This is a genomic window from Falsiroseomonas selenitidurans, from assembly GCF_012103215.1.
GTDB lineage: Bacteria > Pseudomonadota > Alphaproteobacteria > Acetobacterales > Acetobacteraceae > Falsiroseomonas > Falsiroseomonas selenitidurans.
The window spans coordinates 1-47,115 of sequence record NZ_JAAVNE010000043.1; the positions used below are offsets into that span (position 1 = coordinate 1).

Sequence of the window (47,115 nt, forward strand, 5' to 3'; positions counted from 1 at the left end):
CCTGGGACGGCGCGGGCCAGGGCTGCGCCGCGGGCGCGTCCGGCCAGCTCGGGCGGGCAGGCTCGGCCCAGCTCGGCGGCGGCGCCTGCCAGGCCGGCGGCTGACTCGGCTGGGGGGCCGGCTCGGGCCAGGCGGAAGGCTGCGCCGACGGCTCCGCCCACGCCTGGGCCGGGGTGGGCGGCTGGGTTGCGGCGTGGCCCTGCTGGTGGGCCTGCTCCTGCGGGGCGGGCCAGTGCTGGGTGGGCGGCTCGGGTGGCTGCCACGGCTCGGCAGGGGGCATCCCCTGCTGCTGGCCAACCTCGGCCGCGGCGTTCATCGCAGCACCCAGCAGCGCGTACGGATCCGCTTCCGGCGCCGCCAAGGGCGTGCGGACCGGCTCATTTCCGAAACTGCGGTAACGGATGGCCGGGGCCCGCAATGCGGCAGCAACCCGAGCCACATCCGTATCTTGGCGCATACGAGCTTAACCCCCAATCGCGGTGCAACATGCCGTGGCCGCGACGGTTAGGGAATACCCAATCTCTGTCGTCGGAGCACTTCTATATAGAAGCCGTCAGCGAGTCTCTCCAAGCGAGACGCACGAGTAGCGTCAGGACGGAAGAATAATAGTCACCCGTCTCATCCAATGACGGCCACTCGGGCATTGGCGCCGCCTCCCCATGCCGCGATCTCGCCAATTGGGCGATAGCGCGGATGCCGGGGGAGGCCTCATAGGGCGAGATCGCGTCCGAACCAAGATCCGTCCAGGCCGGCAGGCGACCATGCCGTGGGTCGGACCAGAATCGCACCGCGCTGGCCGCCGCCGGCTCCCGTCCCATCCCGGCCCAGGCCAGGTAGAGCGGCACCCGGACCGCATCGTAGGAGAAGCGGGCCGGCCAGCCTGGCGCCGGCACCGGGCGCCCGCCGGTGCGTGGCAGCGCGACCCAGTCCGCCGGCAAGGCCCAGCGGCCGAAGCGGGCGCGACGCAGCAGGTTCAGCCCATCCGCCGCCAGCCGCAGCCACAGCGGGTCCGGCACCGCCTGGGCCAGGGCACGGAAGGCGGGAAAGGCATAGTAGGAGGGGTTCACCACCACATGCTCGCGCTGCTCGAAGCCGGTCGCGCCGGGCAGCAGCACCGTCTCCTCCGCCACCTGGCGGACCAGCAGGCGCAGCACGTCGCGGGCGATCGCCACCCCCTGCTCCACATACGCGGCCGAGCGCCAGCGATGGCCTGCCCGCAGCAGCGCCCAGGCCACCATCAGGTCGCCATCGGTGGCATTGTTCGGATCGTCCACCGCACCACCGCCCATCCCGTCCGGGCGGTAGCGCCAGGACAGCAGCGCATCCCCGGGCCGCCCCAGCACGCGCCGGGTCCAGCCGAGGACCTGGTCGAAGGTCTCCCGGTCCAGCGCCTGCTCGGCGCAGAGCAGCGCCCAGCCCTGGCCCTCGCTGTGCGAGATGCTGCCATTGGCCGGATCGACCACCCGCCCTTCCGGCAGGAGATAGCGGGCACAGAAGCTGCGCCATTGCTGTGTGTCCAGCGGTGCGTCCTGCGGCAGGCGGCCCGCACGCAGCGGGACCGCGGGACCCGCGACCAGGGCCGGGGCGGACAGGACGAGGAGGGAGCGGCGACGGAGGTGTGGGGGCATGCCGGCCTAGGGTCGCAGCAGCAGGTGAAGCGGAGGTTGACCGCCGCATTCAACAACCATCTGGTGCACAGGTAAACCAAATACTCGCATAAGTTGCGTAACGATTGGCGCGGATGTAGGCAGGACACACCAGATCGCCCTGCCAACAACCCGGCTTGGCACCGACGGATCAGGCCCGTCGCGACCACCGGCTGCCCGCGATCCCTCAGCCCAGGGGGGCGCAGGCTTCCGCCAGCCAGTCGCGCTCGGCCTGCGGCAGCAGCGGGCCCACCATGGCCAGCACCCGCGCGTGATAGGCGTCCACCTGCACGCGTTCCGCCGGCGCCAGCAGGCCGGGCACCACCAGCCGCCGGTCGTAGGGGGCCAGCGTCAGCGTCTCGAAATCCAGGAAGGGCTTCACCTGGTCCTGCAGGCCGGCCGCCGGGCGCACCAGCAGCAGGTTCTCGATGCGGATGCCATAGGCGCCGGGCAGGTAGTAGCCGGGCTCGTTGGACAGGATCATCCCCGGCTGCAGCGGCACCGGCCGGGCCGTGCGGCTGATGCCGGCCGGCCCCTCATGCACCGAGAGGAAGCTGCCGATGCCGTGGCCGGTGCCGTGGTCGTAATCCAGCCCCTCCGCCCACAGCGCCTGCCGGGCCAGGGAATCGAGGTGCGGCCCGGCGATGCCGGCCGGAAAGCGCAGCGCGGACAAGGCCAGATGGCCCTGCAGCACGCGGGTGTAGCGCCGCGCCAGCGCCGCCGGCGGCGAACCGGGGCCGGTCCATAGCGTGCGCGTCACATCCGTGGTGCCGTCCCGGTACTGCGCGCCGCTGTCGATCAGATAGGCCTCGTCCGGCCCGATCGCCCGGTCCGTCGCCTCGGTCGCGCGGTAGTGGATGATGGCGCCATGCGGGCCGGCGCCGCTGATGGCGGGGAAGCTCTCGCCGACGAAATGCGGGCCTTCCGCCCGCAGGGCCAGCAGCCGGGCGGCGGCGGAGATCTCCGTCTCACCGCCACCGGGCGCCACCTTGGCCAGCCAGGCCAGGAAGCGGCACAGCGCCACCGCGTCGCGCCCATGCGCCGCGCGCGCGCCGGCCTGTTCCACCACATTCTTGCAGGCGCGCGGCATCCGGCAGGGGTCCTCCCCGGCCACCGGTTCCGCCCCGGCGTCGCGCAGCGCCTGGCCGAACCAGGCCGGCGTCACCTCCGGGTCCAGCCGCACGCGCGAACCCGCCAGGCCGCGCAGCACGGGCGACAGTTCCGCCGGCGGCAGCAGCGACACGGCATTGCCCAGATGCGCCCGCAGCGCCGTATCGGCGCGGGCGGGGTCCAGGAACAGGTCCACCCGCGCATCCGCATGCAGCACCGCCACCGCCAGCGCCAGCGGGGTGAAGCCCAGGTCGCGGCCGCGGATGTTCAGCAGCCAGGCGACGGAATGCGCATCCGCCAGCACCACCGCGGATTGCTCCGCCTGGCGCAGCGCCGCCGCCGCCGCCTCCCGCTTCGCCGCGGCCTCCTGTCCGGCGAAAGCCATCGGATGCGGCTCGGCCGGGGCGGTGGGCGGCGCCGGGCGGTCCAGCCAGACGGCATCCACCGGGTTGGTGGCCAGCGGCACCAGCGCCACGCCCGATTCCGCCAGCCGCTCCAGCGCCGCCTGGGGGTGCAGCCAGGGGTCGTAGCCGATGCGCTGGCCGCGCGCTTCCGCCCGCAGCACGCTGGCCGGCGGCTGCTCGATCAGGTGGCGGTGCTGCCACAGCGCGCCATCGGTCTCCGCCGCCGCCTGGGTGGTGTAGCGGCCATCGATGAACAGGAAGGCGCGGTCGCGCAGCACCAGGGCCAGGCCGGCGCTGCCGGTGAAGCCGGTGAGCCAGGCCAGGCGCTCCGCCGAGGGCGGCACGTATTCGCCGAGGAAGGCATCGGCGCGCGGCACCAGCACGCCATCGACACCGAGGCGCGCCAATTCGACCCGCAGGGCCGCCAGGCGCGCCCCGGCCGTGGCGGGAGTTTGAGGCGAAAGGGTGCGGTCGATCACGGCGGTTATTGCCCGAGACCTAATGATGAAACATATGTCCACAGTGTTTCATGCGACCAGCGCATGGCTTCGCTGTTGCCTTGGCGCATCACCTGTGACCCCCGGACCCCTATGTTGCATCTGCGAAGCGCGGTGGCCCAGGCCGGATCCTGAAACGCAGGACGGCCAGGCGACCCGCAGCAGACAGAGGTCATCATGAACGCCCGCCACAGCCTGGAACAGGCCGCCATCTTCCACCCCGCCGCCCCCGACCGCACCGCCCGCGAGATCGAGGTCCTGCGCCACGCCGCCATCCGGGCGCGCGACCAGGCGATCGCCGACGGGGTGGTCCGGGCCTTCACCAGCCTCGGCCGCGGCCTCGCCTTCCTCGGCCGCACCCTGGTGATCTGGTCCGAGCGCAGCCGCACCTACGACAACCTGCGCAACCTGACCGACCGCGAACTGGCCGATATCGGCCTGACCCGCGGCGAAATCAGCCGCGTCTTCGAGCCGGACTTCCGCCTGCCGGTCGCCACCGCCACCAAGGCAACCGTGACGATGCCCGCCAAGGCCCCGGTCCAGACGCTGGCCCCGGCCAACGCCAACCGGCCGCGTCCCTCGGCCGCCGCCGCCTGAGTTACCCGCCCGCGCCGCTCCGGCGGCACGGACGCGGAAGCGCGAGGCCGGCCCCGCAAGGGCCGGCCTCGTTGCATGTCCCTCAACCCCAGCCAGCGACCCCGCCCGGCTCAGCGTCGGCGACGCAGCACCAGCGTGGCCCAGGCCCCCTGCGGCAACCGACGCTCCAGCACCATGCCGCGCCGGCGATGCGCCGCCAGCACCATGCGCACCTGCGTCCCCAGCAGCCCGGCCAGGATCGCCACGCCGCCCGGCGCCAGGCCCACCGACAGATCCTTCGCCATGGAACACAAGGGCCGCGCCAGGATGTTGGCGAACACCAGGTCATAGGGCCGCCCGGCCCGCACATGCCGATCGCGCCAGCCATCCGCCAGCCGCGCCCGCACCAGCCGCCCCACCCCGTTCATCCGCGCATTGTCCTGCGCCACGCGGACGCTCCAGGGCTCGATATCCGTCGCCAGCACCGGCCGCCGCAACCGCTTCGCCGCCGCCATCGCCAGGATGCCCGAGCCCGTGCCCAGGTCCAGCAGCCGCCGCAACCGCCGCCCGCGCCGCGCCACATCGTCGAAGGCCACCAGGCACCCCCGGGTCGAGCCATGCTCGCCCGAGCCAAAGGCAATCCCCGCATCCAGCTTCAACACGGTGCGCCCGTAGATCCGCGCCTCCGGCAAATGCGTCGGCCGCACCAGGAAGCCGGCGCCGATCGCCTGCTCCCCGAAACTCGCCACCGTCCGCGCCAGCCACCCCTCGGCCTCCACCGGCGCGGACTGCACCACCGGCTCGAACCCGCCCGACACCAGGCTGGCCAGGGCCAGGGCCCCCGCCAACTCCTCCGCCCCCTGCCCCTGCGGCCGAACCCCCTCCACCCGCCAGGTATCCGTCACCTCGTCCCGGAAAATCGCGACGGAGGGGCAAACCCGCAGCAAGGCCGCCTCGAAGGCCGGCACCACCTCCTCCGGCAGGCCGTCCATCCACACCGTCTCCAACGGATCCGCCCGCCGCGCCTGACGCTGGGCATAGACATCACGCGACATGCAGGCGGGACCTTCTCATCCGGGAGGGTTGGCTGGGTTTGAGGGTGGGCGAAGTCGCACAGGGGGGCGGGAGGGGCGCTGCCCCTCCCGCACCCTCCCCGCCAAAGGGCGGCGGCCCTTTGGAAACCCCTTAATCATGGGCAGGTGCAGGGGGGAGTCCCCCCTGCACGCACCCGCGCGACCCTTCGCCGCCTCACACCTCGCTCGCCTTCCGGACGAAGCGGTCCAGCACGCGTTTCGCGCCGGTGTGGTCGAAGGTGATGTCCAGGCGGTCTTCGTCGATGTCGTTGATGGTGCCGTAGCCGAATTTCTCGTGGAACACCCGTTCGCCCTTGGCCAGGCTGGTGGCGCGGGGCGGGCGTTCGCGCTGGTCCCAGGGGTTCACCTCGGTCAGGCGGGGGCGGCGGGCGAGCAGGCCCTGGGCGCCGGTAAAGACGCTCGGCGTCTCGGCCAGGCGGTTGCTGCGCTGGGTGGACTGGCCTTCGCGGCTGATCGCCTCCTCCGGCAGTTCGTCCAGGAAGCGGGACGGGATGGCGGAGGTCCAGTTGCCGTAGATCCGGCGGTTGGCGGCGTGGCTGATGATGGCGGTGCGGCGCGCCCGCGTGATGCCGACATAGGCCAGGCGCCGTTCCTCCTCGAGCGCCTTGTCGCCGCCCTCGTCGAGCGAGCGCTGGGAGGGGAACAGCCCTTCCTCCCAGCCCGGCAGGAAGACCGTGTCGAATTCCAGGCCCTTGGCGGCGTGCAGCGTCATCAGCTGGACGCGCTCCGCCTCCGCGTTCTCGTCGGTTTCCATCACCAGGGCGACGTGGTCGAGGAAGCCGGCGAGGCTGGCGTAGTCGCCCATCGCGCGCAGCAATTCCTTGAGGTTGTCCAGCCGCCCCGGGGCTTCGGGGCTGCGATCCGCCTTCCACATGTCGGTGTAGCCGGATTCGTCCAGCAGCGTGGCCGCGGCGACGACATGGCCTTCCGTCTCGTTCACCTGGCGCCAGCGGGCGAAGCCCTGCATCAACTCGCGCAGCGCGGTGCGGGGCTTGGGCTTGAGGGCGTCGGCCTCGGTGATGCGTTCGGCGGCGCGGGCAAGCGGAATCTGCTCGGCGCGGGCCAGCGTGGCCAGGGCGCGCAGGCCGCTGTCACCCAGGCCACGCTTGGGCGTGTTGACGATGCGTTCGAAGGCCAGGTCGTCCGCCGGCTGGTGCAGCACGCGCAGATAGGCCATGGCGTCGCGGATTTCCGCGCGTTCGTAGAATTTCAGCCCGCCGACGACGCGATAAGGCAGGCCGAGGGTGATGAGGCGTTCCTCGAAGCTGCGGGTCTGGAAGCCGGCGCGGACCAGGATGGCGCATTGCGACAGCGGATGGCCGCGTCGCTGCGCCTGTTCGATCCGCTCGCCCACCATGCGGGCTTCCTCCTCGCTGTCCCACAGCGAGACGACGCGCACCTTCTCCCCTTCCGCGTCCTTGCGGCCGGGGCGCAGCGTCTTGCCCAGGCGCCCGGCATTCTTCGCGATCAGCCCCGCGGCGGCGGCCAGGATGGGCTTGGTGGAGCGGTAGTTGGATTCCAGACGGACGATGCGGGCGCCCGGGAAATCCTTCTCGAAGCGAAGGATGTTCTCGATCTCGGCGCCGCGCCAGGAATAGATCGACTGGTCATCGTCGCCGACGCAGCAGATGTTTCTCCGGGCCGGGTCCTCGTGCTGGGCCAGCAGCCGCAGCCACAGGTACTGCACCAAATTGGTGTCCTGGTACTCGTCCACCAGGATGTAGCGGAAGCTGCGGTGGTAATCGGCCAGCACATCCGGGTGGCTGCGCAGGATTTCCGCCATGTGCAGCAGCAGGTCGCCGAAATCCGTGGCGTTCAGTTCCACCAGCCGGCGCTGATAGGCCTCGTAGAGGCTGCGGGCGCGGTTGTTGGCGTAGTCCGAATCCTCGGCCGGGGTGATGCGGGCCGGCGTCAGGCCGCGATCCTTCCAGCGCTGGATCACCGCCATCAGCCCGGCCGCCGGCCAGCGCTTGGTGTCGATGCCGCCGGCGGCTTCCATGATCTGCTTCAGCAGCCGCATCTGGTCGTCGGTGTCGAGGATGGTGAAGTTGGATTTCAGCCCGACCAGCTCCGCATGGCGGCGCAGCATCCGGGCACACAGCGCGTGAAAGGTGCCGAGCCACAGCCCTTCCGCCGTCTGGCCGAGGATGGCCGCGACGCGTTCGCGCATCTCCCGCGCCGCCTTGTTGGTGAAGGTGACGGCCAGCACCTGCCAGGGGCGGGCGCGGCCGGTCATCAGCAGGTGGGCGAAGCGGGTGGTCAGTACGCTGGTCTTGCCGGTGCCGGCGCCGGCCAGCACCAACAGCGGTCCGTCCAGGGTTTCCACCGCCTGGCGCTGTTCCGGGTTCAGCCGGGCCAGGTAGTCCGGCGGTGCCGCGGAGAGGCTCATTGGCAGGCGCCGACGGACCCGGCGGCGCAGACCCGGCGCCCATCGGTCCAGGTGGCGCCGTCCAGGATCACGCCGGTGAAGTCGGCGCCGACAAGCTGCGCGCCGGTCAGGTCGGCTTCCGTCAGGTCGGCGCGGTACAGCCGGGCGCGGCGCAGATCGGTGCGCACCAGCTTGGCGCCGCGCAGCACGGCGCGGGTGAAGTCGGCTTCCCGCAGCGTGGCGCCGGTGAAGTCCGCGCCGCGCAGATCGGCGGAGACGAAGCGGGCATAGGGCGCTTCGGCCCGGGTCAGGTTCGCCCCGGCCATGCGGCTGCGCTGCAGGGCGGTGTCGCGCAGCTGCGCGCCGGTCAGGTTGGCCCTTTCCAGGTCGCCCCCGTCCAGGCTGCAGCGCCGCCAATCCACGCCGGGGCCGGGCGGGTCGGTGCAGGCGGCCAGCGCGGGGGCGGCGCCAAGCAGGCCCAGCAGGGCGAGGATCAGGGTGTGATGACGTCCGGGCACCCAGCAGATATAGAACACAGGTCGAACAACTCCAACCTCGCACCCGTTGGCGCCCCCGCACTTGCTCCGCTTCCTCGAATGGTCGGCGCGCCACGGCGCCGCGCTGCTGGGCTTCGGCGTGTTCATCGGCGTGCTGGTGCCGCCGCTGGCCGCCGCGACGCGGGACGTGGTGACGCCGGTGGTCGCCTGCCTGATGACGCTGGTGCTGCTGCGCGTCGATTTCGGCCAGGTGCTGGGTTATCTGCGCCGGCCGATTCTGGTGGCGGCGCTGCTGGCCTGGGTGCTGCTGGCCTGCCCCGTGATCGTCTTCCTCGTGGTGCGGGTGCTGGGAATGGAGGGGCCGCTGGCGGCCGCCCTGGTCATCATGGCCACCGGCTGCGCCGCCACCTCCTCCCCGGCCTTCGCCCGCATGGTGGGGCTGGACGGGGAGATTTCCCTGGTGGTGGCAGTGCTGTCGACGCTGCTGGTGCCCTTCACCGCGCCGCCCCTGGCGCTGGGGTTGATGGGGATCGACCTGGCGATTTCGCTCGGCGGGCTGATGGCGCGGCTGGCGCTGGTGGTGGGGCTGCCGCTGGCGGTGTCGCTCGTGATCCGCCGCCTGGCCGGGCCGGCGCGGCTGCAGCGCTATGGCCGTGGCGTGGATGGCGCGGTGGTGCTGCTGGTGGTGCTCTACGGCTTCGGCGTGATGGACGGGCTGCAGGCGACGATCCTGGCGGAGCCGCTCTGGGTGCTGGGCGGGGTCGCGCTGGCCTTTGCCGGCAATTTCGGCCTGAACATCCTGACGGCGCTCGCCTTCCTGCGGGTGGCCGGGGCGCGCGTGGCGCTTTCGGGCGGGCTGCTCTCCGGCAACCGCAACATGGCGCTCTATCTGGCGGTGCTGCCGGCGGCGACCGATCCGCGCATCCTGATGTTCTTCGCCCTGTGCCAGTTCCCGCTATTCCTGTCGCCGATGCTGCTGCGCCCCGTGTATGAGCGCCTGCGGTCCTGAACCCCCCTTGCGGGATGCCGCGCTTGCCCCTTGTGATGCGGCAGTAACGGCAGGAGGAACGCCGAGATGGCATGGCCAGACCCGCAGCGCCCGGGTGAGCCCGCGGATGCCTCGCGCCCCTGGCATTGGGTGGCGCGGGTGGAGGATGCGGGCGGCGCGCCGCTGCCGATCGGCTGGAACGGCGCGCTGCGGCAATGGATGGTCTGGGATGGCAGCGCGCTGACGGCGGTGGAGGCGGCGCGCCGATTCCGCTACCTCGGCCCCTGCCTGACGCCGGAGGAGGTGGCGGCAGCCCGCACCGCCCGGGCGGCAGCAGAGGAGCCGCGCGGCCTGGCGGCGCTGGCCGCTTCCGCCACCCCGCCGCCGCCGCCCGCCATGGTGTTCCGCCGCGACGCGGTGCGGAACCACCTGCTGATCTTCGCCGGCACGCTGGCGGGCACGCTGTTCCTGGCGGAGTGGATCATCGGCGCGCGCTGACCCCTCCCCCGGTTCCGCCGGCTACGCCTTCCGGGGCCGCGCGCCCAGCAGATGGGCAATGGCGTAGCTGAGATCGGCGCGGTTCAGGGTATAGAAGTGGAACTCGTCCACCCCGTTCGCCTGCAGCAGGCGGACCTGCTCGGCCGCGACCACGGCGGCGACCATCCGCCGGGTTTCCGCATCCTCCTCCAGCCCGTCGAACAGTCGTTCCATCCAGCCGGGAACCGATGCCCCGCACATGGCGCTGAATTTCTTCACCTGCGTGAAATTCGAAACCGGCAGGATGCCGGGGACGATCGGCACCGTGATTCCGGCGGCGGCGCAGCGATCGATGAAGCGGAGGTAGACATCGGTGTCGAAGAAGTACTGCGTGATGGCCCTGGTCGCCCCGGCGTCGATCTTGCGCTTGAGGAAATCCAGGTCCGCATCGGCGGAGGAAGCGGCCGGATGCGTTTCCGGATAGGCCCCGACCGAGATGTCGAAATCGCCGATCCGACGCAGCCCGCGCACCAGGTCCTCCGCCTGGGCATAGCCGCCCGGATGCGGGGTGTAGGTGGCGGCGCCGGCGGGCGGGTCGCCGCGCAGGGCCACGATATGGCGCACCCCGGCCTCCAGGTAGCCGAGGGCAACCTCGTCGACCTCCGCCTGGGTGGCGCCCACGCAGGTCAGGTGCGCCGCCGGGGTGAGGGAGGTCTCCCGCGCCAGCCGGGCCACCGTCTCATGCGTCCGGGTCCGGGTGGTGCCGCCGGCGCCATAGGTGACGGAGACGAAGCGCGGTCCCAGCGGCTCCAGCCGCCGGATCGCCGCCCACAGGGATTGTTCCAGCGCCTCGTTCTTCGGCGGGAAGAACTCGAAGGAGAGCTTCGGCGGCGGCATTTCGGTCGGCACCGGCAGGCCGGCGACGCGGGGTCCGGTCAGCCAGCGCTGCAGCGTGCCGGGAAGGGCCATGTCCATCGGGCGGTCTCTCTTGCAGGCCAGGGCGGGAATGCCGAAGTCAAGGAGTGGACGTCGCGGCATCGCCAGCCGCGAAACTTCACGGTACGTAACTTCACCGGCACCACCGTTCCGCTGGCGCCGGTGCCCGCATATAAGGGGCGATGCGCGTCCCAGGAAGGCCCGGGCCGCGACGGCCTTTGCATGTCCGGCCGCCCGCTCCCGGAGGTCACACGTTGATCCGCTTTCGTCGCACCTTGCCTGGCCAGTCCCGGCGCCCCTTGCTGCGGCCCGTCCTGGCGCTTGCCATCGCGCTGGGCCTCGGCGCCTGCGCCACCCGGCCGGACCCCTCGGATGCGGAAGCCGTGGCCGAGTTCCGGCTGAACAACGACCCGCTGGAGCCGCTGAACCGCGGCGCCTACTTCGTCCATCAGGGGCTGGACACGCTGCTGCTGCGCCCGGCGGCGGAGATGTACCAGATCTTCCTGCCGCCGGAGGTGCGGGTCGCGATCCGCAACGTCCTGGCCAATCTGCGCACCCCGGTGATCCTGGTCAACGACCTGCTGCAGGGCGAAACCCAGCGCGCCGCCACCACCACGGGCCGCTTCCTGGTCAACACCACGGTGGGCATCGGCGGCATCTTCGACCGCGCGACCGATTTCGGCCTGCTCGGCCACACCGAGGATTTCGGCCAGACCCTCGCGGTCTGGGGGGCGCCGGAAGGCCCCTACCTGTTCATCCCGGTGCTCGGCCCCTCCAACCCGCGCGACGTGGTGGGCTTCGGCGGCGACCTGGCGATGAACCCGATGACCTATGCCGGCAGCGGGCAGACCATGGAGGCCATTACCATCACCCGCACCGGCCTCACCGCGCTCGACACCCGCGAAGGGCTGATCGCCCCGCTCGACCAGGTCAACGCGACATCGCTCGACCCCTACGCCACGCTGCGTAGTGCCTACCGGCAACGCCGGGTGACCGAGATCCGCAACCAGGCGGGGGGCGGCCAGGCCACCTCCGACCTCGGCATCGGGTCCGGCATCCAGGGTCTGCGGCGCTGAGCCGCACCCGCTGCGAGAAGGATGATCCCATGACCGCCCCACATCGACGCACCCTGCTGCTTGGCCTGGCCGGGCTGGGCCTGGCCGGGCTCGGCCAGGGCACCCCGGCCCGCGCCCAGCAGATGGACATCACCCGCGCCTCCGGCTTCATCCAGTCCACCGGCCAGGAACTGGTGGCCGCCATCAACGCCGCCGGCCCGGTGGCGGAGCGCCGGGACCGCGTCGGCGCCATCCTGCGCCGCGCCGTGGATGTGGACGGCGTGGGCCGCTTCATTCTGGGGCGCTGGTGGCGCACCGCAAGCCCGGCGCAGCATCAGGAATACCTGCAGCTGTTCCAGGAAGTGCTGATCCGCAACCTCTCCTCCCGCTTCGGCGAATACCAGGGCCTGACCTTCACCATGGGCCGCAGCCAGGCGCGAACCGAGGAGGACGTGCTGGTGAACACGGTCATCGAGCGCAGCGGCAGCCCCGCCTTCGGGCTGGACTGGCGGGTGGCGGAAGTGGACGGGCAGCCCAAGGTCGTCGACGTGATCGCGGAAGGCACCAGCCTGCGGCTGACCACGCGCAGCGAATACAGCAGCGTGATCTCCCGCAACGGCGGCAATGTGCAGGCCCTGCTGAACGCCATGCGGCAGCAGATCACCCAACTCGCCGCCCGCGAAGGCGGCTGATCGCGGATGACCGAGGCGAGCGAGCCCACCATTCTTCTGCGGCAGGAGGGGGCCGCCGGCACCCTGGTGCTGAACCGGCCGCGGGCGCTGAACGCGCTCGACCTCGGCATGATCGCCTCGCTGGACCAGGCCTGCGGCCGGCTGGCGGCGGATGCTGCGGTGCGGCTGGTGGTGCTGGAAGGCGCCGGCGGCCGCGCCTTCTGCGCCGGCGGCGATGTGCGGCGCATCCGCGAACTGGCGCTGGCCGGGGATGCCGCCGGGGTCCACGCCTTCTTTGCCGGCGAATACGCGGTGAACGCCGCCATCGCCGGCTTCCCGAAGCCCTGGATCAGCCTGATCGACGGCGTCTGCATGGGCGGCGGCATCGGGGTCTCGGTCCATGGCAGCCACCGCGTGGTGACGGAGCACGCCTTGCTGGCCATGCCGGAAACCGCGATTGCCCTGTTCCCGGATGTCGGCACCTCCTTCGTCCTGCCGCGCCTGCGCGCCGGCAGCCCGGGTGCGATGGGGCGCTGGCTGGCGCTGACCGGCGCGCGGCTGCGCGGGGCGGAGGCGGTGGAGGCCGGGCTGGCCACCCATTTCGTGCCGCGCGAACGCCTGGCCGGGTTGCGCGCGGCGCTGCTGGAAGGCGATGCCGCGGCGGTGGATCGCTTCGCCGAGCCGGTGCCGCCGGGCGCCATCGCCGCCCAGCGCCCGGCCATCGACCGCTGCTTCGGCGCCGAAAGCCTGCCCGCCATCCAGGCCGCGCTGGCCGCCGAGGACAGCGACTGGGCGCGGGAACAGGCCGCCATCCTCGCCCGGATGTCGCCCACCAGCCTGGCGGTGACGCTGGAATTGCTGCGCCGGGGCGCCGGGTTGGACCTGGCGGGCTGCCTGGCGCTGGAGTTGGCCCTGACCGGCCCCGTCACCCGCCACCCGGATTTCGCAGAGGGCGTGCGCGCGGTGCTGGTGGACAAGGACAACGCGCCGCGCTGGGCGCCGGTGCCGGCGGACCTCTCCGGCTTCTTCCCGGCCACGGCTCAGGCGGCCTGACCGCAGGTCGCCGGGCCGGTGGCCCCGGTCAGCGCAGCTTGACGTCGATGCGGACCATGTCGCCGCGATAGATCCCGTTCGCGGCCATCAGCAGCACGCCCTGGGCGTCGATCGCCGCGCGGTGGACATGCGCCACCGGGGCGTTCAGCGGCAGGTGCAGGCCGGCGGCGGTTTCCACATCGGCCGCGCCGATGGTCAGGGTCTGGTGCGCCTCCGCGATCTTCACGCCGGGGATGCTGGCCACCAGGCGCAGCGCCGTCTTGGTGACCAGGTCCTCCTGGGTCACCAGGGGCGAAAGCCGCTCATCCAGCCAGACATCCGCAAGCAGGAAGGGCGCCCCGTCGCGCCAATGGCGCCGGCGCAGGTGGCGGTACAGCGGCGCCGGGCTGCCCTGGCGGGCCGGCACCCCGGCGCCGTCCTGGCCCGGCATGTCCGCCAGGATCTCGATCCGCGCGCCCTCGCGGGACCGCAGCAGGCCGTTCCAGTCGGTCTCGACGTCGCACCACAGGCGCGGCGGCGGCGCGGCGCGGACGAAGGTGCCCTTGGCGCGGAAACGCTCGATCAGCCCCTCATCGGCCAGCTGGTCCAGCGCCTGGCGGATGGTGGCGCGGGCCACGCCGCATTCGGCGGCCAGTTCGTCCACCGTCGGAATCTGGCGGCCGGCCTGCCAGATTCCCTGCTCCACCCGATGGCGGAACAGCGTGGCAAGCTGGAGGTAGCGGGCGACCGCACTGCGGTTGAGGTCTGGGGTGGGGCCCGCGGGCCTCCGGCTCAGGGTCATGCGGCGATCCGTTCGGCGCGGCCGGGCGCCGCGCCGGCGCAGAATAGCGCAGGCGGTGGGCGGGCGGCACCTGTCGCCGCGTGGCCGCCCCGGCCCGGGACCTGTGGCCGCCCCGGCCCGGGACTTGTGACCGCCCCGGCCCGGGAAGCGCGGCCGGCTGGCCGCGCCGTCGGGTTCAGGCGCCGGCGCGCATGATCTTGGGGATTTCCTCGCGGAAGCGGAAGCGGAGCGCGGACCAGGTGTCGTCCAGCGCTACCTGCGTCACCGGCAGCAGCCCCTCGGAGGTCAGCGGGTCCCAGCCATGGTCGCGGTCCAGGTCAGAGCGCACCGGCCCGGTCTTCTTCGGGTAGGCGAACCAGAGCCGGGCACCGATCCCGTAGAGGTTCAGGGCTCGCGGCGCGACCGCGCGCAGCGCGACCTTGTCCGCCGCGAAGGCCAGGATCAGGTCGGCCGCGGCCGTGGCCCCATTGGGCAGGCCGAAGGTCATCCCCGGGGGATTGCCGAGTACCGCACACGCCATGCCAGGGCGGTAGCCCAGCTTGCGTGCCACCTCCCCGATTACGACACCCATTCGAATAGTTTCCGTCACGGAGTTGCCACCATCCAGGGGGCATAGCGCATCTGCTGACGCAGCGCAGCCATGCAATCGGCAGGGCCGCCCTGCGTTTTTGGTCGGCCGGGTTACACTTCACGCATACTAAGTTTCGAGAATCCAGGGCAAAGCGTTATGGTTTGCCTCCCGCACCCTCGCCGCCGCCCCGGCGCGCATGCCAAGCCGACCCGCATGGACCCGCTTCCGCGCGTGACCGCTGTGACCGTTACCTGGCGCAGCGCGGCCCAGATCCGCGGTTTCCTGGCAGCCTGCCCGCCTGGCATGCCCGTCATCGTCGTCGACAATGCCAGCCCGGACGACACCGCCGCCGTGGCCCGCGCCGCGCGCCCGGAGGCGCTGGTGCTGGAGAATCCGGCCAATCTGGGCTTCGGCGCCGGCTGCAACCGCGGGTTGGACCACGTGGCCACCGAATTCGCCCTGCTGGTCAACCCGGATTGCCGGCTGGGTGCCACCGCCATCGCCGCCCTGGTCGCGGCGGCGGAGGCGCATCCCGAATGCCGGCTGGTGGCGCCGCGAATCGAGGACGGCGCCGGCCAGCCGGTGCGGTCCTGGGACGTGGCGCAGCCGCGCCGCCCCAGGCTGCGCCGCGACCGCCGGGCCGAGCCCTGGCCGGAGGGCCGGTTCTGCGCCGACTTCGCCTCCGGCGCCTGCCTGCTGCTGCGCCCGGCCCAGGGGCTGCGCTTCGACGAGGGCTATTTCCTGTTCTACGAGGATGACGACCTCTGCGCCCAGGCCGGCCATGTGCTGGTGGAGCCGCTGGCCCGGGTGCGCCATGCCGGCGGCGCGTCATCCCCGCCGGATGCGGCGACGCGCTGGCGCAAGGCGCGGCACATGGCCTGGTCGCGGCTGCGCTATGCCAGCCGGCATGGCGGCGGGCCGGCGGCGGCGCGCCGCCAGGGGCTGCTCCGCCTGCTGCACCATGCCGGCCGCGCGCTGGGCCATGCGATGACGCTCAGCCGCGGCAAGCTGTGGACCGATCTGGCGGGGCTGGCCGGCACGCTCGCCTGGCTTGCGGGGCGGCGATAGGGAATCGGCCCCGACCGGCCCGGTCAGCGGGGCCGCAGCACGGCGATCGCGGCGACGCTGGCGGCCACCACCGCTTCCTCGGCCACCGCCACCGGCGGGGCGGCGGCGCTGGCGGAGCGCGCCATCATGGCCATTGGCCGCGGGCCACGGTCCGGCGCCTCGATCCGCACCTCCTGCAGCCCGGCCACCTGCAGGCCAAGCTGGGCGGCGACGGCAGCGGCGCGGCGGCCGAGCGCCTCCAGCGCCAGGCGGGAGGCTTCCTCCCGCGCCAGGCGGGTCGTCTCTCGCGTCAGGGTCCAGTCCAGCGACTGCATCGCCAGGCCCTGGCCCTGCAGCGCCCCGGCCAACTCCAGCAGCGCCGGGGCGGCGGCGCCGCGCAGCGTCAGGGTCTGGCTGGCCTGCCAGGCCCGCGCCTCCTCCACCCGCCCGGTCCAGTAGCCGCCGGTCGAGACCTGCACCCCCGGCACCGCCTGGGCACGGGACAGGGCGGCGGTGATGGCGCGGTTCACCGAATCCTGCGCCGCGGCGGCGGTGCCGGCGCGGGATTCGGCGCGCAGCACCGCCACCACCTGGTCCGGGGCGCGCGTCACCTCCGCCGTCTCGGCGATGTGCAGCAGGGTCTCCGCCAGACCGGGGGCTTGGGGGGCCGGCTGGGCCTGCGCGGCGGGCGCCAGCAGCAGGATGGGGGCCAGCAGCAGGGCGCGGATCGGATGCAGCATGCGGATTCCTCCGGGGTGTTGGCGCAGCCTCGGTCGATCCTGCGTCAGGAACACGGCAGCCGCGTGGAAGACGATTGACGGTTGCGCGATGCGGCTCGACCCTCGCCCGGGCATCGTGCGGCGCCGGCCGCCTGCCGGGCCAGGCAAGGAACCGACATGACCGATCTTCTCCTCCGCGGCGGCGTCGTCATCACCATGGACCCGGCACGCCGCGTGCTGCCGGATGGCGCGGTGGCCATCAAGGATGGCCGCATCCAGGCCGTCGGCCCAAGGGCGGAGGTGGAGGCGGCGCATCCGGACGCCGCGCAGGTGATCGAGGCGCGCGGCCGCGCCATCCTGCCCGGGCTGATCGACGGCCACGCCCATGCCGGGCACGGCCTGGTCAAGACGCTCGGCAACAACGACAGCGCCGCCTGGACCGAGGCCTGCCGGGTGATCTACACGCTCGCCTCCCCGCCCAGCTTCTGGCGGGCGGAGGCGAAGCTCGCGGCCTTTGAACGCCTGCGCTTCGGGGTCACCACCGGCGTCTCGCTGCTCGGCGGCGGCGACAGCATCGGCCGGGTGGACGACATTGCCTTCACCGATGCGCATGCGCAGGCGACGGAGGCGGTGGGCATCCGGTCCATCCTCGTGCTCGGCCCGACGCGCCCGCCCTTCCCGCGCCCCTATGTCGGACCGGATGGCGTTGAGCGCCCCGTCTCCTTCGAACAGCAGCTCGATGTCATCACCGCCGGCGTCGAGACCTGGCACGACAAGGGCCGGGTGAAGGTGGCCACCCTGATGCCGGTGTACCGGGAGGCGAAGCACGACCCGGCGAAGGTGAAGGAGATCGAGCGCCAGGGGCATCTGGTGCGGGAGGCCGGGCGGTCCCGCGGCGCCGCCTTCCACCAGGATGGCCACCGCCAGGGCAGCATCGAGATGGCGGACCGGATGTTCGGCCTGCTCGGCCCCGATGCCTGGCTCAGCCACTGCACCGAGCTGACGGAGGCGGATATCGAGACGCTGGTCCGCACCGGGGCCAGCGTGGTGCACAACCCCTCCGCCATCGCCGCCGTGCGCGGCTACTGCCCGGCGCCGCGGATGATGGAGGCGGGGATCACGGTGATGATCGGCTCCGACGCCACGGCGCCGGACCGCTCCGGCGACATGTTCCGCCACATGTTCCAGTGCATCCGCCTGCACCAGCGGCATTACCGCGACGAGACGGTGCTGCCGCCGGGCAAGGCGCTGGAGATGGTGACGATCGACGCCGCGCGCGGGCTCGGCCTGGGCCACGAGATCGGCAGCCTGGAGCCGGGCAAGCTGGCGGATGTCATCACCGTCGATCTCTCCGCGCCGCACATGGTGCCGGCGAACATGCCGGTGGCGCGCGTGGTCTATTTCGCCAATGGGCATGACGTGGTGGATGTGGTGGTGGGCGGCGACGTGCTGATGCGCAACCGCACCTGCCCGCAGCTTGACGCGACGGAGATCGCCACCGCCGCGTGGCGGGAGACGGATGCGATGCTGGACCGCGCGAAGCTGCGCCACCTGGCGGTGGAGGATCCGGGCTGGGGGCTGGTGCGGCGCTGAAGGGGGCGCGCGCCAGGCCCCCCGCCCCAAAGGCTGGCACCGGCCGCCGCCTCGCGCCATGATGCCGCCGGGAAACGTCCGGAACGGAGAACGGCACATGCCGCAACGTCGCACCCTGCTGGCCTCGGCCCTGGCGGGCCTAGTCGCGCCTCGCCTGGCCCTCGCCCAATCCTGGCCCACGCGGCCGGTCCGCATCGTCGAGCCGGGCGCGCCCGGCGGCGGCAACGACACCACCATCCGGCTTTTCGCCCCGCATCTGGACCGTGCCTTCGGCCAGTCCTTCGTCATCGACAACCGCCCCGGCGCGGGCGGCCGCGTCGGCGTGGAGAACGCCTTCCGCGCGGCACCGGACGGCAGCACGCTGCTGCTGGGCAATGCCGGCTCCAACGGCATCAACGCCGCGATCTACCCCGACCTGCCCTATGACCTGGCGAACGACTTCACGCCGGTCTCGCTGCTGGTCACCGGCCCCAACGCGCTGGTGGTGAACCCGCGCATCTTCCCGGTGGAGGACGTCGCCGGGCTGATCGCCGCCATCAAGCAGAAGCCGGCCAACCACTACAATTACGGCAGCGGCGGCGTCGGCTCCTCCGCCCATCTCTCGGCCGAGCTGTTCTGCATGATGGCCGGCGTGCGGATGGAACACATCCCCTATCGCGGCGCCTCGCAGATGGGCCAGGCGGTGATCACCGGGGACGCACCCTTCCTCATCGCCAACATGGTCAACATCATGCCCTTCGTCACCCGCGGCGAGGTGAAGCTGCTGGCGGTGACCAGCATGGAACGCTGGGCCGACACGCCGAATGTGCCGACGCTGCATGAATCCGGCCTCGCGGGATTCGAGACCATCGCCTGGAACGCGCTGTTCGGCCCGCCCGGCCTGCCGCGGATGGTGGTGGACCGGCTGGTGCCGGAACTGCAGCGCATCGGCCAGTTGCCGGAGGTGAAGGACCGCGTGAAGCTGATCGGCGGCCAGGTGGTGACCAGCACGCCGGAAGTGCTGCAGGCACGCGTGCGCAGCGACATCGCCAAGTGGAAGGATTTGGCGACACGCGCGAATATCCGCATCACATGAAGATCGAGCAGATCGCCTTCCGCGGCTTCAACGTCACGCCGAAGACCAACTGGTGCTTCCTGGAGGTGCGGACGGCGGATGGCCGCACGGGCCTCGGCGAATGCACCCTGTCGAACCAGGAACCGCTGGTGCAGGCGGAGGTGGCGCGGCTGGAGGCGATGCTGCGCGGCGCCGATGCGCGGGACCGCAACCGCATCGCCCGCGCCCTGCCGCATGCGCCGGGCGGGCTGGTGGCACTGACCGCGCTCTCCGCCCTGGACCAGGCGCTCTGCGACCTGGCGGCGCAGCGGAACGGGGAGCCGCTATACCGGCTGCTCGGCGGCGCCTTCACCGACGCCGTGCGGCTCTATGCCAACATCAACCGCGGTGCCAACCCGCGCACCCCGGAAGGCTTTGCCGCCGCCGCCCGGCGCGCCCTGGCGGAGGGCTTCGGCGGCGTGAAGCTGGCGCCGTTCGAACCGATGGTGTGGGAGGATGGCCGCACGCCGGCCAACCGCGCCGCCTATGCGGCAGGCCTGGCGCGGATCGCCGCCGTGCGGGAGGCCATCGGGCGGGATGTGGATTTGATGGTGGACGCGCATTGGCGGTTTTCCCCCGGCGGCGCGGCGCAGCTGATCCGCGATGTGGCGGACGCCGATCTGTTCTGGCTGGAATGCCCGGTGGCGGAGGCGAACCATGCCGAGATCGCCCGGCTGCGCGGCCTGGCCAATGCGCGCGGCATGCGGCTGGCCGGGGCCGAGAGCCTGTCGGGCCTGGCCGCCTATCGCCCGCTGGTGGAAGCCGGCTGCTACGACGTGCTGATGCCCGATGCCAAGCACGCCGGCGGGCTGGAGGAGATCCGCCGCATCGCCGCCCTGGCGCAGACGGCGGGGGTGGAGATCGCGCCGCACAACCCCACCGGGCCGGTCTGCCACGCCCATTCCGTGCATCTCTGCGCCACCATCCCGAACTTCCTGGTGCTGGAAGTGCAGTATGGGGAAACGGAGGCCTTCTTCGACATCGTCGCCGGGGAAAGCCTGCGCTTCGTGGAGGGCACGGCACCGCTGCCGCAGGCGGCGGGGCTGGGCATCACGCTGAATCCGGGCGCGATTCCAGCGTGGAAACGCATGGACCGCCCTTGGCTGGACCCGCGCCTGGGCTGATAACCATCGCATGATGGCATCGGCTGCCCGCTTCGTGTCGCGCCCGTCGCCGGCCGGGCGGCTGCCCGCGTGATGTCCGGCTGGGTCGGCTTCACCGTCTCCGCCGCGCTGTTCCAGTGCTGGCGCACCGCGCAGCAGCAGAAGTTGCGCGGGCAGCTTTCGGTCAATGGCGCCGGCGTGGTGCGCTATTTGTACGGCGTGCCGGTGGGGCTGCTGATCTTCGGCCTCTATGCCGCGACCTTCGGCGGCACGCTGCCGGCGCTGACGCTCCCGGTGCTGGCGCTCTGCGCCATCGGCGGCTTCGGGCAGATCCTCGGCACCAACCTGCTCATCATGGCCTTCGGGCATCGCAACTTCGCCGTCGGCACCGCCTATTCCAAGACCGAGGCGATGCAGGCCGCCATCGTCGCCACGCTGCTGCTGGGCGAGCACCTGTCGCTGTTCTCCTGGCTGGGCATCGCGGTCGGCGTCGGCGGCGTGCTGTACCTGTCGCTGGCCGGTCGCGGCACCAGGCCGGCGGAGCTGCTGCGCGGCATCACCCAGCCGGCGGCGCTCTGCGGCATCGGCGCCGGCTTCTGCTTCGGCGTCACCGGCGTGCTCATCAAGATGGCGAACCAGGAAATGCCGGGCGCCGATGTGATCTTCAAGGCGCTGCTGATCCTGGTGATCACCAATGCGCTGCAGACGCTGATGCAGGGCGCCTATCTGGCGGTGAAGGAGCCGGCGCAGTTCCGCGCCGTCTTCGCCACCTGGCGGGACAGCGCGCAGGTCGGCGCACTCTCGGCGCTGGGCTCCGCCTGCTGGTTCTCCGCCTTCGCGCTGGCCCCCGTGGCGCTGGTGCGCGCGCTGGGGCAGGTGGAGATCCTGTTCACCCTGGCCTTCAGCCGCTTCTACCTGCGGGAGAAGGCAACGCGCGCCGACGTCATCGGCGCCCTGACCGTGGTGGCCGGCGTGGTGCTGGTGCTGTGGGGAAGCCGCTGATGTCCGCCCCGTTCGAGACCCGCCTCGACCCGATCCTGCGCGACCTGCCGCGCCGCTACCCCGGCCCCGGCGGTGCCATCGCCGTGCTGCGGGAAGGCGCCGTGCTGGTGCGCCATGCCTGGGGCTATGCCAATGCCGAGCGCCGCATTCCCTTCACGCCGCGCACCCTGTTCCGCCTGTGCTCCATCACCAAGCAGTTCACCTGCGGCGCGATGCTCGCCGCGGTGGGCCAGCCGGAGGCGCTGGATGCCGCCATCCGCGCCCGCCTGCCGCTGCTGGGGGAGGCAGCGCCGCCGGCGCGGCTGCTGGCGCACAACCAGTCCGGCCTGCGGGACTACTGGGCGGTGGCCATGCTGCACGGCGCGCCGGCCGAATCGGCCTTTGGCGAGGTGGAGGCCGCACGCGTCATCGCCGGCACTTCCAGCCTGCATTTTGCCCCCGGCACCCGGTATGCCTACTGCAACCAGAATTTCCGGCTGATCTCCGATGCCCTGCAGGACGTCACCGGCCGCAGCTTTTCCGAATTGCTGCGCCGCCACATCTTCGGGCCCGTCGGGATGGAAAGCGCCTTCCTGGCCGCCGAGACCCGCAGCATGCCGGACGGCACGGAGGGCTATGAGGGCAGCCAGGCCACCGGCTTCCGCCCGGCCGTGAACCGGGTGATCTGGACCGGCGATGCCGGCCTCGGCGCCAGCCTGGACGACCTGATCGCCTGGGAACGGCACATCGACGCGAGGCGGGACGATCCGGACAGCCTGCATGCCCGGCTCGCCGCGCCGGTGGCCTTCGCCGATGGCAGCCCGGCCCCCTATGGCTTCGGCCTCGGCCGTGGCGAGGCCCTCGGCACACCCATCCTCGGCCATGGCGGCGCGCTGCGCGGCTGGCGCAGCCATCGGCTCCATGCGCCGGCGGAGCGGGTATCCGTGGTGGTGATGTTCAACCACCTGTCCGATGCGAACGCCGCGGCGATGGAGGCGCTGGCCGCCGTGCTGGGCGCCGCCACGCCGCAGCCCGACGCCACGCTGCCGCCGCCCGATTGGCTCGGCGCCTATCGGGAGCCGGAGACGGGACTTGCGGTGCGGCTCGACGCCTCAGGCCCGGGCGCGGTGCGGCTGCGCTTCGGCCATGGCGCGGAACGTCTGGAGCTGCGCCCGGATGGCGGCGCCGGCACCGGCCGCACCCGGCTGCGGCCGGTGCCGGGGGGGCTGTGGATGGACCGGCCGCAGGAGAACCAGGCGAGCCTGCTGATGGCCTGCCCCGGCGAGGCCCAGCCCGGCATCGCCGGCCGCTACCGCTGCGCCGAGCTGGAGGCCGAGCTGCTGGTGACGGAGGCCGGCGGCGTCGCCTATGGCGGCTTTTCGGGATTTCTCGGCCAAGGGCGGATGGAGCTGCTGGAGCCGATCGGGCCGGATCTCTGGGCGCTGCCCTGCTGGCGTGCCCTGGACCATACCCCGCCGGGCGACTGGACCCTGGCCTTCCGGCGCGGGCCGGATGGCGCGGTCACCGGGGTGGGGGTGGGGTGCTGGCTGGCGCGGGGGCTTTCGTACGAGCGGGTAGGGTAGCGGCCTCCCCCCACCCCGACCAGCCTTCGGCGTTGCGGCAGTGCCGCCCCCCAGCCGGGGGGAAGGGCGCCCTGCCCTACGCGCCGAAGGGGTCCACCGGGCTCGCCGGCACCCCGGCCGCCTCGATCACCTCCGCCGCGGCGAACAGCAGATCCTCCCGGTACCGCCCGGCCAGAAGCTGCGCGCCGACCGGCACGCGGCCGACCAGGCCGGTGGTCACCACCAGGCCCGGCAGGCCCATAAGCGGCAGGCCGACCTGGGTGAGCTGCGCCTCCATGATCTGCCGGAACCGCTCGGGGCTGCTCACATCATCCTGGTCCGGGAAGGGCAGCTCGGCCGAGACCGGGGTGATCGCCACCGGATAGCGCTCGAAGAAGGTCATCCAGGCGCGCACGAAGAAGGCGCGCTTCTGCAGCCCGTCCATGAAGGCGTTCAGGTCCGGCTCCGGGCACAACGCCTCCATCTGCGCGAAGACGAAGCTGGCATCGGGGTCGGCTTCCTGCCGGAAGGCCGCGTTCAGGCCGCGGCGGCTTTCGGCCAGCCACAGCATGGCCTGGATGGAAGCAGGCTCCCGCAGCGGCGGGCATTCCACCTCCTCCACCACCCAGCCATCCGCCTCCAGGCGCTTCGCGGCGTCGCGCAGCGCAGCCTCCACCTCGGGCGCCGTCGGCATGCCCTCGGGCCGGATACACAGCGCCGCGCGCTTTTCCACGGCCGGGCCGGCATGGGCGGCATCGACCCACCAGGGGTCGCGCACATCCCGCGCGCTCATCGCCGCGAAGGCCAGGCGCAGGTCGGCGATGGTGCGCGCGATGGGGCCGGAGACGGCCATCAACTGCCCGCCCACATGCCGCTCCGCCCCCGAGGCGTTCCAGGCGGGAATCCGCCCGAGCGTCGGCCGCAGCCCATGCACGCCGCAGGCATAGGCCGGGTAGCGGATGGAGCCGCCGATATCCGTGCCATGCCCCACCGCACCGATGCCCGCCGCCACGCCCGCCGCCGCCCCGCCGGAGGACCCGCCCGGCGTGATGCCCGGATCGCGCGGGTTCTTCGTGTGCCCGTGCAGACTGTTGCGGCAGAACCAGCGCAGCGAGAAGGCGGGCGTATTGGTCCGCCCCAGCAGCACGGCCCCGGCACGGCGCAAATTCGCCACCACCGGATTGTCCTGCGTCGCCACCAGATCCTTCTGGATGCGCAGCCCGTTGGTGGTGGCGTAGCCGGTCTGGTCCACATTGACCTTGATGGTCACCGGCACGCCGGCCATCGGGCCGGGGTCCTCGCCGCGCCCGATCGCCGCATCGATCACGGCGGCCTGGCCCCGCACATCCTCCGGCCGATGGTCCACCACGGCGTTGATGGCCGGGTTCGCCGCCTCAAGCCGGGCCAGCGCATCCCGCGCCACCTCCGCAGCGCTCACCTGCCGGCTGCGTACCAGCGCGGCGATCTCGGTGGCGGGCAGGCGCCAATACTCGGTCATCGCGAGACATCCCCTTGCATCCGCATCAGGCTGCGTCGCAAGGGGAGGATGGTCAACCGCCGCCGAACACCGGCTCCCGCTTCGCCAGGAAGGCTTCGCGGCCTTCCGCATGGTCGGCGGAGAGGAAGCACATGGTCTGCCAATCCCGCTCCCGCTCCAGCGCCGCATCCAGCCCCTCGGCCAGCATGCGTTTTGTCAGCGCGATCGGCAGCGCGGCCTGGGCGGCCAACCCGCGCGCGATCTCCTGCGCCGCTTCCAGGGCCGTGCCCTTCGGCACCAGGCGATCGACGAGCCCGATGCGCTCCGCCGCCTCCGCCCCCATCGGCTCCGCGTAGAACAGCACCTGGCGCGCCCGCGCCACACCGATTCGCGCCGGCAGGGTGAAGGGCAGGCCGAGATCGGCCATCAGCCCCACCTTGTTGAAGCCCGCCATGAAGCGCGCCTCGGCCGAGGCCACGATGGTGTCGCTGGCACAGGCCACCGACAGCCCGGCGCCGACGCACCAGCCCTCCACCGCGGCGACGATCGGCAGCCGCCCGCCGACCATCAGCCGGATGATGCGATGCGTGCGCCGCATCCGCTCCCGCCCCTGCTCGGCATCCCGCACATCCATGCCGGAAATGTCCCCGCCCGAGCAGAAGGTGCCGCCCGCGCCGGTGACCACCACCGCCCGCACCGCCGCCTCGCCCTGCGCCGTCTCCAGCGCCTCGAACAGCTGTTCCCGCAACGGCACCGACAGCGCATTGCGCCGCGCCGGGTAGTCCAGCGTCAGCGTCAGCACGCCGCCCGCCCGTTCCTGCATTACGCGCATCACCGGATCCTCGCTCATGAATCGGTGTGCAGCACGGCACCCGTCTGCGCCTGCAACGCCGCGAAGGACATGCCCTCCGCCAGGATCTCGCGCAGCACGAAACCACGGCCCTGCACCACATCCACCACGGCCAGGTTGGTGTAGACGCGCTGCACCGCGCCCGGCGCCGTCAGCGGATAGCCGCAATTCTCCACCAGCTTCGGCCGGCCATCCTTGGTCGTGTGGTCCATCACCACCCACAACCGCTTGGCCCCCGCCGCCAGATCCATCGCGCCCCCCACCGCCGGCGCGCTGTCATTCTCACTCGTCGCCCAATTGGCGATGTCACCATTCGACGCGACCTCGAAGGCCCCCAGCACACACAGATCGATATGCCCGCCCCGGATCATCCCGAAACTGTCCGCGTGATGGAAAAAACTGCCCCCCGGCCGCAACGTCACCTGCTGCTTGCCCGCATTCACCAGCCAGGCATTCCCCTTCCCGGCCTCCGGCGCCGGACCCATCCCCAGAATGCCATTCTCGGAATGCAGGATCACCTCCCGCTCCACCGGCACATGATCCGCCACCATGGTGGGGATGCCGATCCCGAGATTGACAAACCACCCCTCCGGAATGTCCCGCGCCACCCGCGCCGCCATCCCCTGCCGCGTCACACCCGCCATCAGCTTCAGCTCCATCGGATCGCCCAGGGCACAGGCGTGCCTTGGGTGCGCTGCGTGATTCGCAGGGGGACGCTGTCCCCCTGCACCCCCTGCCAAGGGTCAGTGGACCCTTGGAACCCTTCGATTCATGAGGGGAGATGGAGAGGGGCCAGCGGGTCCGCTGGATCGGCGGGCGCTCCGGCCCCTCTCCATCTCCCCTCAAGGTCCCGTGGTCCAGGAGGCCACTGCCTCCTGGCGGGGAGGGTGCGGGAGGGGCAGCGCCCCTCCTGCGAAACCACCCAGCGCTACACCCAAGGCGCCCCGCGTTCCACCCGGACGACGCGTTGGACGAAGATGCCGGGGGTGTGGACGTGGTCCGGGGCGATGTCGCCGAGGTCGAGGATGTGATGGGTTTGCGCCACGGTCAGGGTGGCGGCCATGGCCATGACCGGGTTGAAGTTCCGCCCCGACTCCCGGTAGGTCAGGTTGCCCCAGCGGTCGGCCTGCCAGGCTTCGATCAGGGCGACGTCGCCTGGCAGGGCCTGTTCCAGGATGTGCTCGCGGCCGTTGAAGACGCGGCTTTCCTTGCCCTGGGCGAGTTTGGTGCCCGCGCCGGTGGGGGTGAAGAAGGCCGGGATGCCGGCGCCGGCGGCGCGCATGCGCTCGGCCAGCGTGCCCTGCGGCACGATCTCCAGCTCCAGCTTGCCGGCGCGGTAGAGTTCCTCGAACACGGTGGAGCCGGCGGAGCGGGGGAAGGAGCAGATGATCTTCCGCACGCGGCCTTCCATCATCAGCCGCGCCAGGCCGACCTTGCCGGCGCCGGCGTTGTTGGCGACCACCACCAGGTCGCGCGCGCCCTGTTCCAGCAGGCCTTCGATGAGTTCGTCCGGCTGGCCGACGGCGCCGAAGCCGCCCATCAGGATGGTGCTGCCGTCCTTCACGCCTTCCAGCGATTCGGCGATCGACTGGACGATCTTGTTGATCATGTCCGCCCTCAATTTGCGGGGTTCTGGTAACCGCCCTGGCGCGGGTCGTCCAGCTTCAGCGGGTGCGGAAGGCGCCGTGGCTGATGACCACGGTGTCGCGTTCCACGACCCGGGCGCGGAAGGCGGCGCCGTCCGGCCGGCGCCAGATTTCGGTGCGGATGGTCTCGCCCGGGAAGACCGGCGCGGAGAAGCGGCATTCCATGCGGCCGAAGCGGTCCGGGTCGTGGTCGCAGACGCTGGCCAGCAGGGCGCGGCCGACCACGCCGAAGGTGCCGAGGCCGTGCAGGATGGGGCGCGGGAAGCCCGCCTTGGCGGCAAGGGCGGGGTTGCTGTGCAGCGGGTTGTGGTCGCCGTTCAGCCGGTACAGCAGTGCCATTTCGGGCCGGGTCGGCAGTTCCATGCTGAGGTCCGGCGCGCTGTCAGGTTCCGCGGCCAGGCGCTTCACGGGCCCGTCCGGCCCGCCGAAGCCGCCATCGCCGCGCAGGAAGGTGGTGTTCTCCACCGTGGCGAGCTTCTGGCCGGTGGCTTCGTCCAGGATGTCGCGCGCGGTGTAGAGCAGCGCGCCCTTGCCGGCGCCGCGGTCCACCAGGCCGGTGACGCGGGATTTGCCGAGGATCGTGCCGCTGGCGGGCAGCGGGGCGAAGAGCTCCACGGCCTGTTCGCCGGCCACCAGCTTCACCGCATCCACGCCGGTGGCGGGGTCGGCCAGCCAGAAGCCGGGGTAGCCCAGCACCACGGCCATCATCGGCAGGGCGCGCATCGCCGGGCCCTCGGTGACGTAGCGCAGCGCCTCCGGGTCCATCGGGTCCTGCCCGAGGCCGAGCGACAGCGCATACAGCGCCGCATCCTGCCAGCGCAGCTCCTGGCGGATTTCCGGGATGGGGAAGTGCAGCAGCTTTTCGGGGATGATCGCCATGGTCAGGTCTCCGGCGACAGTTCCAGCACGGCGTCGGCGGCGAAGGCGCCCTCGCCCGCCGGCAGCACCAGCAACGGGTTGATCTCGGCCGAGGCCAGGCGCGGCCCCGCCCCGACGGCGAAGCGGGACAGCGCGACCAGGGCCTGGGCCAGCGCCGCCACGTCGGCCCTGGGCTTGCCGCGCGCGCCATCCAGCAGCGGGAAGCCGCGCAGCGACCGGATCATGGCCTCGGCCTGGGTCGCATCCAGCGGGCAGCGCCGGAAGGCGACATCGGCGAATATCTCGATGAAAACGCCGCCGAGGCCGACCATGGCGACCGGCCCGAAGACCGGGTCCCGCACCACGCCGAGCGCCATCTCCACGCCGCCCGTCAGCTGCTTCGCCACCAGCACGCCGTCGATCCGTGCACCGGGCGCATGGGCGCGGGCGCGCTGCATCAGGGTGCTGAAGCCCTCCCGCACCGCCGCGGGGTGGGACAGGTTCAGCAGCACGCCGCCGATTTCGGATTTGTGCAGGATGTCCGGCGACAGGATCTTGGCGACCACCGGGTAGCCGATGGCGTCCGCCGCGTTCACCGCATCCTCCGCGCTGAGGCAGGCGGCTTCGGGGGCCATGGGGATGCCGGCGTCGGAGAGGATGTGCTTGGCATCCGCCTCATTGGGCGTTGCCGCCGGCAGCAGGATGGCGGGCACGGCGGTGGCGCGGGTGGGGGCGGCGGCGAAGGCTTCGCCGAAGCGGCCCATGGCGGCCAGCGCCACCACGGCGCGGGAGGGATCCTCCATGCAGAGGAAGCCATCCGCCTCCCACTCCCGCACCCGCTCCGGGGGCGCGAGGATGGAGAGCAGGAAGAGGCGGTCCGGATGCGCATCCAGCACCTTCTTCAACTCCGCCCGCAGGCGTGGCGCCATGGAGGGGCTGGCCCCCCATTGGGTGAAGAAGGCGATGACGCTGGCATAGCCGCCATCGGTGACCATCGACTCGGCGAAGGCGCCGATCACGCTCATGTCGTTGAAAGCCTGCGCCGTGCAGTCCACCGGATTGAGCGGCGAGGAGAAGGGCACCAGTTCCTTCAGCTTCGCCTGCGCCGCTTCCGGCATCGGCGGCATCGGCAGGCCGGCGGCCTCGGCGGCGTCCGACATCAGCACGCCCGCGCCGCCGGAAATGGTCACGACGCCGAGCGAGTTGCGGGCCGGGAAGATGCCGCGCTGGGCGACGTAGCAGATATCCAGCAATTCTTCCGTGGTGCGGGCACGGTGCACGCCGAATTCGGCCAGCACGGCATCCATCACCCGGTCATCGCCGGCGATGGAGGCGGTGTGGGATTGCGCGGCGGCCCGGCCCAGCGCGCTGCGCCCGACCTTCATCATCACCACCGGCTTCTTCGCCGCCCGCGCGGCTTCCAGCGCCGCGATGAAGCGCGGGCCGTTCTGGATGCCTTCCGCATAGGCGGCGATGACCTGCACCTCCTCGCTTTCCGCCATCCAGCCGATGATGTCGGACAGGCCCAGATCGGCCTCGTTGCCCGTGGTCACCAGGACCGGCGTGGCGATGCCGCGGTCGCGGGCAGCGGCGAACAGATGGCTGCCATAGGCGCCGGACTGACTGGCGATGCCGACGCCGCCCATCCCCGGCAGGGCCGGCCGCGGCCAGCCACTTTCGAAGCTGGCGGAGAAGATGGGGAAGTAGCCCAGCGTGGCGTTGAACAGGCCGAGGCAGTTCGGCCCCAGCAGCCGCATGCCGGAAGGCCGTGCCGCCGCCAGCAGCCGGGCCTGCATCGCCGCCCCGGCCTCCCCGGTCTCGGCGAAGCCGGCGGTGAAGACGATGGCGGCGCCGCAGCCGCGCGCACCGAGGTCGGCCACCGCCTGGACCGCTGCCTCCCCGGGGATGGCGACGATGGCGGCGTCCGGCGCCTGCGGCAGCGCGGCGATGCTGGCGAAGGCCGGCACGCCCTGGACCGTGGCACGGTTCGGATTCACCGGCATCAGCGCGCCCGGCAGGCCCTGTGCGAAGCCCTGGGCGAGCATATAGGCCAGCGGCCGCCCGCCGATGCGGGTGGGGTCGTCGGAAGCGCCAATGACGGCGACGGCGCGCGGCCGCAACAGCCGATCGAGATCCTGGAATGCCAGCGAAGCCTCCCCCATGCAGCCGGTGGCAAAGTGCGGGAGGCGCGGGAGCCGGACAAGACCCGGCGGGCACGATGCCGGGCCGAACGGTGGAAGACCGGATGCGCCGGCGGCGCGCGGCAAGCCCCCGCCCCGTGTCGGCGCGGCCGTCAGCGCAGCAGGAAGCCGATGCTCACCATCACCACCAGCAGCACCAGGCCGGCACGCACCGCCGTCATCAGGTCACTGGTCTTGGAGGATTTCTCCTCGCTGTCCCAGCCGGAGGAGATGACCGGATATTGCGGCCGCGCCGGTGTTGCGGCCTGCGGCGCCGCGCTCGGGGCGGTGTTGACGCGCAGGGAACCGCTGCCTTCGGCCAGATCGGCCGGCGGCCGCAGCCCAAGCAGCGCGCGCTGATCGTTCGGGTTGTGGGTTTCGGTCGTCATGGGACGAGTATTCCCACATCGCAAAGAAACTTCCAGCACCCACAGGCTGTAAATTCACAATTTTGTGACGCTTGGACGGATGAGGGTGGCCAGTTGTCACAACCGAGACGTGAGGAAGGCTCAGGCCGTGCCGGGCAGGGGCCGCGCCGGCACACCGCCAAGCCGGGCACCCTCGGCCACCTGCGCCGCCACCGCGGCGCCCGGCGCCACCAGCGCATCGGCGCCCACCACCAGGCCAGGCCGCACCACCGCCCCCGCCGCCACCAGCGCCCGCGCGCCGAGCGTGACGCCGCCGCACAGCACCGCGCCGGGGCCGAGATGCGCGCCTTCCGCCAGGCGGCATTGATGTTCCACGATCGCGCCCGTGTTCACCAGTGCCAGCCGCCCGAGCACCGCCAGCGGGCCGACCACGGCGCGTGCCATCACCTGCACGCCTTCCGCCAGGCTGGCACTGGGCGACAGGAAGGCTGCCGGGTGCAGCACCGGCGGCAGGGCATAGCCGGCGGCGCGGCACGCCTCCGCCAGGCGCAGCCGGGTGGCGTTGTCCCCGATGGCGATGGCCGCTTCCGCGAGGCCCGAGCCGCGCAGGCGCGCCAGGTCATCCTGGCGGCCGAGCAGCGGGCAGCCCAGCAGCGGGCCGGCATCCGGCCGGTCATCCAGCAGGCCGGCGACGGGGCGACCCATCGCGCGCAGCGCCTCGATCACCACCAGCGCATGGCCGCCGGCGCCGATCACCAGCACCGGCTTCATGGCCTGCCGCCCGGGCGGTTCAGGGGCCCCGCCTCAAGCAGGTGAAGCAATCGCGCTGTGCCTTCATGCCCGTTGCCACCGCTGGGTTTTGCCGGCGCCCGCCGCGATGTCGGACATGTATTCACAACCTCCCCGACGTGGCGCACCAGCTTCCGGCGCCGGGTATCAGGCGCCGGGCGCCACCACCATGCAGGCGCCGCGGCCGCGCAGCTTCTCGCAGGCTTCCTCCGCCGCGTCGCGGCTGGCCAGGCCGAGCACGCGGGCACGGTACAGCCGGCTGCTGCCCTGCTCCACCGGCTGCACCAGAGGGCGGGCACCCAGCGTCGCGACCCTGTCGCGGGCCTGGCCGGCGGCGGCACGCGCCAGGTTGGCGGAGGCGAAGGCCCCCACCTGGATGCCCCAGGCGCCGTTGCCGGCGGGGGCGGCGGCGGCCGGGGCGCGCGGCAGGGTGCTGGCATGGGCCTGCGGGATCAGCGAGAAGCCGCGCGGCGCGGCCGGCGCGGCGGCAAAGCTCGGCGGGTCCACCCGCACGAAGGGCTGCGCCGGCGGGGATGCCGGGGTGCTGCGGCCGAGCGCCGCCAGCGCCGGCGCGTTGCTGCGTCGCGCCGGGGCGGCAGGCGGCGGCGGTGCCAAGGCGGGCCTGGGCGCGGCGGCCACGAAATCGCCGGGGCTGCGGATCGGCTCCATCCGCGACACCGTGCCGGGCAGCGGCGCCAGCTGCGCCATCTGGATCGGCCCGGACGGGATGGCGGCCGGCGGCTGGTTGAAGTCGCCGGGGCTGACGATCGGCTCCATCCGGGTCTGGAAATCGCCCAGGCTGGCGATCGGCGCCATGGCGATCACGCTGCCGGACGGTGCGGCCGCGGCGGCCTGAGACACCACGACCCCGCCAGCGGAGGCGATCTGCGTCGGCGCCGAATAGGGCTGCGTGCTGCCATCCGGGATCGGGTCCATCCGCACCACCGGGCCGGGCGGCAGGCTGGCCACCCGGATGCCCGGGTCCACCGCCTGGCGCTGGTCGCGCAGCGCCAGCATCGTCGCGGTATCGCCGCGGCGCGGGCCGGCCGGGATGTTCAGCGGGATCTCGGCGGCGGCATAGACCTCCGGCGCCGCGCGGCGGTTCGGGCTGGCACCCTGGATTCGCGGCCCGATGCGGGCGACGTAGTTGCGGGTTTCCGCCGGCAGGCCGCGGCCGCCCCACAGGTAGTCCTCCAGCCGCCGCGGGCCGGCATTGTAGGCCGCCAGGAAGGCGGGCGCGCCGTACAGCTCATACATCTCCCGCAGATAGGCGGTGCCGGCCATCAGGCTGTCCCAGGGGTGGTAGGGGTCGGAGCCCAGCCCGTAGCGCCCCTGCAATTCGCGGTAGGTGCCCGGCATCACCTGCATAAGCCCCATCGCCCCGACTCGGGAGGTGGCGGAGACGCGGCCACCGGATTCCTGGCGCATCACCTCCCGGATCCAGCGTTCCGGAATGTCGAAGCGCTGCGAGGCCTGGGTGATGTAGGGCCCCCAGGGGTCGTGCGAGGGGCCCGGCGGGTCATAGCTGGAGGGCCGCGCCCATTGCGCGGCGCTGGCCGCAGGCTGCGTCACCACGCGCTGGCTGGTCTGGCCGCAGGCGGCCAGCAGGCTGAGCGCCAGGCAGGCGGCCAAGGGGCGCCCCAGGCGGGAGGCCACCCGGGAAGCAGCGCTGAACCGGATCATGCCAGGTTCTCCGTCGGTTGCGGGTGCCGATCCCCGAGGCCTGCCCCCCCGGCCGCCGCGCCGCCCCCCATGGCGATGCGATGGCCCAGGCCAACCCCGACTTCCGTCCCGTCGTTCAGATATGCTCGTAAGTCTCTGCGACAGAGGCCTAACCCATCGGCCCTGGCGGAGGCAAGGACGAGATCATGGCAGCCATCGCCCTGATCGCGCCATCGTGGTGGAACATGCAGGCTCGCGACCCCATTTTCGGGGCTGCAACCGGCCCGGGTCGCGCCGGCCGCCGACCGCACGGCAGCCCCCCTGGCCCCGCGAAGGACTGAATCGATGCGCCTGACCCGAAACCTGATTCCCGCCGTGGCGGCGCTGGCGCTGGTCGTGGCCCTGCCCGCCTGCGCACCGCGGGAGACCGGCACCACCGTCACCTCCCGCTCCCTCGGCACCGCTTCCTCTGTGTCCTACGGCACCATCGTCGGCTCCCGCCCGGTGCGCGTGGCTGGCGGCGGCAGCGGCATCGGCACGGTGGGCGGCGCGGTGGCGGGCGGCATCGCCGGCAGCTTCATCGGCGGCGACACGCGCTCCAACCTGCTGGCGGGGCTCGGCGGCGCGCTGCTCGGCGGCCTGGCAGGCACCGCGGCGGAAGGCGGCCTGACGCAGGGCAGCGCCATCGAGTTCATCGTCCGGCAGGACAATGGCGGCGACATCGCCGTGGTGCAGACCAACGAACAGGGGCTGCAGGCCGGCGACCGCGTGGTGATCACGCGCGGCGACCGGGTGCGGCTTTCCCGCGCCGCGGGCGGCCCGCCGCCGCCAGCCTATGCCCCGCCCGCCGGTGCCGCGCCCTATCAGGCGACGCCGCAGGGCTATGGCGCCGGCGCCAGCGGCGGCTACGGCGCGCCGAAGTAACGCCGGCGGAGCGGCTCTGGCCCACCCGCCATGGGCGGGCTATGAGCGCGCCCATGCTCGACCAAACCGCCGCGCCGCTGCCGGCCTACCATGTCGACGCGGCGGACCCCCAGCGCCTGCGCAAGGCGGTGGAGGACGTCCGGCTCGGCGCGCAACGCTGGCGGCTGGCCTCCACCCTCGCCTGGCTGGACATCCGCAACCGCTATCGCGGCTCGGTCCTCGGCCCCTTCTGGCTGACGCTGTCCACTGGCGCCATGCTGCTGGGCCTCGGGCTGCTGTATTCCGCGCTGTTCAAGATGTCGCTGCGCGAATACCTGCCGCATCTGGCGGTCAGCCTGGTGATCTGGAACGCCATCTCGCAGATGGTGAACGATGCCACCACCAGCCTGACGGCCTCCGAAGGCATCATCCGGCAATTGCCGCTGCCCTACACGGTGCACGCGCTGCGCTGCGTGATGCGCAACGCCATCATCGCGGCGCATAATTTCCCGCTGATCCTGGTGGTGTTCCTGGTCTGCGGCCACCTGCCGGGTCCGGAAGCCATCCTCGCCATCCCCGGCTTCGCGCTGATCGCGGTGAATTCGGTGGCGGCGGCGCTGTTCCTCGGCATGCTGTGCGCGCGGTTCCGCGACATCGGGCCGATCGTCGGCAGCACCATGCAGCTGGCCTTCTTCCTGACCCCCATCCTGTGGAAGCCGCGTCTGCTCGGGGATTGGGAAGCCTGGATGCCGTTCAACCCCTTCTACGCGATCCTGGAGACGGTGCGCGGGCCGCTGGTGGAGAATGGCGGGCCGCCGCTCGCCTGGCTGGCGGCCATCGTCTACACGGTGCTGACGGTCACTGTGGCCGCGGTGTTCTTCGTCCGCTTCCGCGGGCGCGTGGCGTTCTGGGTGTAGCGGGCATGGCGCTGATCGAGGCCCGCGGGCTCTGCCTGGATTTCCCCTACTACCACATCGGCGCACGGTCGCTGAAGAAGCGACTGATGGGCAAGTCCCGCCTGCACACGGACCCGTCCAACCGCATCGTCGTCACCGCGCTGCGCAACCTGGATTTCCGCATCGGGAAGGGGGAGCGCGTGGCGCTGGTCGGGCCGAACGGCGCCGGCAAGACCACGCTGCTGCGCACCCTGGCGGGCGTCTATGAACCGGTGGCCGGCAGCCTGACCGTGCTCGGCCAGATCGGCGCGCTGATCGACGTGGCCGCCGGCATGGATACCGAATCGACGGGGCGGGAGAATGTGCGTCTGCGCGGCCTGTACCGCGGCCTGACCGACGCCGAATGCGACCGGCTGGCGGAGGAGGTGGCGGCCTTCGCCGGCCTCGGCGATTTCTTCGATGTGCCGATCCGCACCTATTCCGCCGGCATGGGCGTGCGGCTTTCCTTCGCGCTGGCCACCGCCATGCAGCCGCAGGTGCTGCTGATGGATGAGTGGTTCCTGGCCGGCGACGCCGCCTTCATGGCGAAGGCGGAGGAGAGGCTGGCGCGGCTGGTCGGCGGCGCCGACATCATGGTGGTGGCGACCCACGACCACGGCGTGGTGCGCCGCTGGTGCACCCGCGCGATCCGGCTGGAAGGCGGCGTGATCCTGGCGGATGGCCCGGTGGAGGCGGTGCTGGACGGCCTCGCCGCCCCGGCGTGAGCGGTCGGCCGCTCTTCTGCATCGCCGACCCCAGCCTGCGGGATTTCGTCGGCCATCACTTCTCCTATGATCATGCGGTGGCCGAAGCGGCGCGCGCGGCGGGGTTCGAGACGCTGGTGCTGGGCCACCGCGCGCTGCCCGAGGCGGTTGCCCGCCAGGCCGGCGCGGTGCCGGCCTTCACCGACGACATCTGGGCCCAGCGCGCCGGCGGCGGGCCGCTGCGGCGGCGGCAGGATGCGCTGATGCGCAACCGGCGCTTCGGCGCCGAATTCCAGGCGGCGCTGCCGGCCCGCCTGCCGCCCGGCTCCATCCTGCTGGCGCATATGCTGACGCACCGGCAATTGCTCGGCCTGGCGCGGGTGACGGAGGCGCTGCCGCAGGATGTCACCCTGGTGGCGCTGCTGCGCTACCAGCCGGAGATGTATGATGACGGCCTGTCCGCCCGTGCCTTCGCGCGGATGCGCCGGGCGGTCGCCGCCGGGGCGAAGCTGCGGCTGGCCTCGGACAGCGCCAGGCTGGCGCGGCGCATCGGCCGCCTCGCCGGGCTGCCGCTGGAGGTGCTGCCGATCCCGCATATCCCGGCCGACATCCCGCCGCCGCCACCGCCGCAGGGCAGGCCCTTTCACCTGGTGACTCTGGGCAATGCCCGGGATGAGAAGGGCTTTCTCGAGATCCTGCAGGCCATCCGCCTGCTGCGCGCGGAACCGGGCGGGCTGGACGGGCTGCGCTTCACCCTGCAGGCCAATGACGCGGCGCCCGCCATCGCCACCGCCATCGACGATTTCGCGCTGGAGATGCCGCCGCAGGTGACGCTGCTGCGCCGCGCCCTGTCGCCGGCCGCCTATGACACCCTGCTGGCCGAATCCGACCTGGTGCTGCTGCCCTATTGGCGGGACATCTATGAGGCGCGGACCTCCGGCGTGCTGCCGGAGGCGCTCTGCGCCGGCCGGCCCGTGATCTGCACCGCCGGCACCTGGATGGCGGATGAACTGGCCTTCCATGGCGCCGGGCTGCTGGTGGCGGACCACGACCCGGCGGGGCTGGCGCGCGCCATCCGCCAGGCCCGCGCGGCCTGGCCGCAGCTGGCGGCCGGCGCCATGGCCGGGCGCGCCGGCTGCCGCGCCCGGCATGGCGGCCCGGCGCTGGTGCGGGCGCTGATGGAGCCGCCGCCGCCGCCCCTGCCGGCGGAGCCGCCGCGCCGGGTGCAGCTGCTGTATCCCTGGCCGGATTTCCTCGAACGCAGCGCCGGCGCCAGCCTGCGCAGCAACCTGATGGCGGCGGTGGTGGCCAGCCAGGTGGAAGAATTGCGGGTGATGCAGGACGGCGCCGCGTCACCGCGCCGCCAGGGCAACATCCTGGTGGAATCGCTGCAGGAACGCCGCCTGATCCAGCTGACCAAACGGCTCGGCTGGGGGGCGATGCTGCTGCTGGCGGGCCTGCTCGGCGGGCCATCCCATCGCCGGGAAGCGCTGTTCCCCTGGCTGCACCTGCAGCGCCTGGTGGACCCCTTCTTCCGCCGGCGGATGGAAAGGCTGATCGCCGGCTCCGACGCCGTGCTGCTGGAATACGGCTTCTGGGCCGGGCCGGTGCTGCGCATCTGCCGGCGGCTGGGCGTGCCCTGCGTGCTGACCGCGCATGACGTGATCGCGGACCGCGTCCCCGGCTCCGCCCTGCTGCGGCGGCTGACCGGGTGGCTGGAGATGCGGGCGCTGCGCCGCGCCCAGGCGCTGCGCGGCGGCGCCGTGGTGGCGGTGACGCCGGATGATGCGGCGCGATTCGCCAGCCAGGGCGTGCAGGCCCTGGTGATTCCCAACCCGGTGGACCTGCAGGCCATGTCCCGCCAGCTGCCGGCGCCGGCGCGGGTGCTGCTGGAACGGCTGGGGCATGAACTGCCGGACCAGCCGATCGCGCTCTTCGTCGGCAGCTACCACCCGCCCAACCTGGTGGCCGTGGCCCGGCTGCGCAGCCTGGGCGCGGCGCTGGCGGCACGCCTCGGGCCGCAGGCGCCGCTGATCGTGGTGGCCGGCAGCGCCGCGCCGGCGGAGGAAGCGCCGGGCTTCCGGGCACTGGGGCGGGTGCACGCCGTGGCGCTTGCCGCGCTGTACCAGGAAGCGCGGCTGGCCCTGGTGCCGCTGCCGGACGGCACCGGCAGTTCGCTGAAGACGCTGGAGGCGATGGCCGCCGGCCTGCCGGTGCTGGGCACCAGTGTCGCCTTTCGCGGGCTGGCGGTGGCGGATGGCGTGCAGGCGGTGGTGGCGGATGATCTGGCGACGTGGGAGGCGATCCTCCCCGCCCTGCTGGCAGACCCGGCGCGCCTGGCCCGCATCGCCTCGGCCGGGCGGGCGCTGGCGGCCAGCTATGATTATCGCCGGGTGATGGCCGGCTACCTGCGGCTGCTGGGGCTGCCGGACAACCCACCGCCGCCGCTGCCCGCGCTGCTCGGCGCGGCGCCGGCAAGCCGCGGCAGCGCCCCGCCCCGCCTGCCGGTGTTCAGCGGCGGCAACCTGCCGACAGGCTGACGCCAGCCGCCGAGCCGGCCGTACGATCGGCCCGCCCTGCGCGCCGGCGCCCGGTAGCAAACCCGGTGATCGTGACCGATCACCGACTCGATCGCCGGCCTGGCGAGGCGCCGCTGAAGGCGGCCATGGTCATCGCCCTCAGCCGACGCTCCAGGACCACCAATGCTGTTCGTAGCGGTTGTCGTTGAACACCTGGAAGGGTGGCGGCGCCGGCAGGCCCAGCCGTTCCTGCTGCCGGCGCGCCAGGGCGCGGGCGGCGCGCAGCTGGTCGATGCCCCAGACGCGGCGGGCGATCGCCGGGCCGGGCCGGCGCAGATCCTCCGGCACATCCTCGAAGCCACGGATCAGCGCCAGGGCACGGCGCATTTCCTGCCAGGCGGCGGCGGCTTCCGGCGGCCGGTCCTCGCGGCGCAGCAGGTGGTCGGCCAGCGAGGCCGCCAGGTCGTAATCCGTGGACAGGTGGCCGCAATAGGATTTGCGGTAGCCCAGGCAGTCCCGCAGCAGCGCCATCGCCGCATCCGGCGCGCGCTGGGCAAAGGCGTGATCCATGCCGGCCGGCGTGCGCCACAGGTACCAGGCGCGCAGATCCTCGATCTCCGCCCGCGGATGCTGGGTCGTGCGTTCCTCCGGGTAGTTGTTGAAGATGCCGAGCGGGGCGGGGACATGGATGCTGCGGATCCGCGGCATCAGGCGGTTCTTGAATTCCGTGTCGCCGGCGGCGCGGAAGCTCTCGTCGTACCAGCCGAAGCGGTCATGGATGCTGCGCCGGTACAGCGCGCCGACCCAGGAGAGGTAGCAGGTCTCCAGATACACCAGGTCCTGCCGGTAGCCGCTGCGGTCATAGGCCATGATGTCCGACTCGTAGATGCCCTGGCGGTCCACATTGGTGACGATGCTGTCCGCCATCGCCCAGTCGGCGGCGGCGTCCTGGTCCAGCGCATCGGCGAGGCGGCGCAGCGCATCCGGGTGCAGCCCCTCATCGGCGCCGAGGAAGGCGAGGTAGGGCGCGCGGGACAGGCGGATGCCGCGGTTCCAGGCCGCCTGGATGGTCTCTCGCGCCGCGGAACGGCCGTAGCAGATCGGCAGGTCCGGCTGGGCTGCGGCGAAGGCGGCGAAGGCGCCCTGCTCGTCGGACGGGGAGTTGCTGTCCACCAGCACCACCTCCAATTCGCCGCGCGTCGCCAGGCTCTGCCGCGCCAGCATCCCGAGCAGCGTCGGCAGCTTGTCCGCGGCATTGTAGAGCGAGGCGATGACGCAGGCGCGCGGCCGCGCGCCAGGGTCCCGCCGGTCATCCAGCACCGCCAGCGGCAGTTCCGGCTTGTGGCGGTTGCGCTCGCGCGCCTCGCGCATCAGGTCCAGGCAGCGCGCCGGGCCGTCCGCCGCGCCGTCGAACATCGCCTCCGCCGTCGCGGCCTCATGCACGAAGCCATGGGCGCGCAGCGTGGCGGCGATGAAAGGCAGGTCGCCGCGCGGGTCGGCGCCCAGCCAGCGCAGCGTGCGCAGCAGGTAGGTGGCCGCGTTCAGCGGGTTGCCGGCGCGGCGTTCCAGCCGCGCCATCTCGCGGAACAGCGGCACCCGGTCCGTGCGCCGTTCGGCAACGGCGCGGGTCAGGACGCGCAGCTTGGCCGCCACCTCCTCCGCCCCGCGTTCCGGCATGCCAGCCAGCTGCGCGCGCAGCCCGGGGCCGCCGCACAGGCCGCGCACCTGGCCGTAGGCGAAGGCCTCGAACCCGCCGCGCAGGCGGATCGCCTCGTCCAGCTGGCCGAGGGCGGCGGCACGGCGCGAATGGCTCGCGGGGGTGGCCAGCACGGCGCCGACCCGGCCGGCGACGTCCAGCGCCTCCGTCCGCAGCGGCGCGGGCAGCAGGCGCCAGGCCCGGCGCAGGCCGCGCTTCACCGGCACCACCCGGTGCGCCCGGCGCAGCCCCTGCACCAGCCCGCCGCCCAGCGCCGCGCCGCCCGCCTGCAGGCGCCGCACCGCCCGCTGGCGCGGCCCGGGGGGCAGCGCCTCGATCAGGGCGCCGGAGAGTTGCGCGGTGATCTCGATCGCCGCCTGCTGCGCCCGCACATCCGGCGCGGCGGCGACCTCGTGCAGATGCGCCACGCCCCGGGCATCCGGCTGCAGCGCGGCGCGCTGCCAGGCCTCCGCCACCGCGTCGCGATGCCGGTCATAGTCGGCCAGCACGGTCGCGGCGGCCGCGGCGGCGCCGCGGGCGCAGTCGATCGGCACCACCGCCCAGCCCAGCCCGGGCAGCCTCCCCCGCAGCCAGGAAGCGACCCCCGCATGTTCCGAGACCAGCGTCGGGCAGCCCAGCGCCAGGGCTTCCAGCGCCGTCAGGTTGAAGGTGTCGTGGCGGGAGGGCAGCAGCAGCAGGCTGCGCCCGCGCAGCAGCGCCCGCACGTCTTCCCGCGGCATCGCGCCGGCCAGTTCGAGCCGCCCTTCCAGCCCACGGCGGCGGGCGGCGGCGGCCAGCAGCGCGTCGCCGCCCTGGCCCAGCCGGTTCGGCCCGTCCGGCCCGACCAGCAGCAGCCGCCGGTAGCTGTCCGGATCCAGCCCCCAGGCAGCATCGAGGAAAATGTCCGGGCCCTTCCACTTCTCCCGCCGCCCGATGAAGGCGAGGTCGGGCGCGCCGGCCGTGCGGTCCGCCGGGCGCGGGTCCGGCGTGCCGATGACCACCAGCGGGTCCAGCCGGTTCACCGGCGCGGGGATGCGGCGCTGCCAGGCGGCGGCGTAGTGGTCGCTGAGCGCGTAGCGCGCCTCCGCGGCGCGGAACTGCAGGTGTTCGCGCAGCCGCAGCTCCGCCAGGATGCGCCGTTCATCCTGCCCGGTCGGCCAGCCACCGCGGAAGGCGTCCGACAGCGTGCCGTGCAGCGACAGCACCACGCGATCCGCGCGGCAGCCCTCGGCGGCCAGCGCCAGGCGGATGAAGGGGCCGAGCTGGGTGTAGTCCGGCACGTCCACCACGTCGAAATCGACGCGGCCCAGATGCAGCGCGACGGAGCGCGCCATGTTGCGGGCGATGCGCCAGACCCAGAGGAAATGGTGCAGGTTGGCCGGGGCTTCCTGCGGCAGCGCCAGCAGCGGCTCCACCAGCGGGATCGCCTGGGCATTGGCCGGGCGCGGCGCCGCCGCCTCCTCCGCCCGGCGGAAATAGAACCAGCTGTCGCCGGGCTGCAGCGCCATCATCCGGCGGAACACCGCCTGTCCGCCGCCGACCTGCCCGAACAGGTCGCAATCGAGGATCAGGATCCGGCGACCGCCGGTGGGGTTGGCGGCGGCCGGCATGGGATCAACCCCTGAGGATGGTGGCACCCATGGTGTCGAGGCCGATGGGGATGATGCTGGTCTCCCCCAGCCCGGCGCGGAAGCCGGCCTGGCGCTCGGGCGGCACCAGCATCAGCAGGAAGCCGCCGGCACCCGCGCCGCAGAGCTTGCCGCCCAGCGCCCCGGCCGCCCGCGCCCGGTCGTACAGCGCATCGATCTGCGGGTTGGAGACCTTGGAGGAGAGCCGCTTCTTCGTCTCCCACCCCTCATGCAGCATGGCGCCGAACTCGGTCAGCAGCCGCGCCGGGTCCTGGCCTTCCAGCACGCTGTGGGACTGGTCCACCAGCGCCAGCAGGTGCGACAGATCCTTGTCCGAGGCGCCGCTCTTGGTCTTCGCCATCTGCTCGTCCAGCGTGGCCGAGGCGAAGCGGGTGACGCCGGTATAGACCAGGAAGAGCGACCCGGTCAGCGCCTCCTGGCAGGGGGCGGTCATCTGCACCGGGCTGATGCGGGTGCGGCCGCCTTCGAAATCGAAGCGGTTCAGCCCGCCGAAGGCGGCATGGTGCTGGTCCTGCACGCCGACATTCTCGCCCAGCAGGTCGCGCTCCACCCGCACCGCCTCCCGCGCCAGGTCCATCTTGGTCGCGCGCCGGCCCTGCAATTCGAACAGCAGGTTCACGAAGCCCACGGTGAAGCTGGAGGAGGAGCCGAGGCCGCTGCGCGCCGGCAGGTCTGCCATGATGGAGATGTCGAGCGGCGCGGTGTAGCCATGGTCGCGCAGCGTCTCCCGCACCACCGGATGCTCAATGGCATCCAGCGCCGCCACCTGCTCCATCTTGGAGTAGGAGATGCGGTAGCGGTAATCCAGGATGTTGGTCAGCCGCAGCGCCGCGACATAGACATACTGGTTGATCGCCATGCCGAGCACCGCGCCGCGGGCGCGGGCGAAGTATTCGGGGTAGTCCGTGCCGCCACCGAAGAAGGACACGCGCAGCGGCGTGCGGGAGACGGTCATCATGCGCGCGCATTCTCCGCGGCCAGCACCTGCGCCACGCCCTGTTGCAGGGTGAGCTTCGGGCGCCAGCCGGTGTTGCCCAGGAACAGCGAGGAATCGAGGCTCTTGTAGCCGGCGCCCTGGAAGGAGCCGGGCGGGTGGATGATCTCCGCCGGCCAGTCCAGCGCGGCCAGGATCGCCCTGGCGCAATCGCCGATCTCGACCGGCGCGTTCGGCGTGACGTTCAGCACGCAATCGGTGAAGGCCGCGTCGGCGGTGAGGATGGCGTCGATCTGGTCGTGCACATGCAGCAGGTCGCGCACCGTGCGCGGGTTGCCCCAGACCTCGAAGGCCATGGCGCCGGTGGCCTTGGTGCGCGCCGCGCGGGCGATCATCGCCGCCATGAAATGCGCGCGTGTGTCCTCGGTATGCGCATGCGGGCCATAGACGGTGGCCAGCACGCAATGCAGCCAGCGCAGCCCGTACTGCTTGCCGAACACCTCGCAGCCCGTGGCCAGCAATTCCTTGGCCAGCGCGTAGCCCTGCACGGAGGGATGCGGCCGGCCGATGCCGAATTCCGCCTCCGGCGTCGCATGGTCGGACTCGGCATAGGTGCAGGAGGAGCCGAGCGAGACCAGCTTGGCCTGCGGCTGGTGTGCCCGCCAGGCATCCAGCACGTTCAGGTGGATGCGTGCATTGTCGCGCAGCAATTCCCCCTGGATGCCGTACTGGATCTGCCCGGTGCGCTGCTTCGTGATGGCGTGGAAGATCCGGCCGGCCTTCGGGGCCTCGCGGAAGGCGCGGTCCACCACGGCGGCATCGGTGAAGTCGCCGGCGGCGCGGCCGATGGGGTGCACCGGCCAGCCTTCGGCGGTCCAGCGGTCCAGCAGGTTGCGGCCGAGGAAACCGTCGGCGCCGAGGATGAGGGTGGGGCTATCCGCGTAGGGCATCGCGATACCAGGCCAGGGTTGCCGCCATGCCGTCATCCAGGCCGCGGAAGGGGGCCAGGCCCGGCAGCAGCTGGCGCAGCTTCGCCGCCGTGGCCCGGCGCACCTTCACGCCGCGATTGCCCGCGGCGGGCGGCGAGGTGAGCTTGATGGGGCGCTGCCGGCCGGCCGCGCGCATCGCGCAGGCCGCCAGGTCGCGCACCGTGCGGGTTTCGCCGAAGGCGAGGTTCACCGCCTCCGTCACGCCGCGCAGCGCCAGTGACTCCACGAAGGCGGCGGCGACGTCGCCGGCATAGATGAAATCGCGTTCCGCATCCGGGTCGCCCCGCACCTCGAATTCCGGCGCGTCGCCGGCGGCGCGGATGACGAAGGCCGTGGCGACATGCGCCTCCGCCTCGTCCAGCGTGTCATGCGGTCCGTAGGGGTTGGTCAGGCGGAAGCTGATGGTGTGGATGCCGGCGCGGCGGTGCCACAGTTCCGCGGTGATCTCGCCCCAGCGCTTCGACCAGGCATAGGCGGCCTCGCCATCATGCGGCCAGTCGTTGAGGTCGAGCGGGACGGCATCGTCCTGCACCGCCCAGGAGGCCGGGTAGACGGCGGAGGAGGAGGCGGCGCGGATCTCGGTGATGCCGCGCGCCATGGCGAAGCCGTAGACCTGCTCCGTCATCGCCAGATTGGCCGCGAGGATCCGCTGCTGCTGCTTCCCGAACTGGGAGGCGAAGTAGCGGAAGGCCGCGACATGGAGGATGGCCGCACCTTCCGGCAAGGCCGGCAGCGTGTCCACGGCCGCCGCGGCGACGGTCGTCGTGCAGCCCGGCACCGCGGCGCCGCTGGCGTTGACGCCGATCAGCAGCGGCACCTGGCCGGCCAGCGCATCGACGATGTTCCGCCCGATGAAGCCGCTGGCGCCCCAGACGATGACGGCGGGCGGCAGGCTCACGCGGATTCCTTCCCATAGGCATGCACCTTCGGGATCGGCACGATCAGCTCCCCGCCGCCGGCGAGATAGGCCTTCTCCTTCAGCAGGAACTCGCTGATGAAGTTCCAGGCGAGAACGAGGTAGGCGTCGGGCCGCGCGCCTTCCTCGGCCTCGATCGGGATGCGCACGCCGGGGATGGCGAGGCCGACCTTCATCGGGTTCTTCTCCACCGCCTTCTGCACCAGATCCGGCCCGATGCCGAAGCTGTTCAGCAGCGTGGCGCCCTTGGCCGGCGCGCCATAGGCCCAGACCGACTTGCCCGCGTTCCTGTAGCCTTCGAGCAGGGCAACGAGGCGGGTGCGGAGGTCCAGCACGTTGTTCGCGAAGTGGCGATAGGTCTCGATCTCGCCGAAGCCCTTGGCGATTTCCTGCGCCTGCATGGCGCGCACGCTGTCGCCCACCGGGCGCACGCCCTTGCGCGTCACATGCGCCTCGATGCTGCCGCCATGGATATCTACGAGGCTGGCCTCGAACACCTCCAGCCCATGCCGCTCCAGCAGGGCGGAGAGCGACTTCAGCGTGTAGTAGCAGAGATGCTCGTGATAGACCTGATCGAAGGCGGTGTTCTCCACCATGCCGCCAAGGTAGATCGCCTGCACGACGAAGACGCCGTCCTGGTCCAGCAGGCTGGCGATGCCCTCCACCACGCTGTGCAGCTCCTCCAGGTGGAAGAACACGCCGGCGGCGGTGATGATCTTCGCGGGGCCGTGCTCGGCGCGGATGTCGGCGCAGCAGGCGGCGTTGAAGAAGCGGTGCCAGGTGGGCACGCCGGCCTCCTGCGCCAGCTTCGCCACATTGCCCGCGGCCTCCACCCCCAGCACGCGGGCGCCGGAGAAGGCCCATTGCTTCAGCCAGGTGCCGTCATTGCTGCCGATATCGACGACGAGGTCGCCCGGCTTCACCTCATAGGCCGCGGCGATGCGCTGGCTTGTCGCCAGGAAATGCGCCGGCAGCGTCTTGGTGGTGCCGGAGACATAGGGATAGTCGGTGAACATCGATTCCTTGGGAATCGTATGGTCGATCTGCACCATGGTGCAGTCCCGGCAGAAGCCGACGCGCAGCGGGTAGTGCGGCTCCACCCCCGGGGCCAGGTCGGGGCGCACCAGGCGGTTGCAGTGCGGCTGGTCGCCCAGGTCGATCACCAGCTCCACCTGCCGCGCGCCGCAGCAGCGGCAGGCCATGCCCAGCATCACGCCGGGGGCGGGCACCACCATGCGGGAAGCGGTGTCAGACATTGGCGAAGCGCCCGTTGCGCAGCATGCGGTAGCCCTTGATGAGTTCCTGGATGCCCTTGTCCAGGCCATGGTCGGGCATCCAGCCGGTGGCTTCCAGCTTGTCGTTGGAGACGACGTAGTCGCGCTTGTCCGGGTCCTCGCCCACCGGCGCCTCCAGCCAGACGAAGCCCGGCACGTGCTTCGCGATGCGGTCGCAGAGCTGCGCCTTGGACAGGTTGGCCTCCGACAGGCCAACGTTATACGCCTGCCCCTTCATCGCCGCGACATTGTCGATGCCATGGAGAAACGCCTTCACCACGTCCCGGATGTGGATGTAGTTGCGGCGGAAATGCGCCTCGAACAGCACCACCGCCCGGTCATTCACCGCGCGCCAGGTGAAGTCGTTCACCAGCAGGTCGAGCCGCATGCGCGGCGCCATGCCGAACACCGTCGCCAGCCGGAAGGACAGCGCATTGGCGTGGGAGAGCACGGCTTCCTCGGCCTCCACCTTGGTGCGGCCATACAGCGAAACCGGGCGCAGCGGCGTTTCCTCGGTGCAGAAGGCATTGCCCTCGCCGACGCCGTAGCCGGAATTGGTGGTGGGGTAGGCGATCAGCTGGCTCGGGCTGGCGCGCTTCACCAGATCCAGCACCGCGTCGCGGTTCAGCGACTTCGCGCCGATCTCGTCCCGGGCGCAGAGCGGCGCGCCGACCAGGGCGGCGAGCGGGATGGCGATGTCGGCCTGCTTCAGCAGCGGCTCCAGCACCCGCATGTCGCGGCAGTCGCCGCGCACCGGGGTGAAGTTCGGGTCGGCGCAGGCATGCGCCAGGAAGGGCTCGCCGGCGGCGAAGGTATCCAGCACGGTCACTTGCCAGCCGCGGGCAAGCAGCGCCGGGACCAGCATGGAACCGATGTAGCCGGCCCCGCCGGTGACGAGCACATGCATGAATTTGTTTCCCTGATGCAACCGCGGCTCACGCCGCGTATAGGTCTTGATGCAGCGCACGGCAACCTGCGACGGCAGGTCAGCATGCGCCCAGAAGGTCTTGCAGAAGCCTGTCCGGATTGTGGCGCGCCCGCCAGGCGGGGGCGCCCATCCGGGCCGCCAGGGTCAGCGTCGGCAAACGTTCCAGCGCCTCCGCCAGGGCCGCGGCCGCCAGGGGACCGGGTGGCGTGCCGGGCGGGATCGCCACCGCCCGGTCCGGCCCCGCGGCCTGTTCCATCCAGCAGCCGGCGGGCACCACGGCGGGCAGGCCCAGCGCCAGCGCCTCCGCCAGGATGCCGCTGCTGCGGGCGCCGTAGACGCCGCCCTCATAGGGCAGCAGCAGCAGGTCGGCCGATTCCAGCAGGGCCGCATAGGCCGCCGGGTCAAGCGCCTGCTCCACCAGCGTCACCCCCGCCAGGGTGCGCAGCCGGCGATGCGCCTGCTGCACCAGCGGGTCCGCTTCGGCGCCGACGCGGCCGGACTGGATGGTGAATCGGGCGCGGCCGGCGACGGCGGTGATGGCCTCCGGCAGCGCCGCATAGCCCTTCTCCGCCCGGGCACCGCCGGCGAAGACCACATGCGGCGGGTCGCCCAGCGGGCGGGGCGGGGAATCGGGCACCACCACCGGCAGCGGCACCGGCCGCACATTCTGGCCGGACAGGGCGGCGAAAGCCCCGGCCAGGGGTTCGGTATCGGCGAACAGCCGCAGCCGGTCGCCGAACCGCGCCCGCAGCCGGGCCAGCAGGGCCGGCAGGCGGTCCGGGGCCGGGTCGTCCGCCTCCATCTCCGCCGGCATGCGGCGCAGCACCACCAGCAGCGTCACCGGCGGCAGGGCCGGGCCGGTCGCCACCGAATGCAGGTTGGCGCCGGAGACGCTGTGCAGCAGCAGCGCATCGCCCGCCCCGGCCCCGGCCGCCGCCAGCGCCGCCGCCAGCTCCGCCCCCAGCGGGTCCGCCGCGCCACCGCGCAGCCGGCGGCGCAAGGTGCGCAGCGGCGGC

At 72.4% G+C, this 47,115-nt stretch carries 41 protein-coding genes; 16 read left to right on the forward strand and 25 right to left on the reverse strand.

Features of this window, described 5'->3' with window-relative positions; genetic code table 11:
• Window positions 1–539: 539 nt before the first annotated feature.
• Together HEQ75_RS20950 and HEQ75_RS20955 are read right to left on the reverse strand one after the other, a co-directional pair.
• Entirely contained in the window at window positions 540–1,628 is a 1,089-nt protein-coding gene (locus HEQ75_RS20950) for a glycosyl hydrolase family 8 (RefSeq protein WP_168034069.1), read from the reverse strand.
• 205 nt (window positions 1,629–1,833) lie between these two features.
• Window positions 1,834–3,639: an aminopeptidase P family protein gene (locus HEQ75_RS20955; protein WP_328734554.1), complete on the reverse strand. Its 1,806-nt coding sequence runs from the start codon at window positions 3,637–3,639 to the stop codon at window positions 1,834–1,836.
• Between the two features lie 195 nt (window positions 3,640–3,834).
• Here HEQ75_RS20955 and HEQ75_RS20960 point away from each other — a divergent pair, with 195 nt between their 5' ends.
• On the forward strand, window positions 3,835–4,254 hold the full coding sequence (locus tag HEQ75_RS20960) for a DUF1127 domain-containing protein (RefSeq protein ID WP_168034070.1): 420 nt from the start codon (window positions 3,835–3,837) through the stop codon (window positions 4,252–4,254).
• A gap of 110 nt (window positions 4,255–4,364) precedes the next feature.
• On the opposite strand, the gene HEQ75_RS20965 is transcribed toward HEQ75_RS20960, so the two are convergent.
• The 3 genes from HEQ75_RS20965 to HEQ75_RS20975 form a co-directional block, all read right to left on the reverse strand.
• Window positions 4,365–5,288: a 50S ribosomal protein L11 methyltransferase gene (locus HEQ75_RS20965; RefSeq protein ID WP_168034071.1), complete on the reverse strand. Its 924-nt coding sequence runs from the start codon at window positions 5,286–5,288 to the stop codon at window positions 4,365–4,367.
• A 193-nt stretch (window positions 5,289–5,481) separates the two neighbouring features.
• Window positions 5,482–7,716, reverse strand: coding sequence for an ATP-dependent helicase (locus tag HEQ75_RS20970; protein ID WP_168034072.1), 2,235 nt, complete (start codon window positions 7,714–7,716; stop codon window positions 5,482–5,484).
• Window positions 7,713–8,213 (reverse strand): pentapeptide repeat-containing protein, encoded by a 501-nt coding sequence (locus tag HEQ75_RS20975; RefSeq protein WP_328734558.1) that lies wholly within the window; start codon window positions 8,211–8,213, stop codon window positions 7,713–7,715. The genes HEQ75_RS20970 and HEQ75_RS20975 overlap by 4 nt, the downstream gene beginning before the upstream one ends.
• A 46-nt stretch (window positions 8,214–8,259) precedes the next feature.
• On the opposite strand from HEQ75_RS20975, the gene HEQ75_RS20980 reads away from it, so the two are divergent.
• Together HEQ75_RS20980 and HEQ75_RS20985 are read left to right on the forward strand one after the other, a co-directional pair.
• Window positions 8,260–9,201 (forward strand): hypothetical protein, encoded by a 942-nt coding sequence (locus HEQ75_RS20980; protein WP_235962021.1) that lies wholly within the window; start codon window positions 8,260–8,262, stop codon window positions 9,199–9,201.
• Between the two features lie 66 nt (window positions 9,202–9,267).
• Window positions 9,268–9,678: a hypothetical protein gene (locus HEQ75_RS20985; RefSeq protein WP_168034075.1), complete on the forward strand. Its 411-nt coding sequence runs from the start codon at window positions 9,268–9,270 to the stop codon at window positions 9,676–9,678.
• Window positions 9,679–9,699: 21 nt separating this feature from the next.
• Here HEQ75_RS20985 and metF read toward each other — a convergent pair whose 3' ends face one another.
• Entirely contained in the window at window positions 9,700–10,632 is a 933-nt protein-coding gene (gene metF, locus HEQ75_RS20990; protein ID WP_168034076.1) for a methylenetetrahydrofolate reductase [NAD(P)H], read from the reverse strand.
• 260 nt (window positions 10,633–10,892) lie between these two features.
• Here metF and HEQ75_RS20995 point away from each other — a divergent pair, with 260 nt between their 5' ends.
• From HEQ75_RS20995 to HEQ75_RS21005, 3 genes are read left to right on the forward strand one after another with little or no spacing between them, the layout of a single operon-like run.
• A complete protein-coding gene (locus HEQ75_RS20995; protein WP_235962022.1) occupies window positions 10,893–11,669 on the forward strand; it encodes an MlaA family lipoprotein in 777 nt (258 codons plus the stop codon).
• 29 nt (window positions 11,670–11,698) lie between these two features.
• Entirely contained in the window at window positions 11,699–12,340 is a 642-nt protein-coding gene (locus tag HEQ75_RS21000) for an MlaC/ttg2D family ABC transporter substrate-binding protein (RefSeq protein WP_168034078.1), read from the forward strand.
• Between the two features lie 6 nt (window positions 12,341–12,346).
• Window positions 12,347–13,372 carry an enoyl-CoA hydratase/isomerase family protein gene (locus HEQ75_RS21005; RefSeq protein ID WP_168034079.1) on the forward strand — a complete coding sequence of 342 codons (1,026 nt, stop codon included), beginning with the start codon at window positions 12,347–12,349 and terminating at the stop codon, window positions 13,370–13,372.
• Between the two features lie 28 nt (window positions 13,373–13,400).
• Here the strand turns inward: HEQ75_RS21005 and HEQ75_RS21010 are convergent, their stop codons facing one another.
• Window positions 13,401–14,153 (reverse strand): GntR family transcriptional regulator, encoded by a 753-nt coding sequence (locus tag HEQ75_RS21010; RefSeq protein WP_168034080.1) that lies wholly within the window; start codon window positions 14,151–14,153, stop codon window positions 13,401–13,403.
• Window positions 14,154–14,328: 175 nt separating this feature from the next.
• A complete protein-coding gene (locus HEQ75_RS21015; protein WP_168034081.1) occupies window positions 14,329–14,724 on the reverse strand; it encodes a hypothetical protein in 396 nt (131 codons plus the stop codon).
• 303 nt (window positions 14,725–15,027) lie between these two features.
• On the opposite strand from HEQ75_RS21015, the gene HEQ75_RS21020 reads away from it, so the two are divergent.
• A complete protein-coding gene (locus HEQ75_RS21020; protein ID WP_235962023.1) occupies window positions 15,028–15,792 on the forward strand; it encodes a glycosyltransferase family 2 protein in 765 nt (254 codons plus the stop codon).
• 23 nt (window positions 15,793–15,815) lie between these two features.
• Here the strand turns inward: HEQ75_RS21020 and HEQ75_RS21025 are convergent, their stop codons facing one another.
• Window positions 15,816–16,511 carry an SIMPL domain-containing protein gene (locus tag HEQ75_RS21025; protein WP_168034083.1) on the reverse strand — a complete coding sequence of 232 codons (696 nt, stop codon included), beginning with the start codon at window positions 16,509–16,511 and terminating at the stop codon, window positions 15,816–15,818.
• Between the two features lie 156 nt (window positions 16,512–16,667).
• Here HEQ75_RS21025 and HEQ75_RS21030 point away from each other — a divergent pair, with 156 nt between their 5' ends.
• The 5 genes from HEQ75_RS21030 (at window position 16,668) to HEQ75_RS21050 (ending at window position 22,843) form a co-directional block, all read left to right on the forward strand.
• A complete protein-coding gene (locus tag HEQ75_RS21030; protein WP_168034084.1) occupies window positions 16,668–18,083 on the forward strand; it encodes an amidohydrolase family protein in 1,416 nt (471 codons plus the stop codon).
• 97 nt (window positions 18,084–18,180) lie between these two features.
• A complete protein-coding gene (locus tag HEQ75_RS21035; protein ID WP_168034085.1) occupies window positions 18,181–19,158 on the forward strand; it encodes a Bug family tripartite tricarboxylate transporter substrate binding protein in 978 nt (325 codons plus the stop codon).
• Complete coding sequence (locus HEQ75_RS21040; RefSeq protein ID WP_168034086.1) at window positions 19,155–20,300, forward strand: mandelate racemase/muconate lactonizing enzyme family protein; 1,146 nt, start codon at window positions 19,155–19,157, stop codon at window positions 20,298–20,300. Before HEQ75_RS21035 ends, HEQ75_RS21040 begins: the two co-directional genes overlap by 4 nt.
• A gap of 72 nt (window positions 20,301–20,372) precedes the next feature.
• The gene (locus tag HEQ75_RS21045) at window positions 20,373–21,281 is read left to right on the forward strand and encodes a DMT family transporter (protein WP_168034087.1); all 909 of its coding nucleotides are present in this window, start codon (window positions 20,373–20,375) and stop codon (window positions 21,279–21,281) included.
• Window positions 21,281–22,843 carry a D-aminopeptidase gene (locus HEQ75_RS21050; protein ID WP_168034088.1) on the forward strand — a complete coding sequence of 521 codons (1,563 nt, stop codon included), beginning with the start codon at window positions 21,281–21,283 and terminating at the stop codon, window positions 22,841–22,843. The genes HEQ75_RS21045 and HEQ75_RS21050 overlap by 1 nt, the downstream gene beginning before the upstream one ends.
• Before the next feature lie 76 nt (window positions 22,844–22,919).
• Here HEQ75_RS21050 and HEQ75_RS21055 read toward each other — a convergent pair whose 3' ends face one another.
• The 9 genes from HEQ75_RS21055 to HEQ75_RS21095 form a co-directional block, all read right to left on the reverse strand.
• On the reverse strand, window positions 22,920–24,320 hold the full coding sequence (locus HEQ75_RS21055) for an amidase family protein (protein ID WP_168034089.1): 1,401 nt from the start codon (window positions 24,318–24,320) through the stop codon (window positions 22,920–22,922).
• Between the two features lie 52 nt (window positions 24,321–24,372).
• The gene (locus tag HEQ75_RS21060) at window positions 24,373–25,149 is read right to left on the reverse strand and encodes an enoyl-CoA hydratase/isomerase family protein (RefSeq protein ID WP_168034090.1); all 777 of its coding nucleotides are present in this window, start codon (window positions 25,147–25,149) and stop codon (window positions 24,373–24,375) included.
• Complete coding sequence (locus tag HEQ75_RS21065; RefSeq protein ID WP_235962024.1) at window positions 25,146–25,793, reverse strand: 3-oxoacid CoA-transferase subunit B; 648 nt, start codon at window positions 25,791–25,793, stop codon at window positions 25,146–25,148. The genes HEQ75_RS21060 and HEQ75_RS21065 overlap by 4 nt, the downstream gene beginning before the upstream one ends.
• Before the next feature lie 284 nt (window positions 25,794–26,077).
• Window positions 26,078–26,758 (reverse strand): 3-oxoacid CoA-transferase subunit A, encoded by a 681-nt coding sequence (locus HEQ75_RS21070; RefSeq protein ID WP_168034092.1) that lies wholly within the window; start codon window positions 26,756–26,758, stop codon window positions 26,078–26,080.
• Between the two features lie 55 nt (window positions 26,759–26,813).
• Window positions 26,814–27,674, reverse strand: a complete 861-nt coding sequence (locus tag HEQ75_RS21075) for a MaoC family dehydratase (RefSeq protein WP_168034093.1) — start codon at window positions 27,672–27,674, stop codon at window positions 26,814–26,816.
• A 2-nt stretch (window positions 27,675–27,676) separates the two neighbouring features.
• A complete protein-coding gene (locus HEQ75_RS21080) occupies window positions 27,677–29,815 on the reverse strand; it encodes an acetate--CoA ligase family protein (RefSeq protein ID WP_168034094.1) in 2,139 nt (712 codons plus the stop codon).
• Between the two features lie 131 nt (window positions 29,816–29,946).
• Window positions 29,947–30,222 (reverse strand): hypothetical protein, encoded by a 276-nt coding sequence (locus HEQ75_RS21085; protein ID WP_168034095.1) that lies wholly within the window; start codon window positions 30,220–30,222, stop codon window positions 29,947–29,949.
• A 120-nt stretch (window positions 30,223–30,342) separates the two neighbouring features.
• Window positions 30,343–30,972, reverse strand: coding sequence for an acetyltransferase (locus HEQ75_RS21090; RefSeq protein ID WP_168034096.1), 630 nt, complete (start codon window positions 30,970–30,972; stop codon window positions 30,343–30,345).
• A gap of 165 nt (window positions 30,973–31,137) precedes the next feature.
• Window positions 31,138–32,673 (reverse strand): lytic transglycosylase domain-containing protein, encoded by a 1,536-nt coding sequence (locus HEQ75_RS21095; RefSeq protein WP_168034097.1) that lies wholly within the window; start codon window positions 32,671–32,673, stop codon window positions 31,138–31,140.
• A gap of 324 nt (window positions 32,674–32,997) precedes the next feature.
• Between HEQ75_RS21095 and HEQ75_RS21100 the strand changes: the two genes are divergently transcribed.
• The 4 genes from HEQ75_RS21100 to HEQ75_RS21115 are packed head-to-tail and all read left to right on the forward strand — an operon-like array spanning window position 32,998 to window position 37,734.
• The gene (locus tag HEQ75_RS21100; protein WP_235962025.1) at window positions 32,998–33,576 is read left to right on the forward strand and encodes a glycine zipper 2TM domain-containing protein; all 579 of its coding nucleotides are present in this window, start codon (window positions 32,998–33,000) and stop codon (window positions 33,574–33,576) included.
• Between the two features lie 53 nt (window positions 33,577–33,629).
• On the forward strand, window positions 33,630–34,472 hold the full coding sequence (locus HEQ75_RS21105) for an ABC transporter permease (RefSeq protein ID WP_168034098.1): 843 nt from the start codon (window positions 33,630–33,632) through the stop codon (window positions 34,470–34,472).
• Window positions 34,473–34,477: 5 nt separating this feature from the next.
• Window positions 34,478–35,215, forward strand: a complete 738-nt coding sequence (locus HEQ75_RS21110) for an ABC transporter ATP-binding protein (protein WP_168034099.1) — start codon at window positions 34,478–34,480, stop codon at window positions 35,213–35,215.
• Window positions 35,212–37,734 (forward strand): glycosyltransferase, encoded by a 2,523-nt coding sequence (locus HEQ75_RS21115; protein ID WP_168034100.1) that lies wholly within the window; start codon window positions 35,212–35,214, stop codon window positions 37,732–37,734. The genes HEQ75_RS21110 and HEQ75_RS21115 overlap by 4 nt, the downstream gene beginning before the upstream one ends.
• A gap of 138 nt (window positions 37,735–37,872) precedes the next feature.
• Here HEQ75_RS21115 and HEQ75_RS21120 read toward each other — a convergent pair whose 3' ends face one another.
• The 7 genes from HEQ75_RS21120 to HEQ75_RS21150 all read right to left on the reverse strand — a co-directional run.
• On the reverse strand, window positions 37,873–41,019 hold the full coding sequence (locus HEQ75_RS21120) for a glycosyltransferase (protein WP_168034101.1): 3,147 nt from the start codon (window positions 41,017–41,019) through the stop codon (window positions 37,873–37,875).
• A gap of 4 nt (window positions 41,020–41,023) precedes the next feature.
• The gene (locus HEQ75_RS21125; RefSeq protein WP_209318693.1) at window positions 41,024–42,013 is read right to left on the reverse strand and encodes a GHMP family kinase ATP-binding protein; all 990 of its coding nucleotides are present in this window, start codon (window positions 42,011–42,013) and stop codon (window positions 41,024–41,026) included.
• Window positions 42,013–42,942: an NAD-dependent epimerase/dehydratase family protein gene (locus tag HEQ75_RS21130; protein WP_168034103.1), complete on the reverse strand. Its 930-nt coding sequence runs from the start codon at window positions 42,940–42,942 to the stop codon at window positions 42,013–42,015. Before HEQ75_RS21130 ends, HEQ75_RS21125 begins: the two co-directional genes overlap by 1 nt.
• Window positions 42,926–43,879, reverse strand: coding sequence for an NAD-dependent epimerase/dehydratase family protein (locus tag HEQ75_RS21135; protein WP_209318694.1), 954 nt, complete (start codon window positions 43,877–43,879; stop codon window positions 42,926–42,928). Before HEQ75_RS21135 ends, HEQ75_RS21130 begins: the two co-directional genes overlap by 17 nt.
• A complete protein-coding gene (locus HEQ75_RS21140; protein ID WP_209318695.1) occupies window positions 43,876–45,153 on the reverse strand; it encodes a class I SAM-dependent methyltransferase in 1,278 nt (425 codons plus the stop codon). Before HEQ75_RS21140 ends, HEQ75_RS21135 begins: the two co-directional genes overlap by 4 nt.
• Window positions 45,146–46,078, reverse strand: coding sequence for an NAD-dependent epimerase/dehydratase family protein (locus HEQ75_RS21145; protein ID WP_168034104.1), 933 nt, complete (start codon window positions 46,076–46,078; stop codon window positions 45,146–45,148). The genes HEQ75_RS21140 and HEQ75_RS21145 overlap by 8 nt, the downstream gene beginning before the upstream one ends.
• Window positions 46,079–46,157: 79 nt before the next feature.
• Window positions 46,158–47,115, reverse strand: a 958-nt coding sequence (locus HEQ75_RS21150) for a glycosyltransferase (RefSeq protein WP_168034105.1), incomplete at its 5' end; no start/stop codon positions are given.

Coding starts and splice junctions, on each gene's coding strand:
- HEQ75_RS20985 (WP_168034075.1), top strand. CDS start 9,268: ATGGCATGGCCAGACCCGCAGCGCCCGGGTGAGCCCGCGGATGCCTCG.
- HEQ75_RS21040 (WP_168034086.1), top strand. CDS start 19,155: ATGAAGATCGAGCAGATCGCCTTCCGCGGCTTCAACGTCACGCCGAAG.
- HEQ75_RS21035 (WP_168034085.1), top strand. CDS start 18,181: ATGCCGCAACGTCGCACCCTGCTGGCCTCGGCCCTGGCGGGCCTAGTC.
- HEQ75_RS21015 (WP_168034081.1), bottom strand. CDS start 14,724: ATGGGTGTCGTAATCGGGGAGGTGGCACGCAAGCTGGGCTACCGCCCT.
- HEQ75_RS21110 (WP_168034099.1), top strand. CDS start 34,478: ATGGCGCTGATCGAGGCCCGCGGGCTCTGCCTGGATTTCCCCTACTAC.
- HEQ75_RS21120 (WP_168034101.1), bottom strand. CDS start 41,019: ATGCCGGCCGCCGCCAACCCCACCGGCGGTCGCCGGATCCTGATCCTC.
- HEQ75_RS21100 (WP_235962025.1), top strand. CDS start 32,998: ATGCGCCTGACCCGAAACCTGATTCCCGCCGTGGCGGCGCTGGCGCTG.
- HEQ75_RS21140 (WP_209318695.1), bottom strand. CDS start 45,153: ATGTCTGACACCGCTTCCCGCATGGTGGTGCCCGCCCCCGGCGTGATG.
- HEQ75_RS20965 (WP_168034071.1), bottom strand. CDS start 5,288: ATGTCGCGTGATGTCTATGCCCAGCGTCAGGCGCGGCGGGCGGATCCG.
- metF (WP_168034076.1), bottom strand. CDS start 10,632: ATGGACATGGCCCTTCCCGGCACGCTGCAGCGCTGGCTGACCGGACCC.
- HEQ75_RS21055 (WP_168034089.1), bottom strand. CDS start 24,320: ATGACCGAGTATTGGCGCCTGCCCGCCACCGAGATCGCCGCGCTGGTA.
- HEQ75_RS21095 (WP_168034097.1), bottom strand. CDS start 32,673: ATGATCCGGTTCAGCGCTGCTTCCCGGGTGGCCTCCCGCCTGGGGCGC.
- HEQ75_RS21065 (WP_235962024.1), bottom strand. CDS start 25,793: ATGGCGGGTGTGACGCGGCAGGGGATGGCGGCGCGGGTGGCGCGGGAC.
- HEQ75_RS20950 (WP_168034069.1), bottom strand. CDS start 1,628: ATGCCCCCACACCTCCGTCGCCGCTCCCTCCTCGTCCTGTCCGCCCCG.
- HEQ75_RS21105 (WP_168034098.1), top strand. CDS start 33,630: ATGCTCGACCAAACCGCCGCGCCGCTGCCGGCCTACCATGTCGACGCG.
- HEQ75_RS21060 (WP_168034090.1), bottom strand. CDS start 25,149: ATGAGCGAGGATCCGGTGATGCGCGTAATGCAGGAACGGGCGGGCGGC.
- HEQ75_RS21070 (WP_168034092.1), bottom strand. CDS start 26,758: ATGATCAACAAGATCGTCCAGTCGATCGCCGAATCGCTGGAAGGCGTG.
- HEQ75_RS21130 (WP_168034103.1), bottom strand. CDS start 42,942: ATGCCCTACGCGGATAGCCCCACCCTCATCCTCGGCGCCGACGGTTTC.
- HEQ75_RS21050 (WP_168034088.1), top strand. CDS start 21,281: ATGTCCGCCCCGTTCGAGACCCGCCTCGACCCGATCCTGCGCGACCTG.
- HEQ75_RS20970 (WP_168034072.1), bottom strand. CDS start 7,716: ATGAGCCTCTCCGCGGCACCGCCGGACTACCTGGCCCGGCTGAACCCG.
- HEQ75_RS21045 (WP_168034087.1), top strand. CDS start 20,373: ATGTCCGGCTGGGTCGGCTTCACCGTCTCCGCCGCGCTGTTCCAGTGC.
- HEQ75_RS21085 (WP_168034095.1), bottom strand. CDS start 30,222: ATGACGACCGAAACCCACAACCCGAACGATCAGCGCGCGCTGCTTGGG.
- HEQ75_RS21025 (WP_168034083.1), bottom strand. CDS start 16,511: ATGCTGCATCCGATCCGCGCCCTGCTGCTGGCCCCCATCCTGCTGCTG.
- HEQ75_RS21030 (WP_168034084.1), top strand. CDS start 16,668: ATGACCGATCTTCTCCTCCGCGGCGGCGTCGTCATCACCATGGACCCG.
- HEQ75_RS20960 (WP_168034070.1), top strand. CDS start 3,835: ATGAACGCCCGCCACAGCCTGGAACAGGCCGCCATCTTCCACCCCGCC.
- HEQ75_RS21075 (WP_168034093.1), bottom strand. CDS start 27,674: ATGGCGATCATCCCCGAAAAGCTGCTGCACTTCCCCATCCCGGAAATC.
- HEQ75_RS21125 (WP_209318693.1), bottom strand. CDS start 42,013: ATGACCGTCTCCCGCACGCCGCTGCGCGTGTCCTTCTTCGGTGGCGGC.
- HEQ75_RS21090 (WP_168034096.1), bottom strand. CDS start 30,972: ATGAAGCCGGTGCTGGTGATCGGCGCCGGCGGCCATGCGCTGGTGGTG.
- HEQ75_RS21145 (WP_168034104.1), bottom strand. CDS start 46,078: ATGCATGTGCTCGTCACCGGCGGGGCCGGCTACATCGGTTCCATGCTG.
- HEQ75_RS21005 (WP_168034079.1), top strand. CDS start 12,347: ATGACCGAGGCGAGCGAGCCCACCATTCTTCTGCGGCAGGAGGGGGCC.
- HEQ75_RS21010 (WP_168034080.1), bottom strand. CDS start 14,153: ATGACCCTGAGCCGGAGGCCCGCGGGCCCCACCCCAGACCTCAACCGC.
- HEQ75_RS21020 (WP_235962023.1), top strand. CDS start 15,028: ATGCCCGTCATCGTCGTCGACAATGCCAGCCCGGACGACACCGCCGCC.
- HEQ75_RS21080 (WP_168034094.1), bottom strand. CDS start 29,815: ATGGGGGAGGCTTCGCTGGCATTCCAGGATCTCGATCGGCTGTTGCGG.
- HEQ75_RS21000 (WP_168034078.1), top strand. CDS start 11,699: ATGACCGCCCCACATCGACGCACCCTGCTGCTTGGCCTGGCCGGGCTG.